The organism is Bradyrhizobium sp. Bra78, assembly GCF_024519855.1.
In the GTDB taxonomy this organism is placed as follows: domain Bacteria; phylum Pseudomonadota; class Alphaproteobacteria; order Rhizobiales; family Xanthobacteraceae; genus Bradyrhizobium; species Bradyrhizobium japonicum_G.
The window spans coordinates 112,073-168,061 of the sequence record NZ_JALJRE010000008.1; the positions used below are offsets into that span (position 1 = coordinate 112,073).

At 63.2% G+C, this 55,989-nt stretch carries 56 protein-coding genes and 1 tRNA gene (2 of these 57 only partly in view); 36 read left to right on the forward strand and 21 right to left on the reverse strand.

All coding sequences use genetic code 11. The features are described 5' to 3' along the window. The 15 genes from OC450_RS19095 to OC450_RS19165 form a co-directional block, all read left to right on the forward strand. On the forward strand, window positions 1–867 hold the 3' end of the coding sequence (locus tag OC450_RS19095; RefSeq protein WP_211383388.1) for a flavin-containing monooxygenase. It extends 1,002 nt beyond the left edge of the window; the window shows 867 of its 1,869 coding nt (coding positions 1,003–1,869); its start codon lies beyond the left edge, outside the window; the stop codon is at window positions 865–867. After that, a complete protein-coding gene (locus OC450_RS19100) occupies window positions 864–1,670 on the forward strand; it encodes a shikimate dehydrogenase family protein (RefSeq protein ID WP_262048445.1) in 807 nt (268 codons plus the stop codon). Before OC450_RS19095 ends, OC450_RS19100 begins: the two co-directional genes overlap by 4 nt. A gap of 118 nt (window positions 1,671–1,788) precedes the next feature. Beyond that, window positions 1,789–2,607 carry a lytic transglycosylase domain-containing protein gene (locus tag OC450_RS19105; RefSeq protein WP_211383390.1) on the forward strand — a complete coding sequence of 273 codons (819 nt, stop codon included), beginning with the start codon at window positions 1,789–1,791 and terminating at the stop codon, window positions 2,605–2,607. Window positions 2,608–2,806: 199 nt separating this feature from the next. Then, window positions 2,807–3,028 (forward strand): hypothetical protein, encoded by a 222-nt coding sequence (locus OC450_RS19110; RefSeq protein ID WP_211383391.1) that lies wholly within the window; start codon window positions 2,807–2,809, stop codon window positions 3,026–3,028. A 12-nt stretch (window positions 3,029–3,040) separates the two neighbouring features. Beyond that, window positions 3,041–3,463, forward strand: coding sequence for a hypothetical protein (locus OC450_RS19115; RefSeq protein WP_211383392.1), 423 nt, complete (start codon window positions 3,041–3,043; stop codon window positions 3,461–3,463). A 373-nt stretch (window positions 3,464–3,836) separates the two neighbouring features. After that, a complete protein-coding gene (locus OC450_RS19120; protein ID WP_211383393.1) occupies window positions 3,837–4,283 on the forward strand; it encodes a MaoC family dehydratase in 447 nt (148 codons plus the stop codon). 91 nt (window positions 4,284–4,374) lie between these two features. Further along, the gene (locus tag OC450_RS19125) at window positions 4,375–4,872 is read left to right on the forward strand and encodes a hypothetical protein (protein ID WP_211383394.1); all 498 of its coding nucleotides are present in this window, start codon (window positions 4,375–4,377) and stop codon (window positions 4,870–4,872) included. A gap of 304 nt (window positions 4,873–5,176) precedes the next feature. Then, window positions 5,177–6,334, forward strand: a complete 1,158-nt coding sequence (locus OC450_RS19130; protein ID WP_262048446.1) for a helix-turn-helix transcriptional regulator — start codon at window positions 5,177–5,179, stop codon at window positions 6,332–6,334. 237 nt (window positions 6,335–6,571) lie between these two features. Next, on the forward strand, window positions 6,572–7,537 hold the full coding sequence (locus OC450_RS19135; protein ID WP_211383559.1) for a helix-turn-helix transcriptional regulator: 966 nt from the start codon (window positions 6,572–6,574) through the stop codon (window positions 7,535–7,537). Window positions 7,538–7,650: 113 nt separating this feature from the next. Further along, the gene (locus OC450_RS19140) at window positions 7,651–7,899 is read left to right on the forward strand and encodes a DUF6894 family protein (protein ID WP_211383396.1); all 249 of its coding nucleotides are present in this window, start codon (window positions 7,651–7,653) and stop codon (window positions 7,897–7,899) included. A gap of 454 nt (window positions 7,900–8,353) precedes the next feature. After that, window positions 8,354–9,472 (forward strand): helix-turn-helix transcriptional regulator, encoded by a 1,119-nt coding sequence (locus OC450_RS19145; RefSeq protein ID WP_262048447.1) that lies wholly within the window; start codon window positions 8,354–8,356, stop codon window positions 9,470–9,472. A 110-nt stretch (window positions 9,473–9,582) separates the two neighbouring features. Then, window positions 9,583–10,701 carry a helix-turn-helix transcriptional regulator gene (locus OC450_RS19150; protein WP_262048448.1) on the forward strand — a complete coding sequence of 373 codons (1,119 nt, stop codon included), beginning with the start codon at window positions 9,583–9,585 and terminating at the stop codon, window positions 10,699–10,701. 229 nt (window positions 10,702–10,930) lie between these two features. After that, a complete protein-coding gene (locus tag OC450_RS19155) occupies window positions 10,931–11,188 on the forward strand; it encodes a hypothetical protein (protein WP_262048449.1) in 258 nt (85 codons plus the stop codon). Next, on the forward strand, window positions 11,181–11,360 hold the full coding sequence (locus OC450_RS19160; RefSeq protein ID WP_262048450.1) for a hypothetical protein: 180 nt from the start codon (window positions 11,181–11,183) through the stop codon (window positions 11,358–11,360). The genes OC450_RS19155 and OC450_RS19160 overlap by 8 nt, the downstream gene beginning before the upstream one ends. Before the next feature lie 14 nt (window positions 11,361–11,374). Beyond that, window positions 11,375–12,103 carry a sulfite exporter TauE/SafE family protein gene (locus tag OC450_RS19165; RefSeq protein ID WP_262048451.1) on the forward strand — a complete coding sequence of 243 codons (729 nt, stop codon included), beginning with the start codon at window positions 11,375–11,377 and terminating at the stop codon, window positions 12,101–12,103. Here OC450_RS19165 and OC450_RS19170 read toward each other — a convergent pair. Together OC450_RS19170 and OC450_RS19175 are read right to left on the reverse strand one after the other, a co-directional pair. Further along, entirely contained in the window at window positions 12,100–15,303 is a 3,204-nt protein-coding gene (locus OC450_RS19170; protein ID WP_262048452.1) for an efflux RND transporter permease subunit, read from the reverse strand. The genes OC450_RS19165 and OC450_RS19170 overlap by 4 nt on opposite strands. Window positions 15,304–15,468: 165 nt before the next feature. Continuing rightward, window positions 15,469–16,725 carry an efflux RND transporter periplasmic adaptor subunit gene (locus tag OC450_RS19175; RefSeq protein WP_256806825.1) on the reverse strand — a complete coding sequence of 419 codons (1,257 nt, stop codon included), beginning with the start codon at window positions 16,723–16,725 and terminating at the stop codon, window positions 15,469–15,471. 200 nt (window positions 16,726–16,925) lie between these two features. On the opposite strand from OC450_RS19175, the gene OC450_RS19180 reads away from it, so the two are divergent. Further along, the gene (locus OC450_RS19180; RefSeq protein WP_256806823.1) at window positions 16,926–17,531 is read left to right on the forward strand and encodes a TetR/AcrR family transcriptional regulator; all 606 of its coding nucleotides are present in this window, start codon (window positions 16,926–16,928) and stop codon (window positions 17,529–17,531) included. Between the two features lies 1 nt (window position 17,532). On the opposite strand, the gene OC450_RS19185 is transcribed toward OC450_RS19180, so the two are convergent. Then, entirely contained in the window at window positions 17,533–19,029 is a 1,497-nt protein-coding gene (locus OC450_RS19185; protein WP_256806821.1) for an amidase, read from the reverse strand. A 510-nt stretch (window positions 19,030–19,539) separates the two neighbouring features. Between OC450_RS19185 and OC450_RS19190 the strand changes: the two genes are divergently transcribed. The 4 genes from OC450_RS19190 to rnz all read left to right on the forward strand — a co-directional run bounded on the left by OC450_RS19190 (window position 19,540) and on the right by rnz (window position 24,141). Continuing rightward, the gene (locus OC450_RS19190) at window positions 19,540–20,757 is read left to right on the forward strand and encodes a multidrug effflux MFS transporter (RefSeq protein ID WP_262048453.1); all 1,218 of its coding nucleotides are present in this window, start codon (window positions 19,540–19,542) and stop codon (window positions 20,755–20,757) included. Window positions 20,758–20,772: 15 nt separating this feature from the next. Beyond that, window positions 20,773–22,170, forward strand: a complete 1,398-nt coding sequence (gene guaD / locus OC450_RS19195) for a guanine deaminase (RefSeq protein WP_211383406.1) — start codon at window positions 20,773–20,775, stop codon at window positions 22,168–22,170. A gap of 14 nt (window positions 22,171–22,184) precedes the next feature. After that, window positions 22,185–23,168: an antibiotic biosynthesis monooxygenase gene (locus OC450_RS19200; RefSeq protein ID WP_256806815.1), complete on the forward strand. Its 984-nt coding sequence runs from the start codon at window positions 22,185–22,187 to the stop codon at window positions 23,166–23,168. A gap of 67 nt (window positions 23,169–23,235) precedes the next feature. Continuing rightward, on the forward strand, window positions 23,236–24,141 hold the full coding sequence (gene rnz, locus OC450_RS19205) for a ribonuclease Z (RefSeq protein WP_262048454.1): 906 nt from the start codon (window positions 23,236–23,238) through the stop codon (window positions 24,139–24,141). Window positions 24,142–24,150: 9 nt separating this feature from the next. Here the strand turns inward: rnz and OC450_RS19210 are convergent, their stop codons facing one another. After that, window positions 24,151–24,972, reverse strand: coding sequence for an IclR family transcriptional regulator (locus tag OC450_RS19210; RefSeq protein ID WP_256806813.1), 822 nt, complete (start codon window positions 24,970–24,972; stop codon window positions 24,151–24,153). Window positions 24,973–25,095: 123 nt separating this feature from the next. Between OC450_RS19210 and OC450_RS19215 the strand changes: the two genes are divergently transcribed. The 12 genes from OC450_RS19215 to OC450_RS19270 all read left to right on the forward strand — a co-directional run bounded on the left by OC450_RS19215 (window position 25,096) and on the right by OC450_RS19270 (window position 34,963). Beyond that, on the forward strand, window positions 25,096–26,019 hold the full coding sequence (locus tag OC450_RS19215; RefSeq protein WP_211383410.1) for a dihydrodipicolinate synthase family protein: 924 nt from the start codon (window positions 25,096–25,098) through the stop codon (window positions 26,017–26,019). Window positions 26,020–26,046: 27 nt separating this feature from the next. Next, window positions 26,047–27,486 (forward strand): FAD-binding oxidoreductase, encoded by a 1,440-nt coding sequence (locus OC450_RS19220; protein WP_256806811.1) that lies wholly within the window; start codon window positions 26,047–26,049, stop codon window positions 27,484–27,486. A gap of 2 nt (window positions 27,487–27,488) precedes the next feature. After that, window positions 27,489–28,595 (forward strand): four-carbon acid sugar kinase family protein, encoded by a 1,107-nt coding sequence (locus OC450_RS19225; protein ID WP_262048455.1) that lies wholly within the window; start codon window positions 27,489–27,491, stop codon window positions 28,593–28,595. Further along, complete coding sequence (gene pdxA, locus OC450_RS19230) at window positions 28,592–29,626, forward strand: 4-hydroxythreonine-4-phosphate dehydrogenase PdxA (protein WP_211383413.1); 1,035 nt, start codon at window positions 28,592–28,594, stop codon at window positions 29,624–29,626. Before OC450_RS19225 ends, pdxA begins: the two co-directional genes overlap by 4 nt. A 16-nt stretch (window positions 29,627–29,642) precedes the next feature. After that, window positions 29,643–30,773 (forward strand): iron-containing alcohol dehydrogenase, encoded by a 1,131-nt coding sequence (locus tag OC450_RS19235; RefSeq protein ID WP_262048456.1) that lies wholly within the window; start codon window positions 29,643–29,645, stop codon window positions 30,771–30,773. A gap of 58 nt (window positions 30,774–30,831) precedes the next feature. Beyond that, window positions 30,832–31,803 (forward strand): Bug family tripartite tricarboxylate transporter substrate binding protein, encoded by a 972-nt coding sequence (locus OC450_RS19240; RefSeq protein ID WP_249128970.1) that lies wholly within the window; start codon window positions 30,832–30,834, stop codon window positions 31,801–31,803. 155 nt (window positions 31,804–31,958) lie between these two features. After that, window positions 31,959–32,032 (forward strand) — tRNA-Gln (locus OC450_RS19245). Window positions 32,033–32,256: 224 nt separating this feature from the next. Continuing rightward, entirely contained in the window at window positions 32,257–32,649 is a 393-nt protein-coding gene (locus OC450_RS19250) for a hypothetical protein (RefSeq protein WP_262048457.1), read from the forward strand. After that, window positions 32,646–33,926 carry a hypothetical protein gene (locus OC450_RS19255; RefSeq protein ID WP_262048458.1) on the forward strand — a complete coding sequence of 427 codons (1,281 nt, stop codon included), beginning with the start codon at window positions 32,646–32,648 and terminating at the stop codon, window positions 33,924–33,926. The genes OC450_RS19250 and OC450_RS19255 overlap by 4 nt, the downstream gene beginning before the upstream one ends. Window positions 33,927–33,967: 41 nt before the next feature. Beyond that, entirely contained in the window at window positions 33,968–34,171 is a 204-nt protein-coding gene (locus OC450_RS19260) for a hypothetical protein (protein ID WP_262048459.1), read from the forward strand. A 142-nt stretch (window positions 34,172–34,313) separates the two neighbouring features. After that, window positions 34,314–34,463 carry a hypothetical protein gene (locus OC450_RS19265; RefSeq protein ID WP_262048460.1) on the forward strand — a complete coding sequence of 50 codons (150 nt, stop codon included), beginning with the start codon at window positions 34,314–34,316 and terminating at the stop codon, window positions 34,461–34,463. Window positions 34,464–34,531: 68 nt separating this feature from the next. Then, entirely contained in the window at window positions 34,532–34,963 is a 432-nt protein-coding gene (locus tag OC450_RS19270; RefSeq protein ID WP_262048461.1) for a hypothetical protein, read from the forward strand. A 76-nt stretch (window positions 34,964–35,039) separates the two neighbouring features. On the opposite strand, the gene OC450_RS19275 is transcribed toward OC450_RS19270, so the two are convergent. The 14 genes from OC450_RS19275 to xerC all read right to left on the reverse strand — a co-directional run bounded on the left by OC450_RS19275 (window position 35,040) and on the right by xerC (window position 46,635). Continuing rightward, window positions 35,040–35,384 (reverse strand): hypothetical protein, encoded by a 345-nt coding sequence (locus OC450_RS19275; RefSeq protein WP_262048462.1) that lies wholly within the window; start codon window positions 35,382–35,384, stop codon window positions 35,040–35,042. Continuing rightward, a complete protein-coding gene (locus tag OC450_RS19280; protein ID WP_262048463.1) occupies window positions 35,368–35,577 on the reverse strand; it encodes a hypothetical protein in 210 nt (69 codons plus the stop codon). Before OC450_RS19280 ends, OC450_RS19275 begins: the two co-directional genes overlap by 17 nt. Further along, window positions 35,574–35,792, reverse strand: coding sequence for a hypothetical protein (locus OC450_RS19285; RefSeq protein ID WP_262048464.1), 219 nt, complete (start codon window positions 35,790–35,792; stop codon window positions 35,574–35,576). The genes OC450_RS19280 and OC450_RS19285 overlap by 4 nt, the downstream gene beginning before the upstream one ends. A 4-nt stretch (window positions 35,793–35,796) precedes the next feature. After that, entirely contained in the window at window positions 35,797–36,168 is a 372-nt protein-coding gene (locus tag OC450_RS19290; RefSeq protein ID WP_262048465.1) for a hypothetical protein, read from the reverse strand. Beyond that, window positions 36,165–36,404, reverse strand: a complete 240-nt coding sequence (locus OC450_RS19295) for a hypothetical protein (protein ID WP_262048466.1) — start codon at window positions 36,402–36,404, stop codon at window positions 36,165–36,167. Before OC450_RS19295 ends, OC450_RS19290 begins: the two co-directional genes overlap by 4 nt. A 4-nt stretch (window positions 36,405–36,408) precedes the next feature. Then, window positions 36,409–37,515, reverse strand: coding sequence for a hypothetical protein (locus OC450_RS19300; RefSeq protein WP_262048467.1), 1,107 nt, complete (start codon window positions 37,513–37,515; stop codon window positions 36,409–36,411). Further along, a complete protein-coding gene (locus tag OC450_RS19305; protein WP_262048468.1) occupies window positions 37,512–39,473 on the reverse strand; it encodes a hypothetical protein in 1,962 nt (653 codons plus the stop codon). Before OC450_RS19305 ends, OC450_RS19300 begins: the two co-directional genes overlap by 4 nt. After that, window positions 39,473–40,918 (reverse strand): hypothetical protein, encoded by a 1,446-nt coding sequence (locus OC450_RS19310; protein WP_262048469.1) that lies wholly within the window; start codon window positions 40,916–40,918, stop codon window positions 39,473–39,475. Before OC450_RS19310 ends, OC450_RS19305 begins: the two co-directional genes overlap by 1 nt. A gap of 1 nt (window position 40,919) precedes the next feature. Continuing rightward, window positions 40,920–41,930 (reverse strand): phage tail protein, encoded by a 1,011-nt coding sequence (locus OC450_RS19315; protein WP_262048470.1) that lies wholly within the window; start codon window positions 41,928–41,930, stop codon window positions 40,920–40,922. Continuing rightward, entirely contained in the window at window positions 41,930–42,409 is a 480-nt protein-coding gene (locus OC450_RS19320; protein ID WP_262048471.1) for a hypothetical protein, read from the reverse strand. Before OC450_RS19320 ends, OC450_RS19315 begins: the two co-directional genes overlap by 1 nt. A 254-nt stretch (window positions 42,410–42,663) precedes the next feature. Then, window positions 42,664–43,473, reverse strand: a complete 810-nt coding sequence (locus OC450_RS19325) for a hypothetical protein (protein WP_262048472.1) — start codon at window positions 43,471–43,473, stop codon at window positions 42,664–42,666. Window positions 43,474–43,703: 230 nt separating this feature from the next. Then, window positions 43,704–44,807: a helicase RepA family protein gene (locus tag OC450_RS19330; protein WP_262048473.1), complete on the reverse strand. Its 1,104-nt coding sequence runs from the start codon at window positions 44,805–44,807 to the stop codon at window positions 43,704–43,706. A 153-nt stretch (window positions 44,808–44,960) separates the two neighbouring features. Then, window positions 44,961–45,164 carry a hypothetical protein gene (locus OC450_RS19335; protein WP_262048474.1) on the reverse strand — a complete coding sequence of 68 codons (204 nt, stop codon included), beginning with the start codon at window positions 45,162–45,164 and terminating at the stop codon, window positions 44,961–44,963. 247 nt (window positions 45,165–45,411) lie between these two features. Then, a complete protein-coding gene (gene xerC / locus OC450_RS19340; protein WP_262048475.1) occupies window positions 45,412–46,635 on the reverse strand; it encodes a tyrosine recombinase XerC in 1,224 nt (407 codons plus the stop codon). A gap of 285 nt (window positions 46,636–46,920) precedes the next feature. On the opposite strand from xerC, the gene OC450_RS19345 reads away from it, so the two are divergent. Then, entirely contained in the window at window positions 46,921–47,283 is a 363-nt protein-coding gene (locus OC450_RS19345; RefSeq protein WP_262048476.1) for a DUF1428 domain-containing protein, read from the forward strand. 68 nt (window positions 47,284–47,351) lie between these two features. Here OC450_RS19345 and OC450_RS19350 read toward each other — a convergent pair whose 3' ends face one another. From OC450_RS19350 to OC450_RS19360, 3 genes are all read right to left on the reverse strand, one after another. Then, window positions 47,352–47,921 carry an invasion associated locus B family protein gene (locus OC450_RS19350; protein ID WP_211383416.1) on the reverse strand — a complete coding sequence of 190 codons (570 nt, stop codon included), beginning with the start codon at window positions 47,919–47,921 and terminating at the stop codon, window positions 47,352–47,354. A 66-nt stretch (window positions 47,922–47,987) separates the two neighbouring features. Continuing rightward, on the reverse strand, window positions 47,988–51,134 hold the full coding sequence (locus OC450_RS19355) for a multidrug efflux RND transporter permease subunit (protein ID WP_262048477.1): 3,147 nt from the start codon (window positions 51,132–51,134) through the stop codon (window positions 47,988–47,990). After that, on the reverse strand, window positions 51,131–52,303 hold the full coding sequence (locus OC450_RS19360; RefSeq protein ID WP_211383418.1) for an efflux RND transporter periplasmic adaptor subunit: 1,173 nt from the start codon (window positions 52,301–52,303) through the stop codon (window positions 51,131–51,133). The genes OC450_RS19355 and OC450_RS19360 overlap by 4 nt, the downstream gene beginning before the upstream one ends. A gap of 376 nt (window positions 52,304–52,679) precedes the next feature. On the opposite strand from OC450_RS19360, the gene OC450_RS19365 reads away from it, so the two are divergent. From OC450_RS19365 to OC450_RS19375, 3 genes are all read left to right on the forward strand, one after another. Beyond that, complete coding sequence (locus tag OC450_RS19365; protein ID WP_262048478.1) at window positions 52,680–52,919, forward strand: hypothetical protein; 240 nt, start codon at window positions 52,680–52,682, stop codon at window positions 52,917–52,919. Between the two features lie 227 nt (window positions 52,920–53,146). Continuing rightward, complete coding sequence (locus OC450_RS19370; protein WP_262048524.1) at window positions 53,147–55,543, forward strand: TonB-dependent receptor; 2,397 nt, start codon at window positions 53,147–53,149, stop codon at window positions 55,541–55,543. 2 nt (window positions 55,544–55,545) lie between these two features. Beyond that, a protein-coding gene (locus OC450_RS19375) for a Fe2+-dependent dioxygenase (protein ID WP_262048479.1) crosses the window boundary here: on the forward strand, window positions 55,546–55,989 show its 5' portion. The gene runs 246 nt beyond the window's last position; 444 of the gene's 690 nt are visible here — the first part of the coding sequence; it begins with the start codon at window positions 55,546–55,548; the stop codon falls past the right edge of the window.

Sequence of the window (55,989 nt, forward strand, 5' to 3'; positions counted from 1 at the left end):
ATCCTGCTGGCGCCGCGCCGCCAGCCGCAGCCGGTGACCTCGATGGAGGAGGCGCTGAAGGTGATCGAGCAGGCCGATTACCGCAAGATGGAGGAGATCCGCGCCCGCGTCGATGCGATCGTGAGGGACGAAGCGGCCGCTTCGGCGCTCAAACCCTGGTACAAGGCGTTCTGCAAGCGGCCCTGCTTTCACGACGAATATCTCGACACCTTCAATCGCCCCAATGTGCATCTGGTCGACACCAAGGGGCAGGGTGTCGATCGCATCACCGGGAATGCCGTCGTGGTCGCCGGCAAGCCCTATGAGCTCGACTGCCTGATCTATGCCAGCGGCTTCGAGGTCGGCACCGACTACGCCCGCCGCATGGGTTTCGAAGTCTATGGCCGCGACGGCATCAGCCTGTCCGAGCGCTGGCGCGACGGCGTCAAGACGATGCACGGCTTCTACAGCCGCGGCTTCCCGAATTGCTTCCTGATCGTCACGGTGCAGGCGGGCCAGAGCGCCAACTTCCCGCACATCATCGACGAGCAGTCGCAGCACATCGCCTATGTGATCGCCGAAGCGCGCAAGCGCAAAGCCCGGACGCTGGAGCCGACGCTTGCCGCCGAGAACGCCTGGGTCGCGGAGGTCGTGAAAGCCGCGCTCGGCCGGCAGACCTATCTCGCCGAATGCACCCCCGGTTATTACAACAATGAAGGCGTGCTCGATCCGATCGCGGCAAGAAACAGCCAGTATTGGCGCGGGCCGGTGGCGTTCCTGCGGCTGCTCGACAAATGGCGCAGAGAAGGCGATTTGGCCGGGCTGGAATTGACTTCAGAAGCTGCTGGAGAGGGGGACGGATCGCAGGCTCCGGCTCAAACCGCATGATCCCGCCGCCGACAGGCGCGACGCGGCTCTACGTCATCATCGGCGATCCCATCGCGCAGGTGCGCTCGCCCGCGGGCGTGACGGCCGCCTTTGCTGCGCGGGGGCACGATGGAATTCTCATGCCCGTTCAGGTCGCGCCGGCGGATCTGCCCGACTTCCTCTCCGTCGCGACGCGCCTGAAGAATCTCGACGGCATCGTCGTCACCATCCCGCACAAATTTGCCTGTTACCGGGCCTGCACGAGTGCGACGGAGCGCGCGCATTTCCTGCGCACCGTGAACCTGATGCGACGACGTGCCGACGGCTCATGGCACGGCGACATGGTGGATGGCCTCGGCTTTGTCGGCGCGGCGCGGGCGAAGGGGATAGACCCGAAGGGAATGCGGGCACTTCTGGTCGGGGCCGGCGGCGCGGGATCGGCGATTGCACTTGCGCTGGTCGAGGCCGGCGTGAGCGAGCTTGCCATTCATGACAGCGCGACGGAGCGCCGCGACGCCCTGATTGGACAGCTCAACGGGCTCGGCAGGTCGGCTGTGCGGATCGGCACGGCGGATCCCGCGGGCTTTGACTTCGTCGCCAATGCGACCCCGGCCGGGATGACGGACGGCGATCCGCTGCCGGTCGATGTGACGCGCCTTGCGCCGTCGGCCTATTGCGGCTGCGTGATCACAAGGCCCGAAGTCCCGTCCTTCATCGCAGCCGCCCGAAAGCTCGGCTGCGTGACCGGCACCGGAACGGACATGTACGAGCAACACCAGGGCATCATGGTCGATTTCCTGCTCGATCATGACGGCGGAGGGTAGGCGATCGGCTCGATGTCAGGGCGACGGTTGCGCCCGCTGGGGCTTGAGCGGTCAGCGCCGACGTAGGATCATGCGCCCGCGCGAGCCGGTCGCGCACCGCAAGTGAGAGGAACTAGGAATGACCAAGGGCAGGACCGTTGCGACGGCCATGATCGGTGCTACCACGCTGCTTCTCTCTCTGGCATCCGTGGCCAAGGCCGCCCAATGCGGCAGCTCGCCGGCGGGTTTTGAGGCCTGGAAGCGCGAGTTCAGTGCCGAAGCACAGGGCAAGGGCATCGGCCAGACCGCGCTCTCGGCGTTGATGCAGACCAACTACGCCAGTGCCACCATCGCGGCCGACCGCGGCCAGCGCAGCTTCTCGCTGTCGCTCGACCAGTTCCTGGCCAAGCGCGGCGCCACCACCATCGTTGCCAAGGGGCGCCAGCTCAAGCAGTCGCAGGCGGCCTTGTTCGCCTCGATCCAGCAGCGCTATGGCGTCCCGCCGGGGCCGCTGATCGCGATCTGGGGCATGGAGACCGGCTTCGGCAGCCAGCGCGGCAACCAGAACATGCTCTCGTCGATTGCGACGCTCGCCTATGACTGCCGCCGTCCCGAATTCTTCACCGACCAGCTCTATGCCGCACTGAAGCTGGTCGATCGCGGCACGCTGTCGGGAGCAACCCGCGGCTCGATGCATGGCGAGGTCGGCCAGACCCAGTTCATGCCCAAGAACATCCTGGCCTATGGCACCGGCAATCTCGAGGTTGCGGCTAATGCGCTGAACTCGACGGCGAATTTCCTGAAAGCCCATGGCTGGCGCGCAGGAGCCGGTTACCAGCCGGGCGAGCCGAATTTCGTCGCCATCGAAGCCTGGAATGCCGCCGGCGTCTATCAGAAGGCGATCGCCTTGATGGGACGGCAGATCGACGAGGGGGGAGGAGCGGCCGCCTTGCGCTGACCAGAGCCCGGTTTCGAACGGGGCGCTGGATTCTTGTTTGGACGCGTTTCTTGACGCGAGACCGGCATCCACTTCGCTTGAGAATGCTCTTGCTCAGCAAGGCGTGATGCGCCGGCGCGAGAAAGTTGTTGCCATCAGGAACCGACGGCACGAGGTTTGCTTTGATCAGGTTCAGGGCTGGGCATGAGGAGACTCAACTATGGCAACCCAGATCGTGATGGACCAGACTGGCGACACGCGCCACGAGTTTGATCCTGGCAATGCCGAAGCGCTGGCGCGGGCCGAACAGCGCTTTCGGGAGCTGACCGGAGCCGGCTTCACCGCCGCCTTTCGAACCGGGCCCGGCGAAGTCACGCGGATCCGATCATTCGACCCGACCGTGCAGGAAACGCTGTTCTATCCTCGCCTGGTCGGCGGTTGATCTGAGCTGCCCATGATCGCGGCAGTCTGGCTCCGTGCGCCGGCGCGTGCGCGTCTGCATGCGCTGCGCGAGCTCTATCGGCGCTTCTTCGGCGAGAACACGCCGGATGCCCGCGGCCGCCGGCTTCTGACCGAATGGCTGTCACCGGCGCAGCGCGCGCAATTCGAGCAGCACCGGTATTTCGATGTCGTCGGCTGTGATACGGGCAAGACCTATCGCATCCACTACGGCACGGCGGCAAATGTCCACGAGGTCGACGAAGCCGGAATTGCGAGGATGGGCTGGTGCTTCGTCCCGTCGGGCTTTCTTGTTCCTGGCGACGTCATGCTCGCACAAAAAATCGCCCTCGAGACGGACGAGAAGGCCGCTCTCGCGCTCGCCAACAGGTTTCCGCCGGCAACGCATTCGGAGCATTTCTACCGGCGGCCGTTCTAGGCGTTTTCGATCAGGAGTGCGTGGTGCGATAGGCGTCCAGTGCGTGCGCCGCAAAAACGCCGATACTGCAAAGGGCGAGCAGGGCTGAGATCACTTCGATCATTGCTGGTCCTCCTGCGGTTGCAGGGCGAGGAGGTGCTGGCAGCAGGAATAATCCCAGATCAGGTCGAGAAAGAACTGCATGACGGCCGTCCCTGTTTTGATTTTGATAACGAGATAATCAGCGATCTGTTTCAGGCGTGCTTCGTCGCATCGGGAAACGGGTTTCGTGGGGAACCCGGGGCTGGTTTGTGCACTGCGGAGCCGCTACATCCCCACTCTTCCTCAATTCTTTCAGCCGCGGTCGCGGCGCATCCCATTGCGAGGCAGAATCATGGCGCAGGTCGAGTGGTTCGACGATCTCACCGTCGGAATGCGGTTCAAATCCCCGGAAGTTCAGGTCACCGAGGCCGACATCAAGCGTTTCGCAGCCGAGTTCGATCCGCAGCCGATGCATCTCGACCACGAGGCCGCCAAGGAGACGCTGTTTCGGGGCCTTGCTGCCTCGGGATGGCACACCGCCGCGATCGCGATGAACCTCGCGATCCAGACCCGACCCTTCGGTCCGCATCCGCTGATCGGCGCCGGCGTCGACGGGCTGCGCTGGACGGTCCCGGTGAGGCCCGACGACCGCCTGCATCTGATCGGCGAGGTCATGAGCCTGACGCCGTCGAGGTCGAAGCCGCAGGGCATCGCGCTGGTCAAATGGACGATGTTCAACCAGAGCGGCGAGGAGGTTTACACGTTTACTCCGATCGCGATCGTGCCGCGGCGGACGTAGGGCATGGGCTACTCCATGCAGGCGCCTGAAACCCTTGCGGGTTGCAAATAGAGATGGTCATCTTCGCGTGGGGAACACGCTGGAGGCTGACATGAAAAAATTCCTTCTCGCCGCCGGGGTGCTCGCGGGCGCCTTGAGCGCGGGGCCGGTGCTGGCGCAGCAATCCAGGGTCGGCGACTGGACCATCGAGAAGCGTACGCAGGACACGCATTGCAACGCCAGCCGCGGCTACAAGGACAAGGAAGACGAGAACCGCGAGTACGTCATCGTCATCACCTATTCCGAGAAGGCCATTGTCATCGTGATGATCTATGACGGCTGGGAGTGGGACAAGGTCGGAGAGATCCTCCGGGCAGATGTCGGCACCGACGACGCCGATATCATGAAGAAGGCCAAGTGGGAGGTCATGGACAAGACCACGGTGCGCGGCATCTTCGAATACGATCAGTCGATGATGGACCGGCTGTCCAAGGCGAAGCGTCTCTCGCTCGATTTCGAGGACGACGACGAGGACAGCATCGAGATGCAGATCCCGCGTGCCGGCGAAGCGCTGGCGGCGCTCAAATTCTGCGAGGAGAATCGGAAGTAAATTGCCGGGGCCGGCTGCGAAGGCAGCAGGATCGCCGGCAACGGACTCTTCAGCGTGCGCCGGCGCGTGACCCATCGCACACAGTCCGCGCGCTGTTCGCATTTATCCTAGTCTTTGGCGAAAACGTCCAAGCCGCATCCAGCGGTTGACGTTACGCAAGGACGATGTTCGATATTCCAGCATTTCGCTGCAACGATTTCTCCTCCTCGAAGGGGACGGTCGACCGGTCCGTCTCCTCCGCCAGATCCCGGATCGCGAGCTCTCTTTCTCGCGCGGGCAACACGCCGATTGCGTCGTCCGGCCGATGACGATCCTCCACGCAAACCGGTTCTCGTCCCTCGTCGGGGAGATCTACGATGCGGCGGTCAATCCCGCGCTGCGCAGCGGGGCGTTGGAGCAGGTTTCGCATTTCGTCGGCGGGTGTGCCGCGACCATCCTGTCGAGGGATTCAGCCAGGCTCTCGATCGAGATTCACCAGCATTTTGGTACCGAATCCCGCTTTCGCCAGCTTTATCGCGACCGTTATGTGGAGCTCGACCCTCTGCTCGACCGACACCTCACGATCGCGGCCGAGCAGACGATCGGCGTAACCGACGTCATGCCTCATGCCGATTTTCTGGCGACGAGCTTCTATCGCGAGTGGATGGAACCGCAAGGGGCGATCGACCTTGCGACCGTCGCACTCGAGAAGTCGGACGCGCGGACCACGATCCTGCAGGTGTTGCGCCACCGGTCGCGCGGAACGGTCGATGAGCCGATGCGAGAGCGCATGCGGCTGCTTGCTCCGCACCTCCAGCGTTCGAGGATCATGGGCCGGCAGATCAGGGCGCGCGCGCATACCGTGGACGACCTTGCCGATGTCCTCGATGGGTTGAGCACGGCGATCTGCCTGCTCGATGCAGACGGCCGGGTCGTGCATGCCAACGCCGCATGCCGCCGGTTGTTCGCCGATGCCAATCTGCTCGCCATGGTCGGCGATCGGATCGTGGCCCGCAACACCCAGGCCGACAAGATATTCCGCAGCCTGTGCGAAATCGATTCAGACGTCGGAACCCGTTCCGGTGCTCGCCGTCAGATCGAGCTTGCGACGTCGGTTGATGGGCAGCACTACCTGCTTCACGCCTGTCCGTTGAAGCGCGATCGCAGCCTGTCGCGAGATATTGCTGCCACGGCGCTTTTCGTTCAAAAGGCCTCGACGATGCCGTCGCTCGCGGCCGACGCGATCGCAGCGGCCTTCAGGCTGACGCCATCCGAGCTGCGTGTACTGATGGCCATCATCGAAATTGGTGGTGTTCCCGACATCGCGGCGAAGCTTGGCATCGCAGAGACGACGGTGAAGACGCATCTCGGTCGTTTGTTTGAGAAGACCGGAGCCGGCAGGCAGGCCGATCTGGTGAAGATCGCCGCCGGCTTTGCCGTGCCTTTCGCACAGCGAACGAGCTTCGGTGACGACGCCGTGTGATCCATTTCACATGGTTCGCCGTTACGTGCCGCAATCTCAATCCATTGTGATGAACCCAGCTACCGGGTCCTCCGAATGCAGGACGCGCGTCATTTGATACTTTCGTATATCGCGCTCCAGAAGAGCGAGAGCAGCGTACGCCGCGAAGAGATGCCGTGTCGGCATCGAGCGCGCGTGTGAGGAAACAGCAGCGCGTGGCTGGGCCTGCTCGTGGCTGGAGAGATTGCAGTGAACAGCATGGTTGATTTTTCCGTCCTCAATGTTTCCACGAACGAGATTCCCGAAGGTGAACGCATCCCGCTGCTTCGCGACTTCTATTGCCGTGGGGTGTTGAAAGCGGAGGTCGAGGCAAGGGAGGGAAGACCGGCCGCGGCGAGCTTCACGTCCCACGTCTTGCCGGAAGCCCAGCTGTTGATCGGAGGATTGTGCGGAGCGCGGGTCATTCGCACCAGGCAACTGGTGGCCGACGGCGACGACAGCCTCGCCCTGATCGTGAACAGGTCGGGCGTTCTCGGGATATCCGAGCGAGGACATGATCTGAGTCTTCGTGCGGGAGAGGCGGTCCTGACGAGCGCGGAGGACGTCACGACGTTCGAGCGATTGTCACTGGGCAGCTGCTTCTCGCTGCGGGTGCCGAGACGCGTGCTGTCGCCGATGATCGTGGATGTCGATGATGCGGTGATGCGTGTCATGCCGGAGAGCTCGACGGGACTTCGATTGCTGGTCGATTACGCGGTGACGCTGGTGCGGGAGAAGGTGTTCGCGATGCCCCATTTGCGGCAGCTCGGGGTCGGGCATCTGCACGATCTTCTGGCAATCGTCCTCGGTGCCACCAGCGAGCCGCTGGAGCTGGCCGGGCGGCGCGGCGTCAAGGCGGCGCGGCTGCAGAAGGCGAAAGTCTCCATCGCCAACAATTGCTGGCGGCAGGATCTCTCGGTGGCCACGGTTGCCCAGGAACTCGGCGTCACGCCGCGTTATCTCCAGCGCCTGTTCGAGGCCGACGGCAAGACGTTCTCCTCCTTCCTGATCGATCAGCGCGTCAAGCGCGCCCATCGCATGCTGCGCGAGCCCGAATTCGCCGAGCGGACCGTGAGCTCGATCGCCTACGATGTCGGCTTCGGCGATCTCTCCTATTTCAACCGCTGCTTCCGGCGGACCTACAACGCGACGCCAAGCGACGTCAGGAGCGGCGAAATGCCGTAGCTGTCGCGACTGATTTCAAACCAATTTCAATCGACGGGCAGGGATCTGGCCGATCCCTGATCGCGAAGTCATGACCACCGCCTTGCGTGCGGCGTCGGCAGCCGGAGTGTTGAATGCGCCGCTTTTTCTTCGACCTCATGGTCGGCAATGTCGTGAAGATCGACCCCGGCGGCATGGTCTTCGAGCAGGCCAACGCGACATTCGTGGTGGCCGACGAGATGGCCAGACATCTGTTCGTCTGGCGTGACGATTTGCGCGACCGCGATGCCTGCATCCGCGTGAGAGACGCCGGCGGGCGCGAGATCTATCGCGCCGCGGTCTGGTCGGAGAATGCGGAAAAGGTCGGCTGGGACGAGGCGTGAGCGTCCCGGTGACAGTGTCGCAACTGTGCACCAGTGACCGGCAAAACGGCACTGGTTCGTTCCGGGACGAAGTCCGGCCGCCTCCGTCCAAGTCGAGCGCGGCAGACGTTTCTACCGTGGAGATCGGCGATTCCGATTTCGCTGCATCGGCCCTCTCCGATCGGAGAAGGCCGGCTGAAGCACGCCCGCGCGCGAGTGGGCCTCGACTGGGGAATGAAAATGAAACGAAGGCTCGTTGCGACCGTCAGCCGGCGCCTGCTGCGGATTCCGCACCGGCACGGTGAGGGGGGCGTTCGCGTCGCGTTCTGAGCCGGCATCCAGCCCTGGCGGCTCTCGCGCGACGCCCGCCGGCCGGGCTCCATCCGCCCGGCCGGCGTGTCCTCCGATCGGAGGATGTCGCATGCTGTGGTTGTGGTATGCTTGGTGATATTGATCACTCAGGCCATTTCAAACCATGCACGAAGCTCGGAAGCTGCCCGAACTCGTCGAGTCCATCTATGACGCCGGACTCGAGCCCTCGCTATGGAATGACGTCGTCACCGGCATCCGCGACTTCGTCGGCGGTCAGGCCTGCGGGCTGTTTTCCAAGGATTCGATCAGCAAATTCGGCGTCACCCATTACTATTGCGGCGCGGACCCGCACTACATCCAGCTCTATTCCGAGACCCATTCGAAGTTCGATCCGCTGACGGTGCTGCCGCCGCATGGCGAGATCGTCAGCATTCCGGATCTGGTCAATTTCGAGGAATATCGGAGAGGGCGCTTTTACCAGGAATGGATGCAGCCGCAGGGCTGCAGCGATGCGGCCAATGTCGTGCTCGACAAGTCGAATGCGAGCTGCCCCGTGATGATGACGGTGCTGTCGGGCCGCCGGATGGTGGATCCGGCGATGAAGCACCGCCTCTCGCTGGTCGTGCCGCATGCCAGCCGCGCGCTGCTGATCAACCGCGCCATCACGTCCCAACTGACGCTGGCGACGGCGCTGGCGGACGTCCTGGACAATCTGGCATCCGGTATCTTCCTGCTCGATGCCCTCTGCCGGGTGGTGCACGCGAATTCCGCAGGCCATGCCTTGCTTGCGGCCGACGAGGTGGTTCGGTCCGTCGCCGGGCAACTCGTGACCGGCAGCCCCGAGGCCAACCAGACGCTGCGGGAGGTCTTCGCGGCCCGCAATGAAATGGCCCTGCTTGCCGCAAGGGGACATGCGTTTCCGCTGCTTTCACCCAGTGGCGAGCGCTACGTCGCGCATATCCTGCCGCTGTCGTCCGTGCTGCGGAACGGCAGCGAGCGCGTGGTCGATGCCGTCGGTGCGCTGCTCCTGCGCAAGGTCTCTCTCGGCGGCCAGTCCTATGGCGATCTGATCGCGCGGACCTTCGATCTGACGCCGGCCGAACTGCGCGTGTTCCTGTCGATCGTCGAGGTCGGCGGCGTCCCGGAGACGGCGATTGCGCTCGGCATCGCAGAAACGACGGCGAAGACGCATCTGCACCGGGTGTTCGCCAAGACCGGCGTTTCCCGCCAGGCCGACCTCGTCAAGCTTGCGGCGGGATTCTCCAATCCGCTCGTTCACTGATCGATGGACCGTTGCCGGAGTTGAACCTTTTGCTCTCGCGAGTGACTCACCTAGGCCGCCGGGCATGAAGAACATTTCGCTATCTCCATGTGTCACCATTAGCTGTTCCGATGCCCCGTCCTCCAAAACAGTCCGAGTTGATCGAGACGATCTATGACGCCGGTCTCCACCCGGAGTTGTGGAGCGATGTCGTCGTCAAGCTCAATGCGTTCATCGGCAGCCAGGCCTGCGGCCTGATTTCAAAGGACCCGGTCAGCAAGTCCGGCGCGACGCATTATTACTGCGGCGTCGATCCGCACTACATTCAGCTCTATGCCGAGACCTACTCCCGCTACGATCCGCTCGCCAGGCTGCCGCGTTACGGCGAGGTCCGAAACATCCCCGACCTCGTGAATTTCGACGAGTACCGCCGCGGACGCTTCTACCAGGAATGGCTGCGTCCGCAGGGCTGCGTCGATGTCGCCAACGTGGTGCTGGAGCAGTCGAAGTCGCCGTGTCCAATGCTGATGACCGTGATCCCCGGCAGGGACATGCTCGACGCCGGGCAGCGGGCGCGGATGCAGTTCCTGGTTTCGCATGCGAGCCGGGCGCTGCTGATCAACCGGGCGATCGAGCGGAAGCAGCAGCGTGCGATCGCGCTCGCCGACGTGGTGGACCGGCTCAATGCCGGCGTCATCCTGCTCGATCCCGCCTGCCATATCGTCCACAGCAACCCGGCGGCGGAGACGATCCTGGCCGCCGATGATGTGCTGCGGTCCGTCGCGGGCCGGCTCGTGGCACGGTCCTCCGCTGCAAATTCGGCTCTGCGCGACATCTTCCGCGATGCAGGCGAGGTTGCCCTGGCGGCGGCTTCGGGGCGGAAAATTCCGCTGATGTCGCATGACGGTTCCTACTACGTCGCTCACGTAATCGCGCTGCCGTCGCTGCTGCGTGAAGGCGCGGCGGAGCGCAGCTCGGCCGTCGGCGCCCTGTTTCTGTGGAAGGCGGAACTCGACGGACGCTCATGCGCCGGCCTGATTGACCGCACCTTCGATCTGACGCCTGCCGAGCTCAGGGTGTTGCAGTCGATCGTCGAGGTCGGCGGCGTTCCGGAGACGGCGGTTGCGCTCGGCATCGCGGAGACGACGGTGAAGACGCATCTGCATCGCGTTTTCGCCAAGACCGGCGTCTCCCGTCAGGCCGATCTCGTCAAGCTCGCGGCCGGATTCTCCAATCCGCTCGTGCACTGACGCGCACGGCAAGCGCAGGCGAGTCGCCTCAGCTCGCGATAGGTTCAAACAGAAGCATCATTAGAAAGTTATCGCGCGTCGTTCGATCGAATGACGCGATTTTCCGCGTTCTCTTCTACTAGACGTCACACGATCGGTTGTTCGACGTTTCAGACATCCGTGTGAAGCAACCCACTGCAAGCGGAAGTGAATCCCGCCAATCTCTCGTACAGGTTGAGAGGAGATTGTCATGCCAACGGCGTCACCCGGTCTGGCAGCCAGGTTCAGCGATATCGTCACGGCAATCGGCGCGGCCTTCCGCGAGCAGCGGGAAATCGACGCGCGACGCGTGCTGCGACGCTATCGCCATCTGCTGGGGCAGCCGGACGAAAAATCGTGTTTGAACGAAATGAGTCCCGTCTCGCGCGAAGAGGATATTTTTGAGAATGCCAACGGAGTTGATCCGCGCGAGCGCGCGACCGGCCACCCCACGTTCGAACGTGCGTAACGTCAACATCGTGGCGATTGCGCTGACAGCGGCGCTCGTCACCCTCCAACTGGTCGGCCTCGCGATGCTGGAGCGATCCCACGCCCACGCGATGCAGGCGTCATTTCCACGCGAACCGGCCGTTTGCACCGACAGCGCCGAAATCCGCGTCTCGCAAATTCCCTACGATTGACCGGAGGACGGTTTGTGCCTGATATCACGACTCTGATCCTGCTGAGCGTCGCCGTGTTCGCGGGCGCCTTCGTCTCCGGGCTGTCGGGCTTTGCCTTCTCGGCGGTGGCGGGCGCCATTCTGCTCCGGGTGTTTCAGCCGCTCGAAGCCGTGCCGCTGATGATGGCGTGCAGCATCGGCGTGCAGGCCACCAACCTCTGGGCACTTCGGCGCAACATCCGCTGGGAAGGCAGCCTGCTGCTGATCGTCGGCGGATTGATCGGCGTTCCCATCGCGGTATCGCTGCTCCAGAGCACGGATACGCATCTGCTCCGGCGCGGCTTCGGCATCATCGTCGCGCTGTACGCCGCTTACATGCTGCTGCGGCCGACGCTGGTGACGGCCGGCGAGGCTGTCGGCCGGCACTGGGTCGCCTTGATTGGGTTCGGGGGAGGGCTGGTCGGCGGCCTGACCGCGATGCCCGGTGCGATTCCCACCATCTGGTGCGACATGCGCGGCATGCCCAAGAGCGAGCAGCGCGGTCTGGTGCAGCCCTTCATCGCCGCGATGCAGGTCTTCGCGATCGCGCTGCTGGTGGGACATCAGGATCTGTCGTCAAAGGTGTTCATCGATCTCGCCATCAGCCTGCCGGCGCTGTTCGCCGGCTCTGCGCTCGGCGTGATCGCGTTTCACCGGGTCAACGAGACGGTCTTTCGCAAGACCGTGCTCGTGCTGCTGCTGGTCTCGGGGATATCCCTGATCTAGTGGCCTGCGCCTTCGTGATGTAGCTCCTGGACCGGAGCCACGCTGGAGCCGCTGCCGTGATGCACCAGCGGCTTCATGCCGGTGACGGTCCGCAGCAGCACGTAGAAAATCGGCGTCAGGAACAGGCCGAACACGGTAACGCCGATCATGCCGGAGAACACGGCGACGCCCATGGCGCGCCGCATCTCCGAGCCCGCGCCGGTCGAGAGCACCAGCGGCAGCACGCCCATGATGAACGCCATCGACGTCATCAGGATCGGGCGGAGCCGCAGCCGGCTCGCCTCGATCGCGGCCCGGATCGGCGTGCGGCCTGCGAACTCGAGCTCGCGCGCGAATTCGACGATCAGGATCGCGTTCTTGGCCGAGAGTCCCACCAGCACGATCAAGCCGATCTGGGTGAAGACGTTGTTGTCCCCCTTGGAGATCCAGACGCCGAACATCGCGGCGAGCAGACCCATCGGCACGATCATGATGATCGAGAGCGGCAGGGTCAGGCTCTCGTAGAGCGCGGCCAGCACCAGGAACACCAGCAGGATCGCCAGCGGGAACACCCAGAGGCCAGAATTGCCGGCGATGAACTCCTGATAGGTCAGGTCGGTCCATTCGAAGGCAAAGCCCGGCGGTAACGTATCCGCCGCGATCCGCGTCGCTGCCTCCTGCGCCTGGCCGGAGGAGAAGCCGGGCGCGGCCGCCGCGTTGATGTCGGACGACAGGAAGCCGTTGTAGCGGATCGCACGTTCCGGTCCCGCGCTCTGGCGGATCTTCAGCAGCGCCGACAGCGGCACCATGTCGCCGGAGGACGAGCGCACCTTCAATTGCCTGATGTCGTCGGCCCGCGCACGGAATGGTGCGTCGGCCTGGACATAGACGGAGTAGGTGCGGCCGAATTTGTTGAAGTCGTTGACGTAATAGGAGCCGAGGTAGATCTGCAGCGTGTTGAACACCTCCGTCACGGGCACGCCGAGCTGGAGCGCCTTGGTGCGATCGATGTCGGCGAACAGTTGGGGCACGTTGACCTGGAAGCTCGAGAACACACCGGCGATCTCCGGCGCCTTCTGCATCGCCGCCATGAATGCCTTCGTCGCCTCGTTCAGTGCCTCATAGCCGAGACCGGCACGGTCCTCGATCTGCAGCTTGAAGCCGCCGATCGTGCCGAGGCCGTTGACCGGCGGCGGCGGGAACATCGCGATGAAGGCCTCCTGGATTCCGGCGTATTTCTTGTTGAGATCGGCCGCGATGGCATTCCCGCTCAGGGCTGGACCCTTGCGCTCGTCGAACGGTTTCAGCGTCGAGAACACGATGCCGGCGTTGGAGGAGTTGGTGAAGCCGGCGATCGACAGGCCCGGGAAAGCGACCGAGCTCTCGACACCGGGCTGGGTCAGCGCGATGTCGCTCATCTTGCGGATCACCTCTTCAGTGCGATCGAGCGCTGCACCATCGGGCAGCCGTGAGAAGCCGACCAGATATTGCTTGTCCTGGCCCGGCACGAAGCCGCTCGGCACCTGCTGGAACAGGAAGGCGGTGAGGCCGACCAGCACCACATAGAGACCCATCACCGCGGCTTTGCCCGAGATCACCTTGGTGACGGTGCCGCTGTAATTCTCCGACGAGCGGGTGAAGGCCTTGTTGAAGCCGCGGAAGAACCAGCCGAGGCCCTTCTCCATGATGATCGTCAGCCTGTCCTTCGGCTCGTTGTGGCCCTTGAGCAGCAGCGCGGACAGCGCCGGCGACAGCGTCAGCGAGTTGACGGCCGAGATCACGGTCGAGATCGCGATCGTCAGCGCGAACTGTTTGTAGAACTGCCCGGTGAGGCCGGAGATGAAGGCGAGCGGCACGAACACGGCAATCAGCACCATGGCAATGGCGATGATCGGACCGGAGACCTCGCGCATGGCCTGATAGGTGGCATCGCGCGGCGACAGCCCGCCCTCGATGTTGCGCTCGACGTTCTCGACCACGACGATGGCGTCGTCGACGACGATGCCGATCGCGAGCACCAGGCCGAACAGGCTGAGCGCATTGATGGAGAAGCCGAACAGGTGCATCACTGCGAACGTGCCGACGATCGACACCGGCACCGCCAGCAGGGGAATGATGGAAGCGCGCCAGGTCTGCAGGAACAGGATCACGACCAGCACCACCAGCGCGATCGCCTCGAGCAAGGTGTGGATGACCGCCTCGATCGAGGAGCGCACGAACTGGGTGGGATCGTAGACGATCTGGTAGGACACGCCTTCCGGCATGTTCTTCTTGATCTCGGCCATGGTGGCGCGGACGTGGTCGGAAATCTCCAGCGCGTTGGAGCCCGGCGCCTGGAAGATCGGGATCGCCACCGCCTGCTTGTTGTCGAGCAGCGAGCGCAGGCCGTATTCGGACGCGCCGAGCTCGATCCGCGCGACGTCGCGCAGTCGCACCACTTCGCCGCGCGTGCCGGTCTTGACCACGATGTCGCCGAACTGCTCTTCGTTGGCGAGCCGCCCTTCCGCATTGACGGACATCTGGAGGTCGATGCCCCTGACGTTCGGGGAGGAGCCGACGACGCCGGCGGCGGCCTCGACGTTCTGCGCCTGGATCGACTTGACGATGTCGCTCGCGGTCAGGCCGTGCTCGGCGGCCTTCTGCGGATCGACCCAGACCCGCATCGAATAATCGCCGGCGCCATAGAGCTGGACGTCGCCGACGCCGTCGATCCGCGCCAGCCGGTCCTTGACGTTGAGCACGGCGTAGTTGCGCAAGTAAGTCATGTCGTAGCGGCCGTTCGGCGACAGCAGATGCACGACCATGGTGAGGTCGGGCGACGACTTCTTGGTGATGATGCCGAGCTGGCGCACCACGGCCGGCAGCCGCGGCTCGGCCTGCTGCACGCGGTTCTGCACCAGCTGCGTCGCCTTGTCGGGGTCGGTGCCGAGGCGGAACGTCACCGTCAGCGTCATCGCGCCGTCGGTGGTCGCCTGGCTCGACATGTAGAGCATGCCTTCGACGCCGTTGATCTGCTCCTCGATGGGGGTCGCCACCGTCTCCGCAATCACCTTCGGATTGGCGCCGGGATAGGTCGCGCGCACCAGCACCGAGGGCGGCACGACATCGGGATATTCCGAGATCGGCATCGCGAACAGCGAGATCAGGCCGGCGAGGAAAATCAGGACCGACAGCACACCGGCGAAAATCGGACGATCGATGAAGAATTTTGAGAGATTCATGGCTTTGCCCCTGGGCAATATCTTGGTCGTCTCCACACAGCTCCGCCGTCATTCCGGGGCGCGGGCAAAGCCCGCGAACCCGGAATCTCGAGGTGATGTGCTCGGAGTTCTTAAACTTCTAGATTCCGGGTTCGCGCTACGCGCGCCCCGGAATGACGGAGTTTGTCAGCGCTGCACCACGTCCTGGTTGCTGTGGTTGGAAGCCTGTTGCGGCCCGCGCGCGCCCATTGCGGCGACCTCGGTCTTGAGGAGGGCGCCCGGGCGCACACGCTGGAGGCCGTTGACGATGATGCGGTCACCGGTCTTCAGCCCCGCCGTCACGATACGCAGCCCGTCGACCGAGCCGCCGAGCGTGATCGGCCGGTAGACCGCGCGGCTGTCGTCGCCGACCGCCATCACGAACTTCTTGTCCTGGTCGGTGCCGATCGCGCGCTCGTCGATCATGACCAGCGTCTGCTGCTTCGGCTGGCCCATGCGCACGCGGGCGAACTGGCCCGGGATGAGACGCCCGTCCTCGTTCTGGAACACCGCGCGGACACGGATGGTGCCGCTCTGGCCGTTGACCTGGTTGTCGATGAGCTGGATGTGACCCTTCGCGGAGAGACCGCCGGAGGTCGCCATCTCGACCGGGATCTGGTCGAGCTTGCCGCGCTGGCCGGAGGCATCCGCGATCGAGTTCAGCGCCCGCAGCACCACCTCTTCATCCGCGTCGAACGAGGCGTAGATCGGGTTGACCGAGACCAGCGAGGTCAGGACCGGGGAGGCGGTGCCGGCGGCGACGAGATTGCCGACGGTGATCTCGAACTTGCCGACACGGCCGTCGACCGGCGCGCGCACCTCGGTGTAGTCGAGGTTGAGCTTTGCGGTCTGGAGCGTCGCCTCGGCGGCCTTCACGTTGGCGATGGCTTCGCGATTGGCGTTGTCGCGCTGGTCGTAGTCGCGGCGCGTGACCACGGCGTTGCCGACCAGCTGTGCGCCGCGCTCCAGCTCGCTCTGGGTGAACACGACGCGCGCCTTCGCCGCCTCGAGCTGCGCGTTGGCCTTGTCGACCTCGGCCGCGTAAGGCGCCGGATCGATCTTGAACAGAACGTCGCCTGCCTTCACCAGCGCGCCTTCGGTGAAGTTGGTGGACATGATCGCACCGGACACGCGCGGTCGCAGGTCGACCCGGTTGATGGCTTCCAGCCGGCCGGAGAAATCGTCCCACAGCACGGTCTGCCGCGGCTCGATCATCGCGACGGTGACGGAGACGGCTTGCTCGGCCGCGGCGGCCGTTGCCGTCGCCTGGGCTGCACGGAAATAATGACCGGTCGCGATCGTGCCGGCTGCGGCAAGGGCGCCCACAATGGCGACGCCGCCGAGAAGGCGGCGGAAACGACCGGTGCGGACGGTATTTTGGTCAGAATTTTGGGAGGGATGCATTTGCGCGCTCCAGATATGTAGTGTTCACTACAGATGTGGAGCTGGATGCCGCAGTGCAAGATACTTATGTACCATTCACTAAGAAAATTGTAGCGGCATACCGCAAGAATTGGAAGCGGCAGAGAAAATAAAGCTAGAACAAATAGATAGGAATTGGCGTTAAGCCTCAGGCTGAACGCGAATCCCGAGGAGACAGGCACATGGGCATGGGACGCCCCCGCGAATTCGACGCCGAGACGGCGTTGGACCAGGCGATGGAAGTGTTTTGGCGCCATGGCTATGAGGGCGCCACCATCGCCCAGCTCACCGAGGCGATGGGCATCAATCCGCCCAGCCTCTACGCCTGCTTCGGCAACAAGGAAGGCCTGCTGAAGGCCGCGCTCGACCGCTACACCAAACTGCGCAATGTCTGGATGAACGAGGTGGTAGCGGCTCCGACCGCCCGCGATGTCGCCGAACGAATGCTGATGGGCATCGCCGAAAAGCAGACCGATCCGGCCAATCCGCCCGGTTGCCTGCTCGTGCAGGGCGGCATCGCCTGCGGCAGCGGCTCCGAGAACGTCCCCTTCGAGCTCGCCGCCCGCCGCGCCGAGAACGAAGACCAGCTGCGCGACCGCTTCATCCGCGCCAAGGCGGAAGGCGATCTCAAGCCGACCTCGGATCCCGCCGCGCTCGCGCGCTACGTCTCGGCGGTCTCCGTCGGCATGGGCGTGATGGCGTCCTCGGGCTCCGATCGCGAGGCGCTGCGGCAGGTGGCGAGCGTCGCCGTTCAGGCGGTGGAAGCGCAGTCGGCTGATAGAACCTGATTCATCTTGCGGATTGCATTGCAGACAGCGACGGCGGCGGGACGAAGCCGCCGAACTCGCGTTCGATCAGTCCCGCCAGCGCAATCGTGGTGCGATCCTCGAGATAAGGCCCGATGATCTGGACGCCGATCGGCAGGCCCGACGGCGTGCGCTCGATCGGGACGGCGGTCGCCGGCAGTCCGCAGGTCGAGGCGGGATCGGCCCAGATGAAGCACGCATCCGAGTAGTTGTAGAGCTTTCCATCTATGTCGAGCCGTCGCGCGTCGAACGGCTCGGACTGGTCTTGCGGAAAGGCCGGCACGGCCGCGGCCGGGTAGATCGCTGCGTCGAACTCGCGGAAGAACTGCTGCCACCGTTGCTGCAGCTGCAGGCGGGCCGCGTCGGTCGCCAGCCATTCGCGATGGAGCATGCCCCAGCCGCGGGCGCGCTCAGCCTGCATGCTGTGGTCGTCGGGCGAGAGTGCCGCGGCAACTCCTTGCGCCTCTGCGAGGGCGGCCGGTGTCAGGCGCGGACTTCGCGCGGCGTTCAACAGTTTCATGTAGAGCCGCGCGGATTCGACGAGATCGGGCAGCGAAATGCTCGCGCGCGCGACCCGCGCGCCTGAACGTTCGAGCCGTTCCGCCAACCGCCCAATGGCCGAACGCACGGCATCACCCGTCGGCATCAGCGGATGGGTATCGATCACCAGGATCCTGAAATCCTTGAGGTCGTTGTGGCGCGGGGCGGGCAGCGCAAGGCGATAGCCGATCCCGTCCCGCGTCTCGTCGGGGCCAGCAATCACATCGAGCGACAATGCGAGGTCCGAGGCGGTGCGCGCCATCGGCCCGACGACCGCGAGATCACCTTGACCCGGGACGGGAGGAGCCGGCGGCAGGCTGTATCCGCGCAGCGGGACCAGGCCGAGGCTTGGCTTGTGTCCGAACACCCCACAGAAATGCGCGGGCACCCGGATCGAGCCGCCGATATCCGAGCCGATCGAGAGCGGACCGAAGCCTGCGGCCAGTGCCGCGGCCGATCCGCCCGAGGAACCGCCCGGCGACCGGCCGAGGTCCCACGGATTGCTCGTCGTCCCGTAGATCTCGTTGTAGCTCTGGAAATCCCGCAGACCGATCGGGATGTTGGTCTTGCCGATGATGACGGCGCCCGCCGCCTTCAGCCGCGAGACGACGAGGGCATCTTCCGCCGGTTGAAAGTCGCTGAAATGCGGAAAGCCCCATGTCGTCGGCAGGCCGGCGACGTTGAACGGCTCTTTCAAGGTGATGGGGATGCCGAGCAGTGGAAGCCGCTCGCCGCGGCCAAGCGCGGCATCGGCGGCGCGCGCGGCGTCCCTTGCGCGATCAAAATCGCGAACGATGACGGCATTGATGCGCCCGTCCAGCGCCTCGATGCGTCCGATCGTGTGCTCGAGCAATTCCGATGCCGACACCTTGCGCGCGTGCAGGGCGCTCAGCAGCGCGCTGATCGAGCCGTAGTTCAAGTCGGCGGCGTCTGCGTTCATCATGAACTCCAATGTATCTCATCGCTGTGTCGAGGCCATCCCCGCTGCAGATTGCTCGGGCGCCGAACGTGCGATTTTGCAAGGGCATGGGGAGGTGGGTGCCGCGGACACCAGACCTGCTTGCCGGTCGAGGGACCGCATCATCCGAAACCGCGATGCCTTCCGTACGGCTAATGGTCCGGTGCAGCGGCGAACTCACGATTGGGGATAATGCAAGTCTGCGCCTGTTTTGCCCGACGGCGCAAGTGAATATTTCGCTTTTACAGAAGTTAAGGAAAGGTCAATGATTCGATCCGATCTCTACTGTGCATGGGGTTGTTTTCGCATTTTTTGTCGGAGCGTCACCACGCCACAGGGTCCGGGCATTAGCCGCCAGGATTGAACGGGAACCCCTAAGGGTTTTTATACACAGTTCTGGCACGCTCCCGCGCGTCAAGATCCGCAACCTGCATCGTCGCGTCTCAACGCGTGCACGAAAAGACGGGGCGGGCACTGTGGGGGCGTTGCTTCATGACTGCACTTGCTTCGGACGCCGGTTGCGCGAAGCGCGGGATCGTGCCGATCCTGCTGTGCGTCGTGCCGTTCAGCCAGATCCCGCTCGATGCCTATACGCCCGGCCTGCCGCAGATGGTGGTCGATCTCGCCGCCGATCCCGCCTCGATGCAGAACACCGTCACCGCCTACATGCTCGGCATGTCTTTGGCGCTGGTGCCGGTCGGCGTCGCCTCCGATACGCTCGGCCGCCGCCACGTTCTGCTTGCGGGGTTCGCCGTGCTCATCGCGATGAGCATCGCGTGCGCGCTGGCGACCAGCGCCTCGCTGCTGCTTGCGCTGCGCTTCCTGCAAGGCGTCGGCGGCTGCACCTGTCTCGTCGTCGCTTATGCGATTGCCGCCGATTGTTTTCGCGGCCGCGAGCTCACGGCGATCTCCGGCCTGCTTGGGGCCGCCTGGGGGCTGGCGCCGGTGCTTGCGCCGGCGGCGGGCGGATTCATCGTCGAGCTGACATCCTGGCGCGGCGTCTTCGTCGTCATTGCCATCGCCGCGGCCATCGTTGCCGCGATCGTCGCGCTGCTCTTGCCCGAGACGTTGCCGGTGGAGCGGCGCGCGCCGTTCGATCCGCGCCGTACCGCCGGCATTCTGCGCGGGGCGCTGGTCCGTCCGGGCTTCCTGGCCTTCGTGCTGGTGTTTGCCGCGGCGGCCAGCGCGCAACTGGCGTTCGGCGTCGTCGCGCCGTTCTTCTACCAGACCGGCCTTGGCTATTCGGCTTCCATCTACGGCCTCGTCGCGCTCGGCCTTGGCGGCGTCAATCTCGCCGGCGAGCTCGGCTGCGCGCATTTCGCGCACTGGATGCCGGCCCGTGTGATGGGCTTTGGCGCCTTCGCGCTGTTTGTTGCGGGCGCTGCCGTGCTGGCCGCGACAGGCATGACCCTCGGTCTCGATTTCGCTTCGATCACGATCGGCGGCGCGCTGGTGCTCGGCGGCTGCGGCGTGTTGTGCCCGATGATGTACGGCATGGCGCTCGGCCTGTTCGAGCGCGACCACGGCCTGATCGGCGGTTTGATCAGCGCGCTCTGCTATCTCGCGGTGAGCGGCGTCATGGCGATCGCGGCGGTGCTGCCGGAAGCAACGCAGGCGCCGATCGGATGGCTTTATCTCGGCCTCTGCGCCGTTGCGGGCACGCTGCTTGCGATCTCGCTGCCTTCGGCGCGACACGCCACACAGACCTAGGGAAGGAACCAATTCATGACCACCGTCGGTATTCGCGGCACGTTCTTCGACTTCGTCGACGATCCCTGGAAGCACGTCGGCAACGAGCAGGCCGCCGCACGCTTTCACCAGGACGGTCTCATGGTCGTCACCGACGGAATCATCAAGGCGTTCGGTCCCTACGAGACGATCGCGGCCGCACATCCCGGCGTCCAGATCAGCCACATCAAGGACCGCATCATCGTCCCGGGCTTCATCGACGGTCACATCCATCTGCCGCAAACGCGCGTGCTCGGCGCCTATGGCGAGCAGCTGCTGCCGTGGCTCCAGATGTGGGTCTACCCGGAAGAGATGAAATACAAAGACCGCAACTACGCGCGCGAGGGCGTGAAGCGCTTTCTCGACACGCTGCTCGCCTCCGGCACCACCACGTGCCAGGCCTTCACCAGCTCCTCACCGGTTTCGACCGAGGAGCTGTTCGACGAAGCAGCCCGCCGCAACATGCGCGTGATCGCCGGCCTCACCGGCATCGATCGCAACGCGCCGGCCGACTATGTCGATACGCCCGAGAATTTCTATCGCGACAGCAAGCGGCTGATCGCGCAGTACCACAACAAGGGTCGGAACCTCTACGCCATCACGCCGCGCTTCGCCTTCGGCGCCTCGCCGGAGCTGCTCAAGGTGTGCCAGCGCCTCAAGCACGAGCATCCGGACTGCTGGGTCAACACCCACATTTCCGAGAATCCGGCCGAATGCAGCGGCGTGCTGGTCGAGCATCCGGATTGCCGGGACTATCTCGGCGTCTACGAGAAGTTCGACCTGGTCGGCCCGAAATTCTCCGGTGGCCACGGCGTCTATCTCTCGAACAACGAGTTTCGCCGCATGTCGAAGAAGGGCGCGGCGGTGGTGTTCTGCCCGTGCTCGAACCTGTTCCTCGGCAGCGGCCTGTTTCGTCTCGGCCGCGCCACCGATCCGGAGCACCGCGTGAAGATGTCGTTCGGCACCGACGTGGGCGGCGGCAACCGCTTCTCGATGATCTCCGTGCTCGACGACGCCTACAAGGTCGGCATGTGCAACAACACGCTGCTCGACGGCAGCATCGACCCGACGCGAAAGGATCTCGCCGAGGCCGAACGCAACAAGCTCTCGCCCTATCGCGGCTTCTGGTCGATCACGCTCGGCGGCGCCGAGGGGCTCTACATCGACGACAAGCTCGGCAATTTCGAGCCCGGCAAGGAGGCCGATTTCGTCGCGCTCGATCCGAACGGCGGGCAAGCCGCGCAAGCGTGGCACCAGTCGCTGATCGCCGACGGCAATGGGCCGCGCACGATGGACGAGGCCGCGAGCATGCTGTTCGCCGTCATGATGGTCGGCGACGACCGCTGCGTCGACGAGACCTGGGTGATGGGCAAGCGTCTCTACAAGAAGAGCTGAAGCGGACGGCCGCGATGAGAGAATCTCCCGATACGGCCGGCCAGCCGGTCGCCCTCGTCATTCAGCGTCGCATCGCCGACGACGGCTTTGCCGCGTTCGCGCGGTGGAACGGCGAGGTGGGCGAGGTGCTCAAGGCATGGCCCGGCTTCCTGGGGCAGGAGGTGGTGCCGCCGCAGCCGCCGGCGCATGTGGACTGGGTCACGATCCTGCGTTTCGCAAGCCCCGCCGCCGCACGCGCCTGGCTTCAGAGCGATGTGCGCGCGCGCCTGATTGCAGAGGTGCAGCGTTTCTTCGTCGGTTCGGAGGACGTCCACATCCTGCCCGACACCGGCGTCGCGCGCGACAGTGCGGTCTCCGCCGTCATCTCCTTCAAGGTCCCCGATGGACTCGAGGATGCCTTCCTCAAATGGCAGCAGCGCATCCAGGCCGCGGAGGCCGAGTTCAGGGGATTCCTGCGCCACAAGATCGAGCGGCCAATTCCGGGCCTGCACGACGAATGGATCATCATCCTGTCGTTCGACAGTGACGCCAACCTCAACGCGTGGCTCGACTCGCCGTTGCGGCAGACGCTGCTGAAGGAGGGCGCGCGCTTCAACGCCGGCATGAACGTGAAGCGGGCGAGCTACGGCTTCAACTTCTGGTTCCCGGCCGGCAAGGTCCAGGCGTCGGAGCAAGGACCCGGCCTGATCTGGAAGAGCAACCTCATCGTACTCCTAGTGCTCTATCCCGTGGTCTACCTCTGGGGCTATTTTGTCAGCGCGCCCTTGATCGACAGTCACGGCATGCCGGTCTGGTTGTCATTGTTCGTCGGCAATCTCGTCAGCACCCAGCTTCTCGGCTGGCTTCTGGTGCCCGCTGCCTTCAGGGCGCTCGGCTGGTGGATCAGGCCGAAGGCGGCGCTCGGACGCCAGATCGCGGGATACGCGCTGCTTGCCGCGCTCTACGCGGCGTCGATGGGCCTGTACGCGCTGCTCATCGCGTGGCATTGGGGGCGGTGAGCCGTCCACCGCTGCGGACCGTTGAGGTGTCGTCGGGGGAAGCGGCGTTCGCTGGACACTGACGATCATGTTCGCCCTGACATTTCTCGGGACCTCGGCAAGCGTTCCCTCAGCGGAGCGCAACCATCCGGCTCTCCTCGTGGAGGCCGCGGGCAAACGCATTCTGGTTGATTGCGGCGAGGGCACGCAGCGCCAATTGCTGCGCAGTGGCGCCGGATTTCGGCGGCTCGACCGCATCCTGCTGACGCACGCTCATCTCGATCACGTGCTCGGTATCCCCGGCCTCTTCTCGACACTCGGCTTGCGGCAGAACTCCGACGCGATGACCATTCATGGCGGCCCGGGTACGCTCGACACCGTCGCCCGCATGCTCGCAGGCCTGTGGGGCGAGGGCAGGGCGCCGATCCCGGTGGCGTTCGCGCCTCTGACCGAGGGACAGATCGTCGACGCCGGAGACTTCACCATCGACTGCTTTCCGGTCCGCCATCGTGACACCGACAGTTTCGGCTTTTCCTTTCAAAGACCCTCGCGCCGCCATCTGTTGTCCGGTCGCCTCACGACCCTTGGTGTCCCCGACGGTCCCTTGCGCAGAGAACTGGCCGAAGGACGACCGGTCGTGATCGAAGGCGGCCGAACGATCAATCCGGAGGAGGTGCTGGGGCCGCCGAGCGGCGGCAGGAGGCTTGTGGTGATCGGCGACACCGAGACCACCGAGGGGCTGTCGCAATACGTCGCTGGCGCCGACTTGCTGGTGATCGAGGCGACGTTCCTCGATCGCGATGCGTCGACCGCGCGGGACTACGGCCACCTCACCGCAGCAGAAGCAGCCGCGTTTGCGGCCGCGAACAATGTCGGGCAGCTCGTGCTGACCCATATGTCGGGACGTTACGACGACAAAGAGATCCTGGCCGAAGCGGCAAGAATCTTTCCGAACACCCGGATCGCCGCCGACTTCGACCGCATCGTGATCTAGTCGCTGCCCTCAGCCCGATAATCCCGACTTGATCGCAATATCCTGCACCTGGCGCGTCACCTGCATCAGTCGCGGCAGCGCCTGGTCGCGAAAGGCCGGCATGTCCATGCGCATCGCGTCGATGGTGACGCTCAACCCTCCGATCACAACATCCTGGGCGTCGAAGATCGGCGTTGCCAGCGTACGCAAGCCGTAGGCGTTCTCGCCGTCGGAGACGGCGTGGCCCTTCTTCTTCACCTGATCGAGCCGGGCGAGCAAAGCATCAAGATCGGTCAGCGTTCGCTCGGACAATTTCACCCGAGGGCGCGCTTCCAGCCGTTCGATCTGCTCGTCCCGCGCAAGATGCGCCAGCATGACATGCCCGAGCGCAGCGCTGTAGGCGGGAATGCGCGTGCCCGGACGGCGATCCATCTTGTGACGGTCGAGACCCGCGCCGATGCGTGCGAGATAGACCACGTCGCCGCCATCGAGGATCCCGAGCGAGGCCGCATCGCCTACTTCGGGCACGAGGTCGCGCAGCAGCGGCTCGACGATCGGCCGCAACGAGCCGTGCGACAGCACGCTATAGCCGAGGTCGAGACAGGCAACCCCGAGGCGGAACCGGCGGCTTTGCGGAACGGACTGGACATAGCCGAGCTCGACCAGGGTCTGGATCAGCCGAAATGCCGTCCCGCGATCGAGATCGGCACGTGCGGCAATCTCACTCAGGGTCAGCTCGAAGGCCTCGCTGCTGAAACTCTTGAGCACGGCGAAGGCCTTGCCGACCGAAGCGACGTAATTCTTGGCATTCTTCGGGCTAGCTTCAGATTTGTGCTTTGTGGCCTTGGCCATGCTCGAATGCCCCGCCAGGGTAGCCGTCGCCCTTGACGTGGCGGCGAGCTGATTTTACGACAGGCCAAGCCAATAACAAATGTTCGCATTCCGAACAACATCGATTTGACGATCGGAGGAAGTTTGTCGACATCATCGCTGCACCCTCATGGCGTCTTCTCCGCCGCGCTGACGCCGCTCGACGCTGAGCTCGCCCCCGATCATGCTCGCTTCGTCGCGCATTGCCGCTATCTGCTGGACGAAGGCTGCGACGGCATCGCGCTGCTCGGCACGACCGGTGAGGCGAACTCCTTTTCGGCCACCGAGCGCACCGCACTGCTCGAGGCGGTGGTCGCCGCCGGCATCGCGCCGCAGCGGCTGCTGCCCGGCACCGGCGTCGCCGCGCTCAGCGAGACCATTGCGCTGACGCGCCACGCGCTCTCGGTCGGCGTCGAGACCGTCGTCATGCTGCCGCCGTTCTACTACAAGGGCGTTACCGACGACGGCATCTTCGCCTCCTACAGCGAAGTCGTGCAGCGCATCGGCGATGCCAGGCTCAAGGTCGTGCTCTATCACATCCCGCAGATGTCGGCGCAGCCGATCTCGCATGCGCTGATCGAGCGGCTGCGCGCGGCTTATCCGTCCACCTTCACCGGCATCAAGGACTCCTCCGGCGACTTCGTCAACATGACCGCGATGGTCGAACGCTTCCCGGGCTTTGCGGTCCTGGTCGGCGCCGATCCGCTGCTGCTGCCGCTGCTGCGCAAGGGCGGCGCGGGCTGCATCACCGCGACCTCCAATCTCGTCGCGCGCGACCTTGCCCATGTCTACGGGCATTTTGGCGATAGCGACGACGACTCGGCGCTCAAGGCGGCGCAGGCGCGCATCGTCAAAGCGCGCGAACTGGTCTCGCGCTTCCCGCAGATGGCCTCGCTGAAGGCGCTGGTGGCCGATCGCACCGGCCACGCCGGTTGGCAGCGCCTGCGGCCGCCGCTGGAGTCCTTGCCGCCTGCCGAGGCGAAGGAGCTGCTCGCGGATGCGGCTGCATTCGCTGCCGTTGCCGTCTAGGCTTGGCACGGGCGACGAGGCGATCCGATGTTCGACCCTTTCCATGATGCGTTGAGCGGGCTCGCTGCGATCGTTGGCGACAAGCACGTCATCGCATCCGGGCCCGACCAGGAGCCCTATGTGGTGGACTGGCGCGGGCGGTATCACGGCCGTGCCGTCGCGGTGGTGAAGCCCGGCTCGACCGCCGAGGTTGCTTCCGTCGTCAAATACTGCGCCGGGAAAGGACTTACGATCGTGCCGCAAGGCGGCAACACCGGGATGTGCGGGGCCGCGACTCCGGACGATCGTGCGGGCAATGTCGTGATCCGGCTCGATCGCATGCGAACCGTGCGCGACGTCAGCCCGCTCGCCAACACGATTACCGTGGAGGCTGGCTGTATTCTCGCCGAGGTGCAGAATGCGGCCCGGGCCGTCGATCGTCACTTCCCCTTGAGCCTGGGTGCCGAGGGCTCCTGCCAGATCGGCGGCAACATCTCGACCAATGCAGGGGGCACGGCCGTGCTGCGCTACGGGCCGACGCGCGATCTTGTGCTCGGGCTGGAGGTCGTGCTGCCCGACGGGCGTGTCTTCGACGGCCTGCGCGCGTTGCGCAAGGACAATACCGGATATGCGCTCAAGCAGCTCTTTATCGGTGCGGAGGGCACGCTCGGCATCGTCACCGCGGCAGTGCTGAAACTGTTCGCGCCGCCGCGCAGCTCGGCTCTGGCGCTCTTGAAATTGCAGGGCGTCGAGCAGGCGCTCGAGATCATGCAACGCCTGCGCGGTGCAGTCGGCGACCGGCTTGGCAGCCTCGAGATCATGTCGCGGTCGCAGATTGAGGCGATCGCGCAGACCGTGCCTGATGTCACGATCCCGTTCGAGCTGACGACGCCGTGGTATCTGATCGTCGAGCTGACCGACACGCTCGCGGGCGTCGACCTCGACGAGCTGCTTGCTGCGGCGCTGGCGGAGGCGATGGATGCAGGGCTTGCCGATGACGTCATTCTCGCGTCCAACCTTGCGCAGGCGAAGGCGATCTGGGCGGTCAGGCACAGCGTGTCCGAGGGCAACAAGCGCAGCGGCTATGTCGTCTCGCACGACAGCGTGGTGCCGCTGGAGCGTCAGGCGGCCTTCGTCACCGAGGTCGATGCGAGGATCAAGGCCGCCGTGCCGCATGCGCGCGTCGTCATGCACGGCCATATCGGCGACGGCAACATCCACGTGATCGCCCTGGTCGACCGCGCATACTGCCAGGATCCCGGCACCACGGCCGCGCTGGTGGCGCAGATCAACGAGATCGTCGACGACGAGACCGCGGCACAGGGTGGGGCGATCAGTGCCGAACATGGCATCGGGATCACCAATCGTGGCCGGCTTGCCCGCGTTGCCGATTCGCTCGATATCGAGCTGATGCGCGGCATCAAGCAACTGCTTGATCCCGACGGCCTGATGAATCCCGGCAAGATTTTTGGCGCGGGAGCGGCATGACGATGACGAGCGTCCGCCTGCTTGCCGACGATCTCACCGGTGCGCTTGACACCGCTGCGGAGTTCGTCGGCCTGTGCGGACCGTTCAACGTCACCTGGCCGGAAGCGTCAGCACCGCTGGATTCCGGGAGTCTCGCGATCGACAGCGGCAGCCGCGAGCGGTCGAAGGCTGAGAGCATCGAGATCGTCGGACGGCTTGCGCAGCTGCTTCAGAGCGGAACGATCGCCTACAAGAAGGTCGACAGCCTGCTTCGTGGCGCGTGGGCGGCCGAGCTTGGCGCCTGCCTGCGTAGCCGCCATTGGACCTCGTGCGTGGTCGCGCCGGCCTTCGACTATCAGGGGCGCCGCACCGTGGGTGGCCAGCAATTTGCGCGTACGGTGCAAGGCGATTGGCATCGTGTCGGCGACAATCTCCTGACCCAAATGCAACGCGAGGGCATCGAAGCGCGGCAGGGCGCGGCCGATACGCTGTCGCAAGGCGGCGTTCAGGTCTTTGATGCCGAGAGCGATATTGACCTCGATCGTGTCGTCGAAATCGGACGGCGCATGCCCGGGCCCGTACTGTGGTGCGGCAGCGGCGGGCTGGCCGGGGCGCTCGCCCGCAGCCATCGCGCCGATTCGCCGGACCATCTGAAGCTGCCGGTGCTGGGGCTGTTCGGCTCAGACCAAGCGACTACCGCAGCGCAGCTTGCGGCATGTGGGGGCGCCACCGTCGCGCTCACTGAAGGTGAGGGCGCAGCGCGGGTCCGGCGCAAGCTGGCCGCCGACCGCGTGGCGCTGGTCGAATTCTCTCTTCCCAATGGCCTGACCCGCGCCGAGGCGGCGCGGCGGATCGCGCGTGAAATGACGGCCCTGATTGCGGCACTTGAACCGCCGGGCACGCTGATCGTTGCCGGTGGAGAGACCTTGAAGGCCGCATGCGTCGCTCTCGGCGCGCAGGCGCTGCAGGTGACAGGACGTATCGTGCCGGGATTGCCGCGCTCGATCCTGCGGGGCGGCCGCTGGGCCGGCGTCGATGTCGTTTCGAAATCCGGCGCATTCGGCACCAGCGAGCTCTGGCGCGATCTGCTCCGGACCAATCATTTGCTCAACATGGAAGGTCCGACATGACCTCTCGCCATCTTGCCATCACCATGGGCGATCCGGCCGGGATAGGGCCGGAGATCATCGTCAAGGCCTGCGTCGCGCTGAAGGACCGGATCGCGACGGGCGATCTGCGTCTGCTGATCATCGGCAGCGGCGCGGCACTCGACGGCGCGAAGGCGTCGCTCGGCGCGGGCGTTGCGATCCCGCAGGTGGCAGCCGACGATCGCGAATGGCCCAATCTCTGTTACCTGCAAGCCGACGCTGAAGGCGATCCGATCAAGCCCGGCGTGCTCAGCGCCGACGGCGGCCGATTCGCCTACAAGGCGATCGAGCAGGGCGTGCGTCTGACGCAGGCCGGACGGACGTCCGCGATCGTCACGGCACCGCTCAACAAGGAAGCGCTCAACAAGGCCGGCTATCATTTCCCCGGCCATACGGAGATGCTGGCGCATCTGACCGGTGTGCGCGGCTCGGTGATGCTGCTCGCCCATGGCAACATGCGCGTCAGCCACGTCTCGACCCATGTGGCGCTGGAGGATGTGCCGAAGCGTCTGACGCCGGAGCGCTTGCGCATGGTGATCGACCTCACCAACGATGCCTTGCTGCGGCTGAGCATCGCCAAGCCGAAGATCGCCGTCGCCGCGCTGAATCCGCATGCTGGCGAGGGCGGCCTGTTCGGCCGGCAGGATATCGACGTGTCGGCTCCTACGATCGCCAAGGCGGTCGCCGACGGCCTCGATGTCGTCGGCCCCGTGCCGGGCGATACCATCTTCGTCAAGCTGCGCGCCGGCCAGTACGATGCCGCGGTCGCGATGTATCACGACCAGGGGCACATCCCCGTAAAGCTGCTCGGCTTCCAGATCGATCCCGCGACGGGCCGCTGGCAGGAGCTTTCCGGCGTCAACATCACGCTGGGCCTGCCGATCATCCGCACCTCCGTCGATCACGGCACCGCTTTCGACATCGCCGGCAAGGGCATCGCCAACGAGCACAGCCTGATCGAGGCCATCGACTATGCCGAGCGGCTGGCCGCCGGCGCCTCTGCATCCAGATGACGAGATCGAGCGCACGATGACCAACGCCTTCACGCCCATCGAAATCCTTCGCCCCACCGTCCTCGAGTTCGGCTGCGGCACGATCACCGCAGCGGCGCGCTTCGCCGAGCGCATCGGCGCCAAGCGGCCGCTGGTGATCTCCGACCCGTTCAATGCACGCCGCGTCGACACGCTGGCGCTGCCGGGCGCAGTGAAGCTGTTCGGTGAGGTCAAGCCGGAACCCGACCTGCTCAATCTCGAAAAGGCCGTGGCGATGGCGCGCGAGGTCAAGCCCGATCTCGTCATCGGCTTCGGCGGCGGCAGCGCGATGGATCTCGCCAAGCTGGTTGCCGTTCTCTGTACATCGGATGTGGCGTTTGCCGACATCGTCGGTCCCGAGAAGGTGGCCGGCCGCAGCGTCGCGCTGATGCAGATCCCGACCACGTCGGGCACCGGCAGCGAGGCCGGCACCCGCGCGCTCGTCACCGATCCCGTCAGCCAGAACAAGCAGGCGGTGCAGAGCCGCTTCATGCTGGCTGATATTGCCATCGTCGATCCGGACCTGACGATGACCGTGCCGAAGGAGGTCACCGCGGCCACCGGTGTCGACGCGCTGGCGCATTGCGTCGAGGCCTATACCAGTCGCAAGGCGCATCCGGTGATCGATCTCTATGCGCTCGAAGGCGCGCGGCTGGTCGGGCAATATCTCGGGCGCGCGGTGGCCGACGGCGGCGACCGCGAGGCGCGCGCCGGTCTGGCGCTGGCCTCGCTCTATGGCGGCTATTGCCTCGGGCCGGTGAACACGACCGCCGGCCACGCGGTGGCCTACCCGCTCGGCACGCGCCATCATGTGGCGCACGGGCTCGCCTGCGCGGTGATCTTCCCGCACACGCTGGCCTTCAACATGCCGGCGGTCGAAGCGAAGACGGCGGCGGTACTGGCGGCACTCGGCCTGCCGGCGCATGACGACGCAAAGCCTGCGTTCGAGGCGACCTATGAGTTCTGCAAGAATCTCGGCATCGAGATGCGGCTGTCCGCGCTCGGCGTTCCCAAGAATGATCTCGGCGTGATGGCCGACGAGGCGCACGCCATTCGGCGTCTGCTCGACAACAATCCGCGCGACCTCGGGCGGGACGCGATCCTGAACATGTACGAGGTCGCGTTCTAGCGGTGGCTGCCGCGCGCGGCAGCCAACAAAAAGCAGAATGACAACAGAGGAAACTTCGATGAAATCGATCTTGCTTGTTCTTGCCTCAGCGATGCTGCTGGCGACGTCGCCGGCGAAGGCGCAGGACGGCTATCCGTCCAAGCAGGTGACGGTGATCGTACCCTTCGCCGCTGGCGGCACCGCCGACATCTTCGCGCGCATGGTGTCCAATCATCTGCAAATGAAGCTCGGCAAGCCGTTCGTGGTCGAGAATGTCGGCGGCGCAGGCTCGATCCTCGGCGTGACGCGGCTGGCAAAATCTGCCCCCGATGGCATCACGCTCGGGCTTGCCAGCACGTCCGCGCTCGCGATCAACCCCACGCTCTACGGGCCGAAGCTCAGCTACCAGCCGGACAGGGATCTGGTGGCGGTCGCCCAGATCAGCGTCGTGCCCAACGTGCTCGTCGTCAACCCGAACAAGATCAAGGCGCGCACCGTGCCGGAGCTGATCGCCTACCTGAAGGCGAATCCGGACAAGGTCTCGTTCGGCTCGGCCGGCGTCGGCACCTCGCAGCATCTCGCCGGCGAGCTGTTTCAGCAGATGACCGGCACCAGGATGGTGCACGTGCCCTACAAGGGCTCGAGCCAGATGCTGACGGATCTTCTCAGTGGCCAGATTGATCTCGCCTTCGACAACGTGCCGCTGCTGCTGCCGCAGGTGAAGACCGGCCAGCTCGCGATGCTCGCGACCGCAACGCCCAAGCGCGCCGCCTTCGATCCCGAGGTTCCCGCCGTCGCCGAATTCCTGCCCGGCTTCGAGGCCGTGGCCTGGCACGGCTTCTTCGTTCCCGCGGCGACGCCGAAGCCGATCGTCGAAAAGCTCTCGGCCGAGATCCGCGCCTACATGCAGCAGCCGGAAACGGTGCAGAAGATGGCCGAGCTCGGCGCCGTCGCGGTCGCGGTCGATTCCGAACCGTTCAAGGCCTACATCGCTTCCGAGACCGAGCGCTGGAAGAAGGTGATCGAGGCCGCCAACATCAAGATCGACTAGGCGCGAGGAGTCGGCTGACCATCCACCGCAGCGCTTGCCAGCCCAGAGCCGAGCGGGTAGAACGCTGCCACGCCTGAGCCGTGATTTGCGCCAAACGCGCTTCCGGCCACAGCCGGGCAGATCAATAAGTAATTGAATTTGTTCGGCTATTCCGTTGGGGAATGGTGTAACGGTAGCACAACAGACTCTGACTCTGTTTGTCTTGGTTCGAATCCAGGTTCCCCAGCCACGCCTAAATTATTGAAATTGTTGAGCTAATAGCGCTTTTTCGGAAGTGCAAATAGCCGTTGGTATGTTGCGCCTGTTGCTCCCTTTTCCCCAATGTTTTCTGTGGTTTCCCTGCGCTCCCGGCAATTCGGCGCGACATGATGCGCAATATAAAGGGTGCAAACAATTTTCTAGACATGGTTGTATAGCGGTATAGGTTCCCACCAGTTGGGCGGGGAAACTTCCTTGAAACGACCGAAGCAGTTGCAGCAGGTATTTCGGGGCAAGCCGAAACAGCTGAAGAAGGACGTCACGGCTGAGGAAATTGAACTTGCCGTACGCGGTGTTAAGTACACACCCAGCGATTATCATTGCAAATTAGACGGCCGGTTAGCCCGGAGATATAAACCTCAAACCCCGTGCCCGCGGGACTTCACGATTCAGCAAGCGGGTGACGCGATCCGAGCGGCAATACGAGCGCGGCAGGTGTCCCCGCAATGGGTTGAAGACTTCCCTCGCTATTGTTGGAGAAAAATTGATGGGCGCTGGTACGAGGCGACCACGAAATTTGCTGATCCGGGGAACTATCACGCGTATCCGATCGACGAGGAGGGTCTCCCTCCGGAGCTAAGAAAATGAGCGGCTTTGAGATTGCACGGTCTTGGCTTCCCCGTCCCGGCAAGACTGACGCTGACGCGACTCTTGCCAGATTGCATATCCAAATCGAAGACAAGCCCGTTTCGGATTTTCTGGACAGCCGTGAGCAAAAGCATTCACTAGAAATTCCCGCCTATTATCTCGCTGAATGGATGGCTGAAAACTGGTGGCCGCTTCTGTGGGAGCCCAAAAAATCCGAAGAGGCCGTCTTTGATGCAGCATTTGTTCGTCGACATTCGTTCCTAGCTGCTCAGCGTGGATTCGCACTCCCCGACGTTAAAATTATTTCGGTTGGCAAGTCGGTTGAAGTTTCGGCCGCTGCTCGAACCTCAGATTTGGCGAAGGTAAGATTTTTCAATCGCGCTTCGGCATCGCTTGATCGAAAGGAGGTTGAGAAGGTCTTACGTCAATTCATCGAAGGTGTGGTCGTCCGCCTCGAAGAGGCGCACATAACCGACTCCTTCTTGCAGGCTGCCTGGGCATTGATTTCGTCCACCGACGAAGACGAAGCACTGTTTTGCAGACTTGCGGGCGCGCTCGGAGTATCGCCGTACGAAATTGCCGAACCGATTGCTGAGCTTTTTGAAAGGCTCGAAGTCACGCTGGGGCCGAAAGTGCTCCTCGATTTGTGCCAAGTGGCCACGATCGAGGATTTTCCCGAAATGGCGAAGGTGACTGAACAAGCGGTATCGCTTACGAAAAACGCACCGACATCGACGCTGTCGCCATTATCCACGTTCAAGATGCCGTCGGACAACGTCAATGCTGCCGCTCACCGATATGGTGTGCGCACCGCAGACTTTTTACGTCGGCAATTGGGTATTAGGGACACGGACCCGAATGGTGCGACGAAGGTATTTGAGGAACTGCACGTCGATCCGAAGAACCGCGTGTTTCAGAAGCACACTGATTTCGACGAAGCTTCGGTAACGGGTGCGGTTGTTCGTCACGATGACAAGATGAAAATAGCATTGCTCCAAGAGACCGAAACGAAGCGCCGTTTCTCTGCGGCGAGAGCCATCTTCTCTGGCTGGTCGGCCGAGGACAACGAAAGCATGCTGCTCACGTCGGCAGTCACACGTGATCAACAAGCCAACAGAGCATTTGCGGCCGAGCTTACGTGCCCATTGGCGATCGTGCGTTCCAAGGCGAAATCCGGAAGACTTACGGGTAGCGCCATATCAGACTTAGCTGCGGAGCTGCACATAGGCGCGGACGTTGTCAGGAAGCGGGCTACTGACAACGGTATCCACGTTTGATCGGAATATGCCGCAATCTGCACTTCAAAGGAGAACTTGCAATGGCTGTTTTCATTCATCTGACCCGCAAGGGACCTCCTGAGCGTGAGGTGCTGGTGAACGTCGATCGAATTCTGCTTGTTCAGGCGGGCCAACACGGCGGCTCCACGATCCTATTTGGGCATGAGCACACAATCACGTTTGTCGAAGAGCCTGGCGCTGTCCATGAAAGGATTGCGGCCGGACCCTATGTAATGACCCATTAAATCAGGCAGAATTTATTCGGACACGTTGTATGACAACGTTTTGCGCTGTATAACAACGTTAAGTAACTGATATTGCTAATCTAATTCGCATGTGATGTATTGTTTCCTACGGGAATCAACCCGAGCATCACACAGGTAACCTATGTCCGCACAGCAATTGAACGACTTCACCGTGCGCTGGCTCATGGCGCTCAAGACGTCGCAGGCCGATGGCGACCACAAGCGCGTGCGCATCATCATTGACGCACTCGCCAAGGCGCATGGCATCCCGGTGAACTACGGGCCCCGTTGACAGTTCACAGCCCGAACACATTTGAGGTTCCAGATTGCGGGACGATTTGATTCCTGCCGGAGCCTCAAATGTCCAAACGGCCACCTAAGTCAAAATCGAAGCGCCAGATTAAACAAGCCTCGCCTGCTGCTTCGCAGTTCAAAAAGTACTTAGTTCGCGGTGGCTTGGCGGCCGGCCCGCTGATGTTCATTGCGATTGCCTTCGCTTTCGCTCCTACAGGGACGTATCTGGTTCAAACCCCTGCCGGGCGCGTAATCGTTGAGCATCCGCCGATTACGCTCGCTCAAGCGTCGATAGCCCAAGCCCCATTTACTCAGGCGCCGGCCGAGCGGACCGGAGCTGCGATCCACATCGCTCCATCGGCCATTGGTGCAGGAGTCGCGGACGTTCGGGTGGTCGGGTTCGGGCAAGCGCTCCTTGACGAAGGAAAGTACTCTCAGATTAATCACTTCGAAGCCTATCGGACGCGCGGCGACGTCCCGACCGCTAAACCTGAGTGATGCGACTCCATAATTAACTGCGCCAGACACGGCCAGCAGCGCGGTTCGTTCGCTCGATCGCCGATCGGCGGAGAGTCTAGCACCAGCCACGCGGCGCCCCTTGGTGCAGCGGCCGATCGAAGTCCGTACGGTCACGTTGCCACACCTCCCGCCGCATTCGACTAGCAATGCGCCGTGGTTCTTCGCCAGGGGCCAGGATGTGCCGTCTGCCGCCACCCTTGCCGTGCTCATCGCAGAGCCGCAAAACGCCTTCGGTAACGATGTAACGACAGACTACCGTTTCCCCGAGATCGCCGGGCGCGCCGCTCGGCTGCGCCACGACGCACCAGAACGATTCCACCGTCGGCGCTTGGCGCGGCAGTTGTGCCGCGGGCTCGGGTTCATCACGGAGCCCGAAGGCCGCTTCAAGCCAATTGGTCATTGTCAGTCCGGCGTCGCGCCGCGAAGTCGACGCCATAGATCACATTGCCGGTCGGCGGGGTCGCTTCGTCCTGGTCGTCGGTGGACTCCGCATGCGCGGCCCTCACGATTTCCATTGCCTCATCGAGAGTGCAACCGATGCCCGCGCTGATATGCGAGGCTTCAACCAGGTGATCCAAGAGCCCGCCGGTCATGACGCTTTCTCCGAATTTTGAAAGAATGCGCGGCACTGGCAGCCGCCGGCCCGCACCATCAAATCATGCTTGATCCTGACCGCCGGCACGCCGGGGGTTCGCTTGGCTTCGTCAGCAACGCGAGCGTCGATATAGGCTTCAATGTCGTCGTGAAGCGCCTTGATACGATCGATATTGAGCGGCGGTGCCGGCGGCGGTTTCAATGCGGGTGCCATGGGTTCAATTCCTTCTGAGTTTGGCGAATTCGTTTTGGAGCGTGCGCACCTGGTTATCTCGGTCGCGCTCGCGCTTTTCGATGGTGACTTGAATGTCATAAGGCAACGCCGAGAATTGGAGTTGCTCTTCCTTAGGCCAGGACCGCGGTGGTGCGATCTTGCTGATTTCGTTCATCGCGACCGCGACGGGTCCGCCAAGTGTCGGGTCGGCAAGCCCTATGACCGAATGCGTTCGGCTGATGTCCTGGACCGCGCGCCAGACCTTGGAAATGCCCATGGGGGCGATATCTTTGACGAAGCGCGCAACAATAGCCGGCGACGCGTGGTGGGTCTTTTCACCATTCAACGCGCACCATTTCTCGAACATCTCCATCATCGGTCGATCCGGTGCAAACGGTGGTGGGTGCTGTGAAGGGCGCGCTCGAACGCGTGACGCTTCGCAGCTTCCCTGGCGGTGCCGAAGCTATCCGCCGTTTTCAGGTTCTTGAGATGCTGAATCCGGGCCTCGAAATCATGCTTGGCGAATTCGTTGGCGACTTCCGACGGCGACAGCTCTTTGCCAAATCGCAGCTTCGCTTCGGTCTGTAGTTCTGAGATGAAATCGTCTGACATGTTGTTACTTTCCTTTCGATCGGGCGAGCCGCAGGGCGACCGCATCTTTGAGTGAACCTGATTTGCTAAGTTTCGCGCTCAGCGCGGCCAAGCTGGCGTCGGCGCGCTCCGCCCCACGCGCTCCGGCGATTCCTGGTTTCTGCACGGGCGGAATGTTGTGCTTTGCAACGGCCTTCGCGGCCACGCGCATCAAGTCGTACCGAGCTGCCTTGACCAAAAGTGCTTCGGCGGACGCGCGAGGGAACGTCGTCTGATTGCTCACGGCTTCAAGGAACTGCCTCACGTCGGCGCCGTGCTCGGCAAGCATCTTGGGAACGTGCGCCTGAATGGCCGCCATCTCCTTTGCGGGAATACCCCTGGTCAATTCCGCAAAGCGGGCGTTTTCCTTGGCAGCGTATGCCTTAAACTCGGTTTGCTCGCGTGCGGTCTTCTGCGCCTTGATCTGCTGATTTGCGGCTTCCACGCGGGCCACGGCTTGCAGCCGCGAAAGAGCTAAACGGGCTCGTGCAGGGTCACGCTCATGCATCTCGTTGATGGCGTGCGCCCATTGGCCGGGCGGCATGTCGGCCAATTCGGGAAGATCGTTGAACAAGCTCGCCGCTGCAAACTTGCCGGCATCCGCCACGGCCGCTTCGTACTGCGCGCGCTGCGTATCGGCCGCCGTCACGCGCTCGGTGATCGCCGCTTGAACCTTCGGATTGGCCAACACCTTTTCGATATCTGCTTCGCTCTCGATCGACGGTGCGGCCGGCTTCTCGCCGCGCAACTTGTCGATTTCCTTTTGTGCGGCCTTGGTGCCGTCAATCTCCGCCTGTGCATCGTCGGCGCCGCGGGTATCCGCGAGCGCGTCCGCGGCCTGGTCAAGCGTCATCGTGACGTTGGCTGGCAGGCCGGCGGTATGCGTGACAATGCCCGATTCGCTACCGCTCAGCTCCTTGAGGCGCTTTTCGGCAGCTTCCCTGACGGTCAAATCATCCGGAGTTTCCTCCGTCGCGGTGTCCAAGGGCACATAGCCGGCGGCGCGTTCCAAGCCTTCCCGGCCATAGGCCGGCTCGCTCGTTTCGAACTGGCCGGTGTCGTTGCGCGGCGTTTCTGCGGTGGTATCGCTCATTGGTTCTTTCCCTTCACAAAGATTGGGGGTGGTCGTTTCGGTTGATTGGCGTTAGTGGTCACGGCAGCGGCGCCTGCACCGCTGCGCGCGAGCTGTTGAATGAACTGCAACTGACCAATGGTCCGGGTCACCATCGCGTTGAGCGCTGCGGCGTTCATGGTGGCGCCGTTCTGCAACAGAATGTCGGCGACCGCCTTCCGAACGGCCGGCGTGTTGCCGGTCACGCCACGGACGCCGGCATGCAACAGGGAGCCGATTGCGCCGCTCCAATTGCCAGTGGCGACATGCATGACGGTCGTCGGGTTGACGCCAAGGGCTTCGTGATCGGCGAGATTGTCCGCGGTACGCGAGCCGCCGAGCGCCTGGTTGCGGGTCGTGAACATCGTCTGTTCGCGGCCGATGCGGCGGTTCATTAAGTCGGCGCCGGGCGCGATCGCCTGACTTTCGGCCTGAAAAGCGTCGTTGATGAACGGCCGGGCTTTGTTCGCGCCGAACGCTGCGCCCTGCGTCTGAGCAATCGCCGGGTCGACGTAGCCCGATCGGAAAGCGGCCTGCGCTTCCGGACGGAGCGCATTAAATGCCGGGATGGTGTCTTCGGTACGTCCGCGAAGATACGCATCCCGGCCAGTGCCGATTGCCTCGATATCACGCGAGGCTTGGGCAAAGTTTCGGTTGGCCGCCAGGTGGCCGGGGCTTGCGGCTTCCATCCCGGAATCCAGCTCGCGGACGGCCTGGCCGATCAAACGAGCGCGATTGCCGTAGCCATTCTGCCGGGCGTTCTGCGCGGTGTCCGCCATATCAGCGCGAATTCGCTGTACAGCCTCGAAATCATCCGGGTTCACGCGCGCAAGGCGTTCGCGAAATGGTCGCAAGATCGCTTCGATGCTGTCATTGGGCGTGCTCAGGTTTTGACCGCCGCCCGTACCAATGTTCCGATCGAGATTGTTGATAGCAGGCACCACATCGACCCGCCCGGCGTCGCTTCGAACCGCGCCATATTCTGCGTCGGCCTGTGCGCCACGGGCAGCGGTAAGGCGTGCTTCGGTCGCGGCGGCCGTTTCCGGCGCGGTGAAGCCTTCGGCGAGCGCGTTGCTGATCCGGCGCCCTTGGCCAGCCTGGCGCTGTTCCAGGGCGTTCACAACGTCCGTGCGGCCTTCGCCGGGCGCCCGTGCGACAGTCGACAACATGCGTTGGCCGGGATTGCCGAGCGCATCCGCGAGCGTGAATTGCGGTTGCCCTTCGGCGGCTGCCCGTGTCACGTCGCCGGCAATGTCGGCCGTCGGCCGCCCGCTTTCCGAGACGGCCCGAGCCACCTGGCGGTTTGCGGCACCTTGCGGATTGATCCGCGCGAGGATGCTCGAAACGAATGGGCTGGCCGCAGCTTCCGCGAGAGGCGTCGCGCCGCCGATCAGGCCGCCAACAAGGGCACCGCTGATAGGATCGTGACCGCGGATAGCTGAATCGGTGCCACCGAGCGCAGCATTGGAGACGGCACCCATTCCAGTTCGCGCGGCAAAGCTGCCCGTTGCGCCAAACAAGCCGGGAGCCGCGGCGACAATCGGGGCCATGCTGGCCACGCCACCCGCGAGCTTCGCGCCCGTGTCGACGATGGGGTGCTGAGCGGCGAACTTTGCGTCCGTATCTTCCTGGTCGCGCAGCGAATGCGCGTAACGCTCAGACCAGGTTGGTTCGTTGAGCTGGTCTTTTTCATCGAACAGCGGATTGAGCGCAGGTGCGAGCGCGGCGTTTGTTGCGGCGTCCGCCTTGTTGAGCAGCCCGCCGAGGATCGGAACGCCGGTCGCAAACGAGCGCCCCACATTGTTGACCGAAACGGGATCGACCTTCGGCGACAGGCTCGCCGCGATATGGTCGACCGTCGATTGCTGTTCGTCGGGCGAGAGCTTGAGAAAGGAGTCGTCGACCGTGACGCGCTGGCCGTTGATATCGAGGGTTGCCATTATTGCACCACGCTCCACTTGACGCCGGTCGGCGCCGTTCCGGAAGCGCCCGCGGCGTTGCCGGACTTCAACCAAGTGTCAATGCGCTTAAGCACGGTCTGGCCTTCGGGCTTGATAAGCGGGCCGGCCTTTTCAGCAGCCATTTGCCCCATGCCGGCCACGCGCTTTTCTTCCAGCGCATCAAGCGATCCGTGAAGTAGCTCAGATAGTTTTTTGATCTGCGCGCGCTGTTGCGCCGGGCTCATATTGGGCGAAAGGTTCTCTTCCCAGGCGTGAATCTCGGCGTCGGACATGTTGGCGCCCTTGAACACCTTGGACATTTCCTCCGCAACCGCGTGCGCGTTGGTGCGGAATGCGCCGGGCTCACCGCCGCCGGTCGCTTCGTTGTACTTGTTGCCAACCCAATTCAGGCTTGGATAGTTGCCGTTGTGCAGATCGTCCGCCGAGTTCAACAGCGCGTCGACGTGCGCCAACGTCTGGTTGGCCGAACGCACCATCTCCGCGGACTTGCCGGCGGCGAAATCTCGCACGCTGGCGACGCGACCGCTCCAATTCGTCGCATCGAAAGTCGGGTCGTAAGCCTGCGCGGCCTGCAACATGTTCTGCCAATAGGGCTTCGACAACGCGAAGGATGATGGCGGCGGCTGGCGCCCTTCGACCATCGCCTTCACAATGCCGGCCTGTTGCGGCGGCAACGTCGCGAGATAAGCTCCGCCGGTCTTCGACATGTCACCGAGCCCGCCGCCGCTGGCGTCGGCGCCAGGTGCGGCAGAAATCGGCATCATCTCGCCGGTCGCTTTGTTGATCTTGGAGAATGTCTTTTTGCCGAGTCCGTCTTCGCCGATCTGCACAATACTGAAACTGTCGTGTTGCGGACCGAATTTCTGCGTAACGATGGCCTTGCCGGCCTCCGGATTGAGTACCGCCACCGTGGCTTCCTGCGGCGACAGGCCCGCGTTGACCAAGGCGGTAAATTGCTGGCGCAACTGCGCTTGCTGCCTGTTCTGCAACTCTGCTTGCGGGTCGTTCCGCTGACCGGTAACCGCGGCCACAATGCTTCCGATCAGGCCGCCGCCGTGACGCATGTTCTGATAGCCCGTCATCAGGTGGTCACCGAGATCGGGCGACGGCGCGGGAGCCGCGAGCGCGGCCGGCTGTGTCGGTTGCTGCACGGGCGCGACAGTTTCACCGGTGTGCGGATCGTGCTCCGGGTAACCGGGGAAGCCGCCTCCAATTCGCGGCATTTGGTAATCGCCAACCGCGATTGGAGCGTTCTGCGGCTGCGGCGCTGGCTCGGCGGCGTTTGCATCCATGGGTGATGCAGGGAAGCCCGGACCTGCGTTCGTCGGCGCCTCGGCATACTGCGCGAGGATCGAGTCGATCAACCCGCCCTGCGTGGCGCCTGGCGCGTAGGTGTTGGGATCGTAAGCGTCGAAGAGACCCATCTCAGATGATCCTCAAAATCTTGGAAAGGACGATGGTGGGCGGAAGGATCGCATGAGCGCTGCCGCTACCGGCATTCTGGACGGAAATTCCAGTTGTCGCGGATGCAATGACAGCCGTCGTCATGGTGAATGCCCCACCTCCGGCAGCCGAGCTGCCCGTTGCGGGACTTCCCCACAAAGGAAAGGAAGTAGCGTGAGTATGCCCCGGATCGGTAACGCCGTGATTGTGGGCCGGCATTTCCGCAGTCGTCAAAGCGTGCGTGGCCGAGCCGCCGCCCGACCCGAGCGTTGCACCGTTGATCGTTCCGCTGTCGGTGACTACGTTGCCAATGCGTCCCGCGGCGCTACCGCCCATATCGTCCTTCCCGGCAATGAACCGCCCGCGAAGGTCGGGGATATTGAAGGTGGTCGAACCGTCTCCGGGTCCGAAGGTGGTCCCGACGGTGGCAAAGAGGCTGGCGTAAGTGGTTCGCGAGATTGCTTGTCCGAACGGCAACGCGAACTGACTATTCGGCGCGGTAAGTCCAATGAAATCGAGCATGCCGCCGAGCGGGATCAGATACGGGCTCGCCCCGTAGAAGCTCTGCAAATAGAGCGCATGGTCGGTGTTGTTGTAGACCGCCACATAGGGCGTGCCCTGGATCAATACGCCGGCCGGCAATTCGACATTCGGGGCCGAGCGCAGCGGAATGTTAGCGAACCCGTCGACCGTCATGGTGACACCGCCGCCGGCATTCGTGACGTGCGGCGTGAAAGCGATAACCTGGCTGGCAAAGTCCGTGAGATTGACGAACTGTTGGTTCGAAGTGAGAGCGTAAGCGGCCGACGTTCCCGTGGTCACCAGGGCGCCGGAAATGTCGTCGCGCCAGCGGGCCGCCGAAGCCATCATGGCGCGCGCGCTGTCGTTCACAGAACTCGGTGATTGTCCCTCTGCCCAATTGACCGTCGAATCTGAGCTCGCGTTCGCCGTCGCGGTCTTATTCCAAACCGATATGCCACCGTTGTTGCTCATCAGGCTTCCTCCACCGACTTGAGCACCACAGGGAAAGTGACAATCACGCGGTCATGCGTCCCGTACACGTCAATGAGCGTGTAGCGCGGTGGTAGGCGCCAATGCGTGGCCAGGTCGAAGGGTTCGGAGTCCCGATGGACAACCGGCACCCAAACGTCGCCCTCGCGTTCCGATGTGGGCTTCTCGGCGTGATAGTGGAGCCCAACGATTGCGTCGCCCTGGATCAGAGCCCAACGCTGCCGACCGTCTACGCGGTCATAGAGCGTGCCGGCGTCGCGGGATGGGGTATCGACCTTCAACGTGCCTTCGAGCATGGCGCAGGTTCTGAGGGCCTGCCTGGCCCATTCCGAGCTGCTCATTCCGCGGTGGCTGGCGGCGTCGATAACGGCGTCGCACAGCTGCGGCTCCAACCGAACATGCAGCGTGTTGGAACGCACTGTCGGCCGTTTATGGCGGTTCGGTGCGGTATCGTCGGTCATCGGGCTTCCTTCGAAACTGAAAAATCCCCGCGGCGACCAATCAAGGTCATCGCGGGGCGGTGTTAGTCGGAACGTTGCGTTACATTGTCATGCGAAAGTTATCGAAACGACAACGCGCAAGCGATTGGCGCAATATGAGCGCGATACGATATCGGAAGTATCTATTAGTGTTGAAGAATATACAGGACTAACAGATGCAATATCCGTGTTTCTCTTCCGGCGTTTTCTTCGCGCGCGTGCGCGAACGTGTCGCGTTACTCCGCCGCGCTGCCTAAATCGATCAATTCGCCAGTTGGACCGAAGTGAATTCGAAGCGCGTTGCGACACACGGTCAAGATTTCGTCCAACACCGCGGCAGGTTCGCGTGTCCCATCCACTGGGACGTGATCCCGGATCAGGCGCACCATTCGCTGTGCAATGTCCTGATCCATCCGCCTCGGGAGCCCAGGGTCATATTCGAGCAATGCAGGCGGCTTTGGCGGCGGATCGTCGCCGGCTCTCACGGCTCTCAACTCTTCTTCCAACTCGGCAATCTTCCTGCGAAGGGCAGTTGGACCATTGGGATATGGAATACCGTTTTCGTCTAGGTCCTGTGATCCGACTCCTTCCAGTAAGATACGCTCGACACGAACAATCTTGTTCTGCTCAGCAATTTGGTTTTGAGCATCGATTTCCATCTGCCGAGCCGCTGCCGCCTCCGGAAGCTTCTCACCCCATTTCAGCGGGTTGATTTTTGTCATCAGGAATTTGATGGTGTCGATCCTGAGGCGGCTGCGATTGACCCACTCGTGATCGCACCTGGCTCGCCCTTTTTCGTCAACGATGGTGTCTCTGCTGCCATCAGTCGCGATCTGGATAATCTCGTCGCTCCAAAACTCGACACACGCCTGCCGCGCCGCGTCATACCGACGCCGCTTGCCATCATCGGCAGCTATCCACCGGAGCACGGTGCTGCGATCAGGCATTTCGTTGTCGTCGCAGATTTGCCGGAGCACTTCGCCGTTTTCCAGGCGTGAGCAAATCGTTTCGAATATTTCGTCGGTGAAGGTACTCGGTCGTCCCACTTACTCAACTCCAATTTGCAGTTCAACTATCTGTTGACTTGATCCGTTCGAAGCGCTGCGACGCTCATTGAGACGTATTTTTCCAGGTTGATGCTGTTGTTCGCTTAAGGCTTTGAGACTGTTGTGTAGCGTGTAGCAAAGCGTAGCAATTTCGTAGCAATGCTACAGACCCGAAACGTAGCGTAGCGTAGCAAAACCCTATAAGGGTTTGCTGCTACACGATGCTACGGCTACGCGGGCGACGGGGGTATTTGTCCAGGTTGAGGATTGATCCGAACAAGTCCGTTCGGTTCTGCAATTATGTGTTGACTGAGTCCGGTCCGAATTCGCGCAAACGTCGCGCGTGGATTTTTATCATCCGCCCTTATCAGTCCGCCCTTGGCCAATTCCTCTTTCCAAAAGTCAGCGTATACGGCGCCCGCATCACCACGCTCCACAATCGCCCGCCTGAGCGCGTCAAGCGCGTGCGCCTGCTTGCCGGTGGTTCGCTGCCGAGCGGCTGTGCGGGCTTCCTTCGCCGGCGTAGCGGTCGCCAGGATGGTAGTGCTCCACGGTTTTGTTCCTCTGTCGTCATCGCCAGGAATATCAACCTTTTCGAATTCAAATCTCGTCAGTTCGCCGCCGTCTTGGTCATTGGCCTTTGTGATTTTCGCGGTGCCACCGTTAATTTGAATTTCCAAGTCGACGTGCCCTTGGCGGGCGTTCGAACCGCGTTCGCCGGCTGCGAGGTTTTTTCCGCTGTGACCAATGCTCGCGAGATGGAATCTGCTTACGCTCCCCTTGAGAACTTCGCGGAGTTGCCCGATGTGCATCGCGGCCAGGTTTTGCGTTTGCTCTTTATCTGCGTCGCCGCGCGCAATCGCTTTCCCCCAAGTATCGATAATCACAAGACCAGGCATAATGTCTGTGTCATCCCAAAATTGAAGCAGCGTGTGCCGAATTATCTCCACGCAACTTGGGTTGAGTAGGTCGATTGCGTGACGACTGATTGCGATTGGTAGACCTGACAAACCGTCGCGCTGCATATACGCACGCATTCGGCGTTCGGTCAGGGACGCTCTTTCTAAGGCGAAATAGACCACGCCGCGGTTTTCACTGATGTATTTGTCGGGGTTGAATTTGTAGCCGCGCCAATCGCGTCCGCTTGCTACATGCACGGCGAGGTCAAGCAACAACCCGGATTTGCCCTCGCCAGGTGGTCCGTACCAGCTTGAGTCCTCACCGAAGGCAATGACATTTTCGACCAGCCAATTTTTAGGCGCTGAGTCTGCGCATTGGTCGAACGTCCTGTAGGGTAGCGCGTATTGGAATTTTCTCGGCTCATCGTCTGACATGTTAGGGCCTTGCCGCACAGTGGCGGTATGAACCCCCCGAAGCGAAAGAGCTTGACCTTTTGGACTGGTTGCGTTATGAAACTAGTTGTCGAGCCAATTCCAAAACGCATTTCCAGCCCCCCGGTCGCGCGCCACGCGGTCGGGGTTTTTGTGTTAGGCGGCTTGTTCGAACGTCGCGTGAAAGATGCGCAGATTGAGCGCCCATCGGCCGGCGATCTTCTTTGCGCCAGGCACTCGGCCACCTTCAAGCGCACAATAGGCGCCTTTCACTGTTCGCCCGAGATGCGGCGCAATCGCATCGGCGCCCCACACGATCGTGTCGAGGGCAGGGGTGGCATTATCAGTTTGAATAGACATTGCACTCTCCATAGACGAGCCGCGCGCGAGCACGTTCGCGAATTGTGTTTTCAGATGGAGGCGGTGGATTTGGACCAGTTTCGACTAAATCACGGTGTCGATTCTGTTCCGGCCTGCTTGCCCGGTTGCATCGCCCGAAAGCGAAGTGAGCTGTTGCGGCAAGGACGCTTCCGCCGTGATGGAAGTCCCGCAACGGTCATGTTTCACTACCTACCCGAATGATGCGGGTGGATAACTTAACAACCATTTACCCGTTTCTGCCTTCCGCTGCGGCTAGTTCCTTAGAGTCGTCGCTGCGCGGGAAGAGGTGGCCGTAAAGATCGGCGGTGATTGCGATGTTCGAATGTCCGAGCCGTTCCGACACGACCTTGAGCGGCAATTCCAACCCGCCGTCGACTTTCCGATTGATGCACCAGGATGCAAAGAAATGGCGCAGAGCATGAAGGCCGGAGTATTTCGGCGCTTCGTTGTTGTCGGGCGCTGTGACCTTGGCGGTGATCAATGTCGGCGCTAATCCGCGCGTGACGATATTGGCGTGGTTTTCAATGTTGCCTTCGCCGTTGGGAAAAACGTATTGCAGTTCGCGGCGCGCGTTCCGCGGACATTTCAGTTTCCATTCCCTCAGGGCTTGGAGCGTGGCCGGCGGGATCGGGACCGCGCGCTCGCCTGATTCCGATTTGGGCGGCCCGATTCGGTTATAGGCGTCGGCGCGCTGGCGAACGTGAATTTCGCCCTTTTTCAGATCAACGTCCGACCAGGGCAGGCCGCGTAGTTCGGACGCGCGCAGGCCGCACCGAATTGCAACCAGCAGCAAAGGCCGCCATCGGCCCGCGGCAGCCCCAAGGATCGCGTCAATCTCGACCGGCGTCGGAATGTCCACCCCGATCTTTAGGCGCCCCTTGGCGCGCCGCTCTGCCTTCCGTTCCTTGCCGCGCTTCCGATTGGCCCGGAGATTGCGCACGACGTTCGTTCCGACGTGACCACGCTCCACGGCGTCCCCAATTAACGAACCTAGCGACGTCGTGACGCGCTTCACCATGTCCGCGGTGCGCGGTTCGGCCTGCGCCTGTCCGGGGGCGGGGACACCCTTGCGCAGCTTGTCTTGCCAGTCCCGAACGATCGCCACCGTGAGCGCCGACAGCTTCACGCCGCCAAGGTACGGGTTGATGTGCAAATTGAGGTGCTGCTGATAGCCGTCGACCGTGGTGCGCTCTAGGTCGCCGCAACTATCAATCCAGTTGCGGCCCGCAGCCTCAACGGCGATCGATTTCGACGCCGGGACGTGAACGCCTTTGCCGACGTCAACGCGAACCTGGGCATGAAAGGCGTCCGCATCCTTTTTGCGATCGAAGAATTTGACGTGCCGTTTGCGCTTGCCGCGCTTGTCTAGTTCGGCGGTGCTGTATTGGACCAAGTAGGCTTGGCGCTGCTCGCCGCTCTTCGTCGTCCACGTATGCGTTCGAACCGACATATGAGTTTCCCCGTCATTGCCCTGAATTCTTGTCTACTCCAGGCGCAACAAAGGCGCAATATACGGGGTATTTCTATAACAGTTTCAATACTCCATTCGAGACTCTGACTCTGTTTGTCTTGGTTCGAATCCAGGTTCCCCAGCCAATTCTGGCACTTTTCTCGAGACCTGCATCCGATCCCGCCGCCCGCGCGCGGCGGTTTGCCTCATCTGAAATGGCGTCGCCGGGGTCGGATCGCCGCGCGCTCCATCGTCCTTGGGACACACAACCCAAGGAGATCCGTGATGCCCTATGTCGATGGTTTCGTGCTGGCCGTGCCGAAGGACAAGATCGAGGCCAACAAGGCGCTCGCGCAACCGGCCTGCGCGATCTGGATGGAGCACGGCGCGCTCGATTACGTCGAATGCATCGGCGACGACGTTCCCTATGGCGAACTGACCTCGTTTCCGCGGGCCGTGATGGCGAAGGAGGATGAGGTCGTGGTGTTCTCCTGGATCGTCTATCGCGACCGCGAGACTCGCGACGCCGTCAACAAGAAGGTGATGGCGGACCCACGGCTGAAATTGGACGGCATGCCGTTCGACGGCAAGCGCATGATCTATGGCGGCTTCACGACGCTGCTGCGGGCACGCGAGATGGCGGGGTGAGTGCACGCCGAGACGCGATCCGGAACGGCGGCAGCCGCCGGATCGTACTCCGGATTGCGAGCGGGTCCTTACTTGATCTTGTCGTAGGCGGCCGCAAAATCGTTCAGCGGCATCGGGATCGCGATCGTCTCCTTCGCCATGTTCTGGAAGGAGACCTTCAACTGCTTGCCGGACCTCAAAGCGCCCAGCAGGTCCGCCGCGATCGGCGTCGAGGCGTAGCAGCCGCGGTTCTCGCAGGTCTGGATCTGGAGATCGACCGTCTTGCCTTCGTCGACCTGGAGCTTGGCGCCGATGGGAAGGTTGAGGCCGAGCGGCAATTGCAGCAGCGCCACCGGCGTGCGGGTGTCGGGCGCGATGCGGATGTTGATCAGGACGATGGTCTGGCCGGTCTTGGTCAACACCGCGTTCTGCTCCATCGCGCATTCGAGCGGCGCGTCGCGGCTGATGCTGGTGCAGCGCACGACCCAGCCGGGCTGCTGCGCCGGAGCGCCGTCAGCCTGTGCTTGCGTCGGAGCCGGCGCAGGCTGGGCCGCCGGGGCGGGAGCTGCGTTCTTCTTGGCGCCCTGCTGGGCGTACGCGGCGCCCGTCGACAACAGGAGGGCTGCGGCAAGGGCGGCAAGTCTGGATTGCATGAGCATGGCGAAACCGCGTTGGCGTGAACCTTGGCCATCGCTGTAGCGTCGCCGGAAGCGCCGTGCAAGCCGCTACTCGGCAGCTTCCTTAACGGTGCCGTGCTCGACCGCCGCGTCGCCTTCGCCGTCACCTGAGCGGCCCCAGCCCGAGAACCAGTTGTTGAGTTCGTCGAGATAGAGATAGACGACCGGCGTGGTGAACAGCGTCAGCGCCTGGCTGACGATCAGGCCGCCGACCATGGCGTAGCCGAGCGGCTGGCGGATCTCGGCGCCGGTGCCGTGGCCGAGCATTAGCGGCACGCCGCCGAGCAGGGCGGCCATCGTCGTCATCATGATCGGACGGAAGCGCAACACCGCGGCCTGGCGGATCGATTCCGCCGGCGTCTTGTGCTCGTCGCGCTCCGCGGCGATGGCGAAGTCCACCATCATGATGCCGTTCTTCTTCACGATGCCGATCAAGAGGATGATGCCGATCAGCGCGATCAGGCTGAAGTCGAAGCCGGCCGCCATCAGGATCAGCAATGCGCCGACGCCGGCCGAGGGCAGGGTCGACAGAATCGTGATCGGGTGGATGTAGCTCTCGTAGAGGATGCCGAGGATCAGGTAGACCACGACCAGTGCAGCGAGGATCAGCAGCGGCACGGTGCCGAGTGACTGCTGGAACGCCTGTGCGGTACCCTGGAAGCTTGAATTGAGCGTGGGCGGCGCGCCGAGGTCGGCCATCGCCTTCTGCACCGCCTGGGTAGCCTGGCCGAGCGCCATGCCCTGCGCCAGGTTGAAGCTGATCGTGGTTGCTGGAAATTGACCCTGATGGCTGATCGAGAGCGGGCGAACCGGATCGGTGGTCCAGGTCGCGAACGTCGACAGCGGCACCTGATCACCCGTCAACGGCGACTTCAGATAGAGCTTGTTCAGGCTTTCCAGGCTGCCCTGCATTTCCGGCAGGATTTCCAGGATCACCTTGTAGGTGTTGAGCTGGGTGAAATACTGCGTGACCTGACGCTGGCCGAATGCATCATAGAGCGTATCGTCGATCAGCTGGGGCTGGATGCCGTAGCGGGACGCAGTATCGCGGTTGATCTTGAGCTGGACGGTGGTGCCCTGGGTCTGCTGATCGGTCGCGACGTCGCGCAATTCCGGCAGCGTCTGCATCTTCGCAAGGATCTTGGGCGCCCATTCGTTGAGCTCGGCGAGGTTCGCATCCTGCAGCGTGAACTCGAATTGCGTCCGCGTCGGCCGGCCGCCGAGCCGGACGTCCTGCGCGGCCTGCATGTACAGGCGGACGCCCGGCACTTTCTCGAGCTGGGGACGCAGGCGCGCGATGATCTGCTGGGCCGTGGCATCACGCTCGCTGCGCGGCTTCAAGGTGATGAACAGGTTGCCGTTGTTGCCGGCCCTGCCGCTGCCGCCGATCGCCATGGCGATGGTGGCAACGCCCGGATCCGCCTGGACGATTTTGGCAACCGCTTCCTGCCGCTCCTTCATCGCCGCGAAGGAAATGTCCTGCGACGCTTCCGACGTCGCGGTGATCAGGCCGTTGTCCTGCTGCGGGAAGAAGCCCTTGGGGATCAGGACGAAGAGATAGACCGACAGGGCGAGGGTCGCGAAGAAGATTAAGAGCGTCGTCCGCCGCCAGCTCAGCGCGATGTCCAGAACATGTTCGTAGCCGCGCAGCATCGCGTCGAAGGCGTTCTCGCTCCACTGATAGAAGCGGCCGTGCTTGACCTCGCCATGAGCGCGCAGGAAGCGCGACGCCATCATCGGGGTGAGCGTCAGCGAGACGATCATCGACACGAAGATCGTCATCGCCAGCACGACGGCGAACTCCCGGAACAGGCGCCCGATGATGCCGCCCATCAGGAGCAGCGGGATCAGCACGGCGACCAGCGAGATGCTGATCGAGACGATGGTGAAGCCGATCTCTTTCGCGCCCCTGTAGGCGGCGGCCATCGGCGATTCGCCCTCTTCGACGTAGCGCGAGATGTTTTCGAGCATGACGATGGCGTCGTCGACCACGAAGCCGACCGCGATCGTCAGCGCCATCAGGGAGAGATTGTCCAGCGTATAGCCGAACACCCACATCAGCGAGCAGGCGCCCAGAAGAGCCAGAGGCACGGTAATGGCGGGGATGACGGTCGCCCAGAAGCTGCGCAGGAAGATGAAGATGACCATGACCACGAGGAAGATGGTCAGCAGCAGCGTGAACTGGACGTCCTCGACCGCGGCGCGGATGGTCTGGGTGCGGTCGCTGATCACCTCGATCTTGATCGAGGGCGGGATTGCCGCCACCAGGCGAGGCAGGGCCGCCTTGATCTTGTCGACGGTCTCGATCACGTTGGCGCCGGGCTGCTTGAATACGACGAGGAACACGCCGCGCTTGCCATTGGCCCAGGCGGCCTGCTTGGCGTCCTCGGGCCCGGTCACGGCCTGACCGATGTCGCGGATACGCAGCGGGCCGCCGTTGCGGTACGCGATGATGACGTCGTTCCAGTCCTTGGATTGCGTCAGTTGATCGTTGGCGTAGATCGTGTAGGCGCGCTTCGCGCCGTCGATGTTGCCCTTCGGGCTGTCGACCGTGGTGATCGCGATCTGGCTGCGCACGTCCTCCAGCGACAGCCCTTTGGCGACGAGCTTGGCCGGATCGATCTGGATGCGGATGGCCGGCTTTTGCTGGCCGCCGATGATGACCTGCGCGACGCCGGAGATCTGGCTGATCTGTTGCGCCAGCTGCGCATCGACGGAGTCGCTGACGGTGGTCAGCGGCAGCATGTCCGAGGTGGCCGACAGAATGAGGATCGGCGAATCCGCGGGGTTCACCTTGCGATAGGTCGGAGGCGAGGGCAGATTCTTCGGCAATTGACCCGACGCCGCATTGATCGCGGCCTGCACGTCGTTGGCGGCACCGTCGATGCTGCGATTGAGATCGAACTGAATGGTGACCGACGCCGTTCCCAGATAACTCGTCGACGTCATCTGGGCGATGCCGGGAATCTGCGCGAACTGGCGCTCCAGCGGCTGCGCCACCGAGGAGGCCATGGTCTCGGGGCTGCCGCCCGGCAGGTTCGCGGTGATCTGGATGGTCGGGAAGTCGACCTGCGGCAGCGGCGCGACTGGCAGCAGGGGGTAGGCGACGAGACCGACGAATAGAATGCCGGCCATCAGCAGCGAGGTGCCGATGGGATAACGGATGAAAGGTGCCGAAATCCCGCCGCCTGTCATTCCTGTCGAACCTTGTTCTGACCCGGATCCGAGCTTGCGACCGCCGAGGTGACGAGGCTTCCGGGCTGTACCTTGAACTGCCCGCCGGTGATGACTTGCTGCCCTGGGCTGAGTCCTTCCTCAACCACCGAACGACCGTCGATGGCATAGCTGACCTTGACCTTGTGCAGTTCGGCCTTGTTGTCCTGATTCACAGTGTAGGCGTAGAGGCCGTTGGTCGAATGCTGGACAGCGTCGTCGGGAACCACGGTGGCATCCCTCAACGTCCGGACCAGAAGACGCGTCGAAACCGACTGACCGGGCCACAGCGCGTGGTCCTTGTTGTCGAACACCGCCTTGAGCCGGATAGTCCCGCTGGTGGTGTCGACCTGGTTGTTGATGACCGCGAGCTTGCCCTCGGCCAGCGTCTTCTTGCCGTCGGTGGTGAACGCGATCACCTTCAGCGCGCCGGCCTTCTGGCCTTCGCTGATGTAGGGCAGTTGATCCTCCGGCGCGGTGAAGATCACCGAGATCGGCTCGACCTGCGAGATCGTGACGATGCCGGTCTGCGTCGAGGAGTTGACGATGTTGCCGACGTCGACCAGGCGCAAGCCGGCGACGCCGGTGATCGGCGCCTTGATCTGGGTGTAATCGAGCTGGGTCTGCGCGTTGGAGATGGCGGCATCGTCGGCGGCGATCTGCGCGGTGAGCTGGGCGACCGTCGAGCGCTGGGTGTCGACCCGTTGCGCGGTGGCGAACTCGCCGAGCTTCATGGCGCGCTGGAGTTCGAGATTGGCGTTGGCCAGGTTTGCCTCGTCCTGCGCCTTCTTGGCCTTGGCCTGGTCGAGCGTGGCTTGATAGGGGCGGGGATCGATCGAGGCGAGAAGCTCGCCCTCCTTGGCGATCTGGCCTTCGGTGAAGGCGATCTTGTCGATCTGGCCATCCACCCGGGTGCGGACCTGCACCGTGTTGAAGCCCTGAACCGTGCCGAGACCGGTCAGGTAGACCGGAAAGTCGATCTTCTGGACCGGCGCAACGCTCACCGGCACGGCGGACGGGCGCGGCGGGCCCTTCTGTGCGGTCTGGGTTTTCCCGGCCTCCGGCGAGCCGAATTTCCGCCAACCATAGTAACCCGCGGAGGCCACGGCCGCGATGATCAGAATCCAGAGGATCGGCCGGGACTTTTTCATATCGTCTCGTGTCGGCTCGTATGCCCTGAGCTACGAATTATGGGGCAATCATAGGGTTCCAGCGGGCTTGTATAATACACGCCAAGTTCCAGTGTAAACAGCACTATCGGTTGAGAATCCTAAACAATTGGAAAGCTTTGCACTGTCTAGGCAGCTCCGTGACACGACGGTGTGCAGTGCTGCATTTTCCCGCCACGAACGACCGGCGTGCAAAGCTTGTGCAATGCCCGGAAGCGGTGTGCACGGGACAGGCCGGCGCCGCGCGGGAGCCGCGATGGGGCGGTTCGCAAGAACGGTTCTAAATCGTGCGGAGGCCGTTTCGGTTGTCAGGAAATCCGGCATCGGCCATATCGGCGCGCTACAACGGGAGCGCGGCATGGACGAACTGAACGGCAAGCTGATCGCGTGTCAGATTCTGATCACGGGACTGATCGCGCGCGTCGCCAACGAGCAGCCTGATCCGTTGCGCTTCCTCACCGACTTCCGCGACGAGATCAAAGCCGTGGTTGGCGGCGTCAACATCGCCGGCATGGACAACAGCGATCGCGTGCGCGCCGTCGCGCAGAAAACCGTCGATGAATTGTTCTCGCTGATGAAGCCACCGAGCAGCGACTGACGATTCGAACGCGATAGTGATCTCGCGGCATTTTTCGCGGTCTCTTTAGAACGAATCCAATCCTGCTTTAGAACGATTTCAAACTGCAGTTTAGAATCGTTTTGATCTGGACTTATTCAAGGGGTTCTCGCGGCTTGCTCGCATTGACCCGCTATTTTGCGGCCGATACCAACACTCCAATCGTTCATCGAATTGAATGGACGAACAGGAATATGGGGCGTGTGGTAATGGGGCAGGTGGTCGCACCGAAGTCGTTGCGTTCGGTCGCAGCATTCGATGAAAAGTTCACGAGCGTTTCCGGCAAGAAGGTCTCCGCTGTTGCGGGTCTGATCGCGGCAGCATCGGTGTCGAGCGGCGCGGAAGCGCAGCAGTCGAACCTGCCGCCGGTCACGGTCGATGCGCCGGTTCAGCGTCCGCGCCCGACGGCCTCGAAGCCGACGCCGGATCAGGTCCGCGCACGCAATGCGCTTCGTCGCGCCGCGCAGCGTCAGCAGGCGGCGCAGCAGGCCGCTCCCACCGTCCCCGCCGGCGACGTCGACCGCAATCCGTATTCCGATCCGGCGGCGCCCTACAAGGTCGACCATGTCCAGGCCTCCGGCAAGTTTCCCGAGCCGATGCTGAACACGCCGAAGACCATCACCGTGCTCAGCAAGGAAGTGCTCGAGGACAAGAACGCCACGACGCTGAAGGAGATCGGGCGCTCGACCGCCGGCGTGACGCTGGGATCGGGGGAAGGCGGCAACGCGTTCGGCGACCGTTTCTTCATCCGCGGCTTCGATGCGCGCAACGACGTCTTCATCGACGGCATCCGCGATCCCGCGGTCTCGATCCGCGAAAACTTCTTCACCGAGCAGATCGAGATTCTGCGTGGCCCGGCCTCGTCCTACGCCGGCCGCGGCACCGCCGGCGGCGCCATCAACATCGTCACCAAGCAGGCCGGCGACGTCAACTTCAAGCGGATGGACACCGAGTTCGGCACCGACCGGACCAAGCGCGTCACGCTCGACGTCAACCAGGTCATCGACCCGACTTTTTCGGTGCGTGTTGGCGGCCTGTTCCAGGACGCCAACGTCGCCGGCCGCAACTACGTGACCGATGATCGCTGGGGCTCGTTCATCTCGACCAAGTACACCCCGACCAACGACATCAAGATCACGACGAACTACGTCCACACAGACCTCAGCGGCCTGCCGGATTTCGGCGTGCCCTATTACAAGCAGGGCAATGTCCCGGTGACGTCGGCCGGCATTCCGCGCGGCACCTGGTACGGCTTCCTCAACCGCGACTTCCAGACCGCGCGGCAGGATTTCGGTACCGGGACGATCGAATACAAGGTCAACGAGGCCATTACACTCAGCAGCAAGGTGCGCGGCGAGCACTCGCTGCTGAATTATATCGGCACGCTGCCGCAGAACCCGAACACGACCAGCCCCAATCCGCTGCTCTGGACCACGACAGCGAGCGCACAGAGCCGCTACCAGAACGTGGACGTGTGGGCCAACCAGAACGAGGCCACGTTCAAGCTCGACACCGGCGGGGTCAAGCACACCGCGGTGTTCGGCGTGGAATATGCGAACGAGAACATCTCGATCGATCGGTACACCGGCCTTTCGTCCGAACTGTTCGGCGGCGGCTCGACCAGCAACGGGGCGGTCACGGGGGTCAATCTCTACTCGCCGCAGTACACCAACATTCCCTTCAGCAACACGCCGTCGCTGGTTGGAAATCCGACGCGCTACGGCGTCAACACTAGCAGCGTCTACGTCATGGACACCGCGAACTGGCAGGACACCATCATCGTCAATGGCGGCGTGCGCTACGACGGCTACAGCCAGAGTTCGTCGACAAACTCGGCCTACCTCAAGCAAAGCAGCGATCTCGTCAATTACAACGTCGGTCTGGTCTACAAGCCGATGTCGATTGGCAGCCTCTATGCAGCCTACGCGACCTCGGCCAATCCGTTCGGCTCGGAGCTCGACGCGACCGGCACCGATTACGGCGGCGTTCCCGCCAACTCGACCATCTTGCTCGGGCCCGAACGCAACAAGGCTGCCGAAATCGGCACCAAATGGGAGCTGGCGGACCGCCACCTGCTTGTCAGCGCCGCGCTGTTCCAGACCACGAAGGACAATGCGCGCGAGACCGTCAGCGGCCTGCTGACCTCGGGCGCTGCCTACAGGATCCAAGGCATCGACATCGAGGCCGAGGGCAAGATCACCGACCGCTGGAGCATCTTCGGCGGCCTGGTGCTGATGCAATCGAAGGTCACGCAGAGCGGCGTTGCCTCAAATCTCGGCCTGCAGCTTGCCAACGTGGCCCATCAGTCGTTCAGCATGCTGACCAAATACAAGTTCGACGACGGCTGGGAGCTGGGCGGGCAGGCGGTCTATCGTTCGAAGGTCTATGGCGGCACGTTCGCGGCCAATACCGGCAACGAGCTGCCGAGCTACTGGCGCTTCGATGCGTTCGTCGAGAAGAAGATCGACAAGAACTGGACCATGAAGTTCTACGCCCAGAACCTCACCAACAAGCTCTACTACGACACGCTCTATCGCAGCGCGGTGCCGTTCGTCGCGGTCGCGCCGGGACGGGCGTTCTACCTCATCACGACGGCGAAGTTCTGATCATGTTGACGTGCCTGTCTGGCGTTCTCAGCAAGGATGATGTGGCGGATTTCCGCCGCATCATGGACGCCAGCGAATGGGAGGACGGACGCTCCACCGCCGGCTCGCAGTCGGCGATGGTCAAGCGCAACCAGCAATTGCCGCCGGACAGCGAGGTCGCGCGCAAGCTCGGCGACCGCGTCATCACGGCGCTGACATCGAATCCGCGCTTCGTCGCGGCGGCTGTACCGCTGCAGATCTTCCCGCCGCTGTTCAACCGCTATGCGGCCAGCAGCGGCCACCATTTCGGCCTGCACGTCGACAATGCGATCCGCGGCGACCGCCTGACCGGCCTTCGCATCCGCACAGACCTGTCGGTCACGCTGTTCCTGGCCGAGCCGGAAGAGTATGACGGTGGCGAACTTGTGATCGAGGACACCTACGGATCCCACGAAGTCAAGTTGCAA

Excerpts from the sequence above, each read along its gene's own strand:
- OC450_RS19315 (WP_262048470.1), bottom strand. The coding sequence starts at position 41,930 with ATGAGCAACAACGGTGGCATATCGGTTTGGAATAAGACCGCGACGGCG.
- OC450_RS19240 (WP_249128970.1), top strand. The coding sequence starts at position 30,832 with ATGAAATCGATCTTGCTTGTTCTTGCCTCAGCGATGCTGCTGGCGACG.
- OC450_RS19220 (WP_256806811.1), top strand. The coding sequence starts at position 26,047 with ATGTTCGACCCTTTCCATGATGCGTTGAGCGGGCTCGCTGCGATCGTT.
- OC450_RS19140 (WP_211383396.1), top strand. The coding sequence starts at position 7,651 with ATGCGCCGCTTTTTCTTCGACCTCATGGTCGGCAATGTCGTGAAGATC.
- OC450_RS19370 (WP_262048524.1), top strand. The coding sequence starts at position 53,147 with ATGGGGCAGGTGGTCGCACCGAAGTCGTTGCGTTCGGTCGCAGCATTC.
- OC450_RS19235 (WP_262048456.1), top strand. The coding sequence starts at position 29,643 with ATGACCAACGCCTTCACGCCCATCGAAATCCTTCGCCCCACCGTCCTC.
- OC450_RS19260 (WP_262048459.1), top strand. The coding sequence starts at position 33,968 with ATGGCTGTTTTCATTCATCTGACCCGCAAGGGACCTCCTGAGCGTGAG.
- OC450_RS19355 (WP_262048477.1), bottom strand. The coding sequence starts at position 51,134 with ATGACAGGCGGCGGGATTTCGGCACCTTTCATCCGTTATCCCATCGGC.
- OC450_RS19115 (WP_211383392.1), top strand. The coding sequence starts at position 3,041 with ATGATCGCGGCAGTCTGGCTCCGTGCGCCGGCGCGTGCGCGTCTGCAT.
- OC450_RS19100 (WP_262048445.1), top strand. The coding sequence starts at position 864 with ATGATCCCGCCGCCGACAGGCGCGACGCGGCTCTACGTCATCATCGGC.
- OC450_RS19175 (WP_256806825.1), bottom strand. The coding sequence starts at position 16,725 with ATGCATCCCTCCCAAAATTCTGACCAAAATACCGTCCGCACCGGTCGT.
- OC450_RS19150 (WP_262048448.1), top strand. The coding sequence starts at position 9,583 with ATGCCCCGTCCTCCAAAACAGTCCGAGTTGATCGAGACGATCTATGAC.
- OC450_RS19120 (WP_211383393.1), top strand. The coding sequence starts at position 3,837 with ATGGCGCAGGTCGAGTGGTTCGACGATCTCACCGTCGGAATGCGGTTC.
- OC450_RS19295 (WP_262048466.1), bottom strand. The coding sequence starts at position 36,404 with ATGTCAGACGATTTCATCTCAGAACTACAGACCGAAGCGAAGCTGCGA.
- OC450_RS19255 (WP_262048458.1), top strand. The coding sequence starts at position 32,646 with ATGAGCGGCTTTGAGATTGCACGGTCTTGGCTTCCCCGTCCCGGCAAG.
- OC450_RS19105 (WP_211383390.1), top strand. The coding sequence starts at position 1,789 with ATGACCAAGGGCAGGACCGTTGCGACGGCCATGATCGGTGCTACCACG.
- OC450_RS19190 (WP_262048453.1), top strand. The coding sequence starts at position 19,540 with ATGACTGCACTTGCTTCGGACGCCGGTTGCGCGAAGCGCGGGATCGTG.
- OC450_RS19285 (WP_262048464.1), bottom strand. The coding sequence starts at position 35,792 with ATGGCACCCGCATTGAAACCGCCGCCGGCACCGCCGCTCAATATCGAT.
- OC450_RS19290 (WP_262048465.1), bottom strand. The coding sequence starts at position 36,168 with ATGATGGAGATGTTCGAGAAATGGTGCGCGTTGAATGGTGAAAAGACC.
- OC450_RS19110 (WP_211383391.1), top strand. The coding sequence starts at position 2,807 with ATGGCAACCCAGATCGTGATGGACCAGACTGGCGACACGCGCCACGAG.
- OC450_RS19320 (WP_262048471.1), bottom strand. The coding sequence starts at position 42,409 with ATGACCGACGATACCGCACCGAACCGCCATAAACGGCCGACAGTGCGT.
- OC450_RS19275 (WP_262048462.1), bottom strand. The coding sequence starts at position 35,384 with ATGACCAATTGGCTTGAAGCGGCCTTCGGGCTCCGTGATGAACCCGAG.
- OC450_RS19300 (WP_262048467.1), bottom strand. The coding sequence starts at position 37,515 with ATGAGCGATACCACCGCAGAAACGCCGCGCAACGACACCGGCCAGTTC.
- OC450_RS19170 (WP_262048452.1), bottom strand. The coding sequence starts at position 15,303 with ATGAATCTCTCAAAATTCTTCATCGATCGTCCGATTTTCGCCGGTGTG.
- OC450_RS19335 (WP_262048474.1), bottom strand. The coding sequence starts at position 45,164 with ATGTCTATTCAAACTGATAATGCCACCCCTGCCCTCGACACGATCGTG.
- OC450_RS19155 (WP_262048449.1), top strand. The coding sequence starts at position 10,931 with ATGCCAACGGCGTCACCCGGTCTGGCAGCCAGGTTCAGCGATATCGTC.
- guaD (WP_211383406.1), top strand. The coding sequence starts at position 20,773 with ATGACCACCGTCGGTATTCGCGGCACGTTCTTCGACTTCGTCGACGAT.
- OC450_RS19180 (WP_256806823.1), top strand. The coding sequence starts at position 16,926 with ATGGGCATGGGACGCCCCCGCGAATTCGACGCCGAGACGGCGTTGGAC.
- xerC (WP_262048475.1), bottom strand. The coding sequence starts at position 46,635 with ATGTCGGTTCGAACGCATACGTGGACGACGAAGAGCGGCGAGCAGCGC.
- rnz (WP_262048454.1), top strand. The coding sequence starts at position 23,236 with ATGTTCGCCCTGACATTTCTCGGGACCTCGGCAAGCGTTCCCTCAGCG.
- OC450_RS19310 (WP_262048469.1), bottom strand. The coding sequence starts at position 40,918 with ATGGGTCTCTTCGACGCTTACGATCCCAACACCTACGCGCCAGGCGCC.
- OC450_RS19130 (WP_262048446.1), top strand. The coding sequence starts at position 5,177 with ATGACGATCCTCCACGCAAACCGGTTCTCGTCCCTCGTCGGGGAGATC.
- OC450_RS19265 (WP_262048460.1), top strand. The coding sequence starts at position 34,314 with ATGTCCGCACAGCAATTGAACGACTTCACCGTGCGCTGGCTCATGGCG.
- OC450_RS19305 (WP_262048468.1), bottom strand. The coding sequence starts at position 39,473 with ATGGCAACCCTCGATATCAACGGCCAGCGCGTCACGGTCGACGACTCC.
- OC450_RS19125 (WP_211383394.1), top strand. The coding sequence starts at position 4,375 with ATGAAAAAATTCCTTCTCGCCGCCGGGGTGCTCGCGGGCGCCTTGAGC.
- OC450_RS19185 (WP_256806821.1), bottom strand. The coding sequence starts at position 19,029 with ATGAACGCAGACGCCGCCGACTTGAACTACGGCTCGATCAGCGCGCTG.
- pdxA (WP_211383413.1), top strand. The coding sequence starts at position 28,592 with ATGACCTCTCGCCATCTTGCCATCACCATGGGCGATCCGGCCGGGATA.
- OC450_RS19345 (WP_262048476.1), top strand. The coding sequence starts at position 46,921 with ATGCCCTATGTCGATGGTTTCGTGCTGGCCGTGCCGAAGGACAAGATC.
- OC450_RS19280 (WP_262048463.1), bottom strand. The coding sequence starts at position 35,577 with ATGACCGGCGGGCTCTTGGATCACCTGGTTGAAGCCTCGCATATCAGC.
- OC450_RS19210 (WP_256806813.1), bottom strand. The coding sequence starts at position 24,972 with ATGGCCAAGGCCACAAAGCACAAATCTGAAGCTAGCCCGAAGAATGCC.
- OC450_RS19360 (WP_211383418.1), bottom strand. The coding sequence starts at position 52,303 with ATGAAAAAGTCCCGGCCGATCCTCTGGATTCTGATCATCGCGGCCGTG.
- OC450_RS19225 (WP_262048455.1), top strand. The coding sequence starts at position 27,489 with ATGACGAGCGTCCGCCTGCTTGCCGACGATCTCACCGGTGCGCTTGAC.
- OC450_RS19145 (WP_262048447.1), top strand. The coding sequence starts at position 8,354 with ATGCACGAAGCTCGGAAGCTGCCCGAACTCGTCGAGTCCATCTATGAC.
- OC450_RS19350 (WP_211383416.1), bottom strand. The coding sequence starts at position 47,921 with ATGCTCATGCAATCCAGACTTGCCGCCCTTGCCGCAGCCCTCCTGTTG.
- OC450_RS19365 (WP_262048478.1), top strand. The coding sequence starts at position 52,680 with ATGGACGAACTGAACGGCAAGCTGATCGCGTGTCAGATTCTGATCACG.
- OC450_RS19270 (WP_262048461.1), top strand. The coding sequence starts at position 34,532 with ATGTCCAAACGGCCACCTAAGTCAAAATCGAAGCGCCAGATTAAACAA.
- OC450_RS19135 (WP_211383559.1), top strand. The coding sequence starts at position 6,572 with ATGGTTGATTTTTCCGTCCTCAATGTTTCCACGAACGAGATTCCCGAA.
- OC450_RS19330 (WP_262048473.1), bottom strand. The coding sequence starts at position 44,807 with ATGTCAGACGATGAGCCGAGAAAATTCCAATACGCGCTACCCTACAGG.
- OC450_RS19200 (WP_256806815.1), top strand. The coding sequence starts at position 22,185 with ATGAGAGAATCTCCCGATACGGCCGGCCAGCCGGTCGCCCTCGTCATT.